At 41.0% G+C, this 40906-nt stretch carries 36 protein-coding genes and 5 tRNA genes (1 of these 41 running past the window's edge); 10 read left to right on the top strand and 31 right to left on the bottom strand.

Annotated elements, in window-relative coordinates; all coding sequences use genetic code 11:
• From ACEQ81_RS18035 to ACEQ81_RS18020, 4 genes are all read right to left on the bottom strand, one after another.
• Positions 1-1609, bottom strand: a 1609-nt coding sequence (locus tag ACEQ81_RS18035) for a C-type lectin domain-containing protein (protein ID WP_411032321.1), incomplete at its 3' end; no start/stop codon positions are given.
• A gap of 354 nt (positions 1610-1963) precedes the next feature.
• The gene (locus tag ACEQ81_RS18030; RefSeq protein WP_411032320.1) at positions 1964-3901 is read right to left on the bottom strand and encodes an OmpA family protein; all 1938 of its coding nucleotides are present in this window, start codon (positions 3899-3901) and stop codon (positions 1964-1966) included.
• Between the two features lie 10 nt (positions 3902-3911).
• On the bottom strand, positions 3912-4871 hold the full coding sequence (locus ACEQ81_RS18025) for a type IX secretion system membrane protein PorP/SprF (RefSeq protein WP_411032319.1): 960 nt from the start codon (positions 4869-4871) through the stop codon (positions 3912-3914).
• Positions 4872-4885: 14 nt separating this feature from the next.
• Positions 4886-8716: a gliding motility-associated C-terminal domain-containing protein gene (locus ACEQ81_RS18020; RefSeq protein WP_411032318.1), complete on the bottom strand. Its 3831-nt coding sequence runs from the start codon at positions 8714-8716 to the stop codon at positions 4886-4888.
• Between the two features lie 425 nt (positions 8717-9141).
• Between ACEQ81_RS18020 and ACEQ81_RS18015 the strand changes: the two genes are divergently transcribed.
• Entirely contained in the window at positions 9142-10731 is a 1590-nt protein-coding gene (locus ACEQ81_RS18015) for a peptide chain release factor 3 (protein ID WP_411032317.1), read from the top strand.
• A gap of 56 nt (positions 10732-10787) precedes the next feature.
• Here ACEQ81_RS18015 and ACEQ81_RS18010 read toward each other — a convergent pair whose 3' ends face one another.
• The 27 genes from ACEQ81_RS18010 to ACEQ81_RS17880 form a co-directional block, all read right to left on the bottom strand.
• The gene (locus ACEQ81_RS18010) at positions 10788-11099 is read right to left on the bottom strand and encodes a DUF3467 domain-containing protein (protein WP_411032316.1); all 312 of its coding nucleotides are present in this window, start codon (positions 11097-11099) and stop codon (positions 10788-10790) included.
• A gap of 10 nt (positions 11100-11109) precedes the next feature.
• Positions 11110-15411 (bottom strand): DNA-directed RNA polymerase subunit beta', encoded by a 4302-nt coding sequence (rpoC, locus tag ACEQ81_RS18005; protein WP_411032315.1) that lies wholly within the window; start codon positions 15409-15411, stop codon positions 11110-11112.
• Between the two features lie 37 nt (positions 15412-15448).
• A complete protein-coding gene (gene rpoB, locus ACEQ81_RS18000; RefSeq protein WP_411032314.1) occupies positions 15449-19258 on the bottom strand; it encodes a DNA-directed RNA polymerase subunit beta in 3810 nt (1269 codons plus the stop codon).
• A gap of 128 nt (positions 19259-19386) precedes the next feature.
• On the bottom strand, positions 19387-19770 hold the full coding sequence (gene rplL / locus ACEQ81_RS17995; RefSeq protein WP_411032313.1) for a 50S ribosomal protein L7/L12: 384 nt from the start codon (positions 19768-19770) through the stop codon (positions 19387-19389).
• A gap of 50 nt (positions 19771-19820) precedes the next feature.
• Complete coding sequence (rplJ, locus tag ACEQ81_RS17990) at positions 19821-20339, bottom strand: 50S ribosomal protein L10 (protein WP_411032312.1); 519 nt, start codon at positions 20337-20339, stop codon at positions 19821-19823.
• Between the two features lie 21 nt (positions 20340-20360).
• Positions 20361-21050: a 50S ribosomal protein L1 gene (rplA, locus tag ACEQ81_RS17985; protein ID WP_411032311.1), complete on the bottom strand. Its 690-nt coding sequence runs from the start codon at positions 21048-21050 to the stop codon at positions 20361-20363.
• Positions 21051-21070: 20 nt separating this feature from the next.
• Positions 21071-21508 carry a 50S ribosomal protein L11 gene (gene rplK, locus ACEQ81_RS17980; protein ID WP_411032310.1) on the bottom strand — a complete coding sequence of 146 codons (438 nt, stop codon included), beginning with the start codon at positions 21506-21508 and terminating at the stop codon, positions 21071-21073.
• A 68-nt stretch (positions 21509-21576) separates the two neighbouring features.
• Positions 21577-22128: a transcription termination/antitermination protein NusG gene (gene nusG, locus ACEQ81_RS17975; RefSeq protein WP_411032309.1), complete on the bottom strand. Its 552-nt coding sequence runs from the start codon at positions 22126-22128 to the stop codon at positions 21577-21579.
• Between the two features lie 9 nt (positions 22129-22137).
• Positions 22138-22326 (bottom strand): preprotein translocase subunit SecE, encoded by a 189-nt coding sequence (secE, locus tag ACEQ81_RS17970; RefSeq protein WP_411032308.1) that lies wholly within the window; start codon positions 22324-22326, stop codon positions 22138-22140.
• 70 nt (positions 22327-22396) lie between these two features.
• Positions 22397-22472: transfer RNA gene (locus tag ACEQ81_RS17965), tRNA-Trp, on the bottom strand.
• A gap of 116 nt (positions 22473-22588) precedes the next feature.
• Positions 22589-23776, bottom strand: coding sequence for an elongation factor Tu (gene tuf / locus ACEQ81_RS17960; protein ID WP_411032307.1), 1188 nt, complete (start codon positions 23774-23776; stop codon positions 22589-22591).
• A gap of 54 nt (positions 23777-23830) precedes the next feature.
• Positions 23831-23902, bottom strand: a tRNA-Thr gene (locus tag ACEQ81_RS17955).
• A gap of 99 nt (positions 23903-24001) precedes the next feature.
• A tRNA-Gly gene (locus tag ACEQ81_RS17950) sits at positions 24002-24074 on the bottom strand.
• Between the two features lie 162 nt (positions 24075-24236).
• Positions 24237-24318, bottom strand: a tRNA-Tyr gene (locus ACEQ81_RS17945).
• Between the two features lie 130 nt (positions 24319-24448).
• Positions 24449-24522, bottom strand: a tRNA-Thr gene (locus ACEQ81_RS17940).
• A 100-nt stretch (positions 24523-24622) separates the two neighbouring features.
• Complete coding sequence (hpf, locus tag ACEQ81_RS17935; RefSeq protein WP_411032306.1) at positions 24623-24925, bottom strand: ribosome hibernation-promoting factor, HPF/YfiA family; 303 nt, start codon at positions 24923-24925, stop codon at positions 24623-24625.
• Positions 24926-24969: 44 nt separating this feature from the next.
• Entirely contained in the window at positions 24970-25860 is an 891-nt protein-coding gene (locus ACEQ81_RS17930) for a tyrosine-type recombinase/integrase (RefSeq protein WP_411032305.1), read from the bottom strand.
• A 94-nt stretch (positions 25861-25954) separates the two neighbouring features.
• Positions 25955-26149, bottom strand: a complete 195-nt coding sequence (gene rpsU, locus ACEQ81_RS17925; protein WP_411032304.1) for a 30S ribosomal protein S21 — start codon at positions 26147-26149, stop codon at positions 25955-25957.
• Positions 26150-26217: 68 nt separating this feature from the next.
• Positions 26218-27381: an acyl-CoA dehydrogenase family protein gene (locus ACEQ81_RS17920; protein WP_411032323.1), complete on the bottom strand. Its 1164-nt coding sequence runs from the start codon at positions 27379-27381 to the stop codon at positions 26218-26220.
• A gap of 10 nt (positions 27382-27391) precedes the next feature.
• Positions 27392-28282, bottom strand: a complete 891-nt coding sequence (locus tag ACEQ81_RS17915) for a ComEA family DNA-binding protein (RefSeq protein WP_411032303.1) — start codon at positions 28280-28282, stop codon at positions 27392-27394.
• Between the two features lie 9 nt (positions 28283-28291).
• Positions 28292-29905, bottom strand: coding sequence for an alanine/glycine:cation symporter family protein (locus ACEQ81_RS17910; RefSeq protein WP_411032302.1), 1614 nt, complete (start codon positions 29903-29905; stop codon positions 28292-28294).
• Positions 29906-29992: 87 nt separating this feature from the next.
• Entirely contained in the window at positions 29993-31003 is a 1011-nt protein-coding gene (locus tag ACEQ81_RS17905) for a potassium channel family protein (RefSeq protein ID WP_411032301.1), read from the bottom strand.
• 2 nt (positions 31004-31005) lie between these two features.
• A complete protein-coding gene (locus ACEQ81_RS17900) occupies positions 31006-31233 on the bottom strand; it encodes a PspC domain-containing protein (RefSeq protein ID WP_411032300.1) in 228 nt (75 codons plus the stop codon).
• A gap of 9 nt (positions 31234-31242) precedes the next feature.
• Positions 31243-32526: a DUF2851 family protein gene (locus tag ACEQ81_RS17895; RefSeq protein WP_411032299.1), complete on the bottom strand. Its 1284-nt coding sequence runs from the start codon at positions 32524-32526 to the stop codon at positions 31243-31245.
• 58 nt (positions 32527-32584) lie between these two features.
• On the bottom strand, positions 32585-32896 hold the full coding sequence (locus ACEQ81_RS17890) for a rhodanese-like domain-containing protein (protein ID WP_411032298.1): 312 nt from the start codon (positions 32894-32896) through the stop codon (positions 32585-32587).
• Positions 32897-32973: 77 nt separating this feature from the next.
• Complete coding sequence (locus ACEQ81_RS17885; RefSeq protein WP_411032297.1) at positions 32974-33579, bottom strand: thioredoxin family protein; 606 nt, start codon at positions 33577-33579, stop codon at positions 32974-32976.
• A gap of 77 nt (positions 33580-33656) precedes the next feature.
• Positions 33657-34208 (bottom strand): redoxin domain-containing protein, encoded by a 552-nt coding sequence (locus ACEQ81_RS17880; protein ID WP_411032296.1) that lies wholly within the window; start codon positions 34206-34208, stop codon positions 33657-33659.
• Positions 34209-34339: 131 nt separating this feature from the next.
• Between ACEQ81_RS17880 and ACEQ81_RS17875 the strand changes: the two genes are divergently transcribed.
• The 9 genes from ACEQ81_RS17875 to trpB all read left to right on the top strand — a co-directional run.
• Positions 34340-34786: a MarR family winged helix-turn-helix transcriptional regulator gene (locus ACEQ81_RS17875; RefSeq protein ID WP_411032295.1), complete on the top strand. Its 447-nt coding sequence runs from the start codon at positions 34340-34342 to the stop codon at positions 34784-34786.
• A 4-nt stretch (positions 34787-34790) separates the two neighbouring features.
• Positions 34791-35423, top strand: a complete 633-nt coding sequence (locus ACEQ81_RS17870) for an NAD(P)H-dependent oxidoreductase (protein WP_411032294.1) — start codon at positions 34791-34793, stop codon at positions 35421-35423.
• Between the two features lie 47 nt (positions 35424-35470).
• Entirely contained in the window at positions 35471-36049 is a 579-nt protein-coding gene (locus tag ACEQ81_RS17865; protein ID WP_411032293.1) for a YceI family protein, read from the top strand.
• A gap of 249 nt (positions 36050-36298) precedes the next feature.
• Entirely contained in the window at positions 36299-37696 is a 1398-nt protein-coding gene (locus tag ACEQ81_RS17860; protein WP_411032292.1) for an anthranilate synthase component I family protein, read from the top strand.
• 8 nt (positions 37697-37704) lie between these two features.
• Positions 37705-38274, top strand: a complete 570-nt coding sequence (locus ACEQ81_RS17855; RefSeq protein ID WP_411032291.1) for an anthranilate synthase component II — start codon at positions 37705-37707, stop codon at positions 38272-38274.
• Position 38275: 1 nt separating this feature from the next.
• Complete coding sequence (trpD, locus tag ACEQ81_RS17850; protein WP_411032290.1) at positions 38276-39268, top strand: anthranilate phosphoribosyltransferase; 993 nt, start codon at positions 38276-38278, stop codon at positions 39266-39268.
• A 1-nt stretch (position 39269) separates the two neighbouring features.
• A complete protein-coding gene (gene trpC / locus ACEQ81_RS17845) occupies positions 39270-40052 on the top strand; it encodes an indole-3-glycerol phosphate synthase TrpC (protein WP_411032289.1) in 783 nt (260 codons plus the stop codon).
• 3 nt (positions 40053-40055) lie between these two features.
• Complete coding sequence (locus ACEQ81_RS17840; RefSeq protein ID WP_411032288.1) at positions 40056-40703, top strand: phosphoribosylanthranilate isomerase; 648 nt, start codon at positions 40056-40058, stop codon at positions 40701-40703.
• Positions 40704-40719: 16 nt separating this feature from the next.
• A protein-coding gene (trpB, locus tag ACEQ81_RS17835; protein ID WP_411032287.1) for a tryptophan synthase subunit beta crosses the window boundary here: on the top strand, positions 40720-40906 show its start. It continues 995 nt past the right edge of the window; only the first 187 of its 1182 coding nucleotides appear in the window; it begins with the start codon at positions 40720-40722; its stop codon lies off the right edge, out of view.

Below are 40906 nucleotides of genomic sequence, written 5' to 3'. Positions count from 1 at the left end.
TTATATCCTGGGTAACGGTGATGCTGTTGCCCGCCTCGTCCGTTACGCTATAGGTCCTTGTAATGGTCCCCGGGTTGGATCCGACCAATGCGCTGTCGCCTACAAAGGCCACAACAATGTTCGCCGCAGCGCTGCAGTTGTCCGCCTCGTCGGTCACCACCGTGATGTCGCTGGCCGGTACGTCGCCGATACATTCCACAGTGATACCCGCAGGATCGCTCGCCGTGGGGTCTACATTATCCATAGTAATCATTGTAGTCCCAGAAATACTTAGAACCGGATCTCCGGTAGTACCTCCATACTCTACTACATAGCCCTGAGGTGCATACGCTCCTCCTCCTCCAGCGTTGGGTAAATCATTCCATGATCCCTGTATCCCAACACTATTGTCTGTAATATGCGCATAATCTTCATTACCTGCCTGATTTGGCTCTCCTGTATTCCAAAATGCAAAATTAGGTGTACTACCACCTGCTGTTCCGTTCCAAAAAGTTGTCCCCGCTTCCGGACCTGTTACCCATTGCCAAACACCTTCCGTTGTAGCATCACTACCGCCAATCCAACCCACACCTGTTGCTTGGGATCCGGAAAAATCTGCTTCCGTCTGTGAGGTCAAGGTTGCCAAATACCCCTGTAACCCATAATAAGTCCGTAAAGAAGCGGCAGCATTTGCTGCTGTCCAAGTAATACCTACATTAGAAATAAATTCATAGTAGTGGCCTGTAGAGGGTAAAAAGTTTGCATCTCCTACCGTAATAGAAAAACCTCTAGTTCCTGTCGGATTGGTAGCACTACTTGAGTATACTACCGCACTAACGGCAGCCTCAAAGGCTGTTAGGGTAGCTGGTCCGGCAAGTGTAAGTTTTCCTTCCGACGCACTCCAAGTAGCCGTTATTGTTGGATGAGAACCTGTAAGTGCAAGAAGGTCTTCACCATTAATATATCCAGAAGAGATTTGAACCGATACTTCATCTGCCGTAGTATCATCGGCATCGGTAATACTAATGGTCTCAACAACCGGGATCGTAGTTCCTGGGCAATATACCTGATCTCCTGTCGTAGTAAGTACTGGAGCTATATTGGAACTAGGAACGGAAAATTGAACGTTATCTACAAAGATTGTTTCACTACCGCTCCAATTATTGTCTACTCCTTGAAAACGTATTCTCGAAGAGTTTGAAATCTGATTCGCAGTTAGTGTATGTGTAATTGAACCGCTTGTAGTGGTGTTAATCGTTGCGATGGTCTCATAAGAGCTTGTGCTGCTGTTATAAAGTCTTACCCGCAAGCCTTCGTTGCCCCTAGAAGTAGCGTCATAATCTAGCGTAAGAGTTACTGCGCTAGCTGCCGAAAGATCTAATGTTCTTGTAATGGTTCTACCATCTAGATTATTGAAGCGTAATTGACTGGAGACTATTCTAATTCTTCCGCCGGTAGGGCTGGTAGATTCCGACTCCGCCCAATTTGTGGCAAAATTTAACGTACCGTCATTTTGGGAGTAAGATTCCGGGAGGGTATTAAAATTATCCAAATAGGTGTCCTGACCAAAAACAAGAGTGGTCAAAAACAGGAATACTAAGAATGTGATATTCTTATGGGGTTTATTCATTGTAAGCAGGTTACGCAATCAATTCCCTGATTAACTATACTATAATGCGGAATTAATTACTACGGGGTTCGTAATCTTCTTGGGTCGATGGTTTTTATAAATTTGACATTCTATTGGCTAATTGCTGTAAAAGTAGCCGTTAGCCTTTCCGCCATGAAAAAAATGTTGTGAAGAACGCCAATACCTAAGTGAACACAAGAAATGTTGCTGTGTATCTCCTTTTTAAAAGCCTAAAAAATGTTAAAAAATGAAGTATTTAATCGATTAAGGCCTATAGAATGGAAGGTGAAAATATGTTAAAAAAAATACAGTTACCATGGGCAACTGCATTTTTTAAGTATAGGTCGGTAACTTTTATTCTAGTATTATAAACTCTGATCTTCGATTCAATTGATGCTTTTCTCTTGTACATTTTGTACCGTTTCCGCATTCATTTACCAAACGGGTTTCTCCATAACCCTCTCCTTGAAGACGATTTTCAGCGATTCCTTTTGAAATCATGTAAGCCACGGTAGATTCTGCCCTTTTTTGAGATAGCCATAAGTTATAGGAATCCTTTCCTCTGCTATCTGTATGGGAATTTACTTTTAGTTTTAGGCTGGGATACTTATCCATGGCCGCTATTACCTTCTGTATTTCGATCTCCGCATCGGGTCTAATCTGATATTTATTTAGGTCGAAATATATAGTACTAAGCTGCAACAGCTTGGCCAAATCGTCCCCAAAACCAGCAGTGACCGTACCTCGTTCTAAATAAAAATCCATTATTCTTGGTTTTCCATCGGATTTACCCAGGTATTCTTCCGACGGCACATAACCTTCTGTAAGTGCCCTTATGAAGTTTCCTTGGTTACAATCTATGCTGAGGCTATAGTTACCATTGGAATCCGTAATAGTCGTTAAAATCTCCTCGTTGTTTTCATCGATTACCTTAATCGTTGCACCCACTAATACTTCGTTGGATATTTTATCGCGTACGGTTCCCGAAATCTCTTGAATACAATCAAAATCCAAAGGCCTTGTTTCCACAAAGCTGTAAATATCATCTTCACCCATTCCGTCTGTCCGATTGGAAGCAAAGTATCCTTCTCGGGTTTCTTCATTAAAAATAAAGGTAAAATCGTCCATTTTGCTGTTTACGTTCTTACCCACATTTAAGACGGGGCCTGTAAACCGGTTATAGGCAATTTTGGTAGCGAATATATCCAAGCCTCCTAGACCTATATGCCCGTCTGAAGAAAAGTAAAGAATGTCCTTGCTCGTTACAAAGGGGAAGGTCTCCCGAGATTGTGTATTTATTTCGCTTCCCAAATTCTCCGGGGTTCCAAAGGTTCCATCACTATTGATGGTAACCCTAAAGATGTCCGATTCTCCCAAAGTTCCCGGCATATCGGAAGCAAAATACAAATAGTCTTCATTTGGACTTAAACTTGGATGTGCCACTGAATAATTGTCACTATTGAACGGCAGTTCTTCTAGACTTATCCATTCTCCGTTCTCAAGGGTAGCTCTCATAATTTTCAATCTAACAATGCCTTCATCATCCTTTACGTGTTTTCCCTCCTTAAAATTGTTTCTGGTAAAATACACGGTATTTCCATCTTTTGTAGCTGCCGAAGTAGATTCGTGATATCTTGTATTTACACTCTTCCCTAGTTTAACCACCTCATTTTGAGAGATGCTATCAGCATTCAGTTTATAGAGATTTAAGAAAGCTTTGGAGTTCCAAGAATGTCTGTACCGCGCAAAATTGCCCGTATCCCTATCCGAGGAAAATATGAGACCTTCTTTGTAAAACGCCGGGGCAAACTCGGAGTATCTTGAATTAAAACCGAAAGGGCTTATATCGTATCTGTTGGAATTCTTCTCTATTTCTTCCAAATAATCCTTATCTGTTTTATAACGGGAACCTGTACTTTCGTCTGCAGTAGCTGTTGTAAATTTGGACATCATAACGCCGGCATTGTCGTAATCTCCCAAGGATCTTAATGTTTGGCTGTATCTAAAATAATACTCCGGGCCAATTTCCGTCCCATAATCGTCTACCAGTCTTTTGTAAATTTCCGAAGCTTTTTCGTAGTTAGCGTTGAAATAATAGGAGTTACCCAATTTTTTTAACAAATCGGCAGAGACAAAACCCTTATCCAAAACGCGCTGGTAAATGTCTATTGCCGGGCTAAAGGAATATGCATCATACTTTTCATTTGCTTTATTCACCAAACGTTCCTGGGCATATGTATTCCCCAAAAAAGAGAAGACTAAAACGATGGTTACAAGTATATTTCTTATCATTTATATTAATTTAAAAGAAACGTGGGGAAACCAACCTTTCGAAAGACCTAACCAATTCAAACCGTAAAAAGACCTCAAAGGAACCATCATTAAACTGGGTTCCTCCCAAGTCGGTCGTTTCCCTATCATAAGCCAATCCGAGCATAATCTGATCGGATAATTGAAAGCCTACAAGACCGCTTATCGCAGCATCCCAACGGTACGCCGCACCAAAACTAAATTTGTCATTGAAGAGAAAACTGGCTGAGACATCCACTTGTAAAGGTGCTCCCCCAACTGCCTTGGTCAACAAGGCCGGTTTAAATTTGAAATTATTGTTTAAATCGAATACATATCCTGTAATTACATAAAAATTGATTCGTTCTGCAGAAAGAAAGGAAACGGAATCGGCATCGGTCTGTGAATTATCGAAATGTTCTGTTTCCAAAATATTGGGTGCCGATAACCCTAGATAAAACTTGTCCGTATGATAATAAAATCCTAGTCCAAAATTGGGCGAGAACCTATTTTGGATATTATCTCCATTGACCGTTTCTTCTTGTCCTGGCCGTTGTGCCAAGCTATTAAAGTCCAAATTTAAAAGATTACCCCCTGCTTTAAGGCCAAAAGATAGTTTACCTGTTAAGGAAACATCTATGGTGTACGATACCACCGCATCAAAGTAAGTTTCTTGCACAACACCATCTCCTATTTCATCGTTTATAACGGACAATCCGTATCCCAATCTACTATTTCGGATGGGGGAATGAAGATTTAAGGTGAAGGTTTCCGGTGCACCATCCAGACCAACCCATTGGGATCGATATAACGCAGCCATACTCAATTGACCTCTAGACCCGGCATAGGCCGGATTTACCGTAAGGGTGTTGAACATGTACTGGGTATACTGCGCATCTTGCTGCGCATATAGGCCTTGGATGATGGCAAAAAGAAATACTATGGGGACGAGGAAACTCTTTTTTAATATCATGCTATTGTAATATTTTACTTACTAACGTAAATATAGCCACTATCTGTAATATTTTCTTGATTATTTTGATACTCGAAGATGTAGAAGTACACTCCTGCTGGCACATAATCGTCCGCACTTAGTGTAGATCTACCCTTTGATCGGCCATCAAAAACATTGTTTTGATTGTTGTAACCTGTACCCTCATAAATGGCCACTCCCCATCTGTTAAAAATCTTTAAGGAGTTGTTGGGTATTCGATCCACCCCATTGATCCACAGAAATTCATTCTTTCCGTCTCCATTTGGTGTAACTAGTTGTGTTACCAGTATGGGTTCTTCCGTCACCGGTCTGTCGTCTGTAGGATCCAGGTAATCGGGTGTGCCGTCATCGTCCGTATCGTCGTTGGTGGGATCGCCGTCATCGTCAATGTCCTCATCGGGAGTATCTATCGTATCACCGTCGTCATCGAAATCGCGGTAGTTGACGTCTTCGGTACCGTCCGTATCGGGAAGGTCCGTGGCCGGGTCCTCTATCTCGTCGTTGACATCGTAGCCATCGTCCACATCGCTGCCCTCGTAACCGTCGTCCAGACCGTCGTTGTCCGTATCGGTACCCGTAAAGGTCTGGTCCGGGATGCCGTCGAAGTTGAAGTCGTTGCCCTCATTGTTGTCCGCCACCGTATCGTTGTCCGTGTCGAGGTCCAGATAATCCGGTTCATCGCTGCCGTCCGTGTTCTCCGGGTCCAGACCGCCAAGGTAGGCGGAGTTGACACCATCGTTCGCGGCGTAGGTGGCCTCATCGTCATCGTTCGGCGCTATGTAGCCCGCTGTGGTCTGTGCCTCTATGTTGTCCGGGATGCCGTCATTGTCGGAATCGATGTCCAAGTGGTTCGGCCTTGTGTCACCGTCGCTGTCAAGAGGGTCCGTCAAGGGGTCGTTGTCGCCATCCAGGTTGGGATCCTCGGTCGTATCCAGGATACCGTCGTTGTCATCATCCAGATCCACGGAATCGGGGACTCCGTCATCATCGGTATCGGGATCGGGATCGTTGTCGGGGTCCAGATAATCCGGTGTGCCGTCATCGTCCGTATCGTCGTTGGTGGGATCGCCATCATCGTCAATGTCCTCATCGGGAGTATCTATCGTATCACCGTCGTCATCGAAATCGCGGTAGTTGACGTCTTCGGTACCGTCCGTATCGGGAAGGTCCGTGGCCGGGTCCTCTATCTCGTCGTTGACATCGTAGCCATCGTCCACATCGCTGCCCTCGTAACCGTCGTCCAGACCGTCGTTGTCCGTATCGGTACCCGTAAAGGTCTGGTCCGGGATGCCGTCGAAGTTGAAGTCGTTGCCCTCATTGTTGTCCGCCACCGTATCGTTGTCCGTGTCGAGGTCCAGATAATCCGGTTCATCGCTGCCGTCCGTGTTCTCCGGGTCCAGACCGCCAAGGTAGGCGGAGTTGACACCATCGTTCGCGGCGTAGGTGGCCTCATCGTCATCGTTGGGCGCTATGTAGCCAACCGTGGTCTGTGCCTCTATGTTGTCCGGGATGCCGTCATTGTCCGAGTCGATGTCCAAGTGGTTCGGCCTTGTGTCGCCATCGCTGTTAAAAGGGTCCGTCAAGGGATCATCGTCGCCATCCAGGTTGGGATCCTCGGTCGTATCCAGGATACCGTCGTTGTCATCATCCAAATCCACGGAATCGGGGACTCCGTCATCATCGGTATCGGGATCTGGATCTCTGTCGGGGTCCAGGTAATCGGGTGTGCCGTCATCGTCCGTATCGTCGTTGGTGGGATCGCCATCATCGTCGATGTCCTCATCCGGGGTATCTATCGTATCACCGTCGTCATCGAAATCGCGGTAGTTGACGTCTTCGGTACCGTCCGTATCGGGAAGGTCCGTGGCCGGGTCCTCTATCTCGTCGTTGACATCGTAGCCATCGTCCACATCGCTGCCCTCGTAACCGTCGTCCAGACCGTCGTTGTCCGTATCGGTACCCGTAAAGGCCTGATCCGGGATACCGTCGAAGTTGAAGTCGTTGCCCTCGTTGTTGTCCGCCACCGTATCGTTGTCCGTGTCGAGGTCCAGATAATCCGGTTCATCGCCGCTGTCCGTATTCTCTGGGGTAATTCCTTCATCTCCACTACCTTCATAAGCATTGTCCAATCCATCCTGGTCATCATCTGCACCTTCGGGTGTTATATAACCTGCTGTGGTCTGTGCCTCTATATTGTCCGGGATGCCGTCATTATCCGAGTCTATATCTCTAAAATCTGGATTTGTATCTGAATCAGAATTTACGGGTACAATACCTCCTTCTCCATATACATCATCTAATCCATCTTCATCAAAATCCAAACCGGAAACGGGTATGTAACCTGCAGAGGATTGCCCTTCTAAATTATCTAGAACACCATCATCATCACTATCTATATCTCTATAATCGGGCACGTTATCGCGATCAGTATCTATAGGATCCAATCCTGCTTCATAGGCATCATCAATATCATTTTTGTTTAAATCGCCAATTGGTTCTATAAATCCTTCCGAGGTCTGCGCTTCTACTTTGTCTTTAATGCCATCGCCATCACTATCAAAATCCCTAAAATCTGGATATGGATCTTCATCTGAACTGACAGGGTTTAGCCCTAAATTGGAACCACTTTCATAAGCATCATCAAGACCATTTTGGTTGATATCATCGCCTGAAGGTGCTATATAATTCGTAAACGATTGTGCTTCTATGTTATCTCTGATACCGTCTATGTCGGAATCGATATCCAAATAATCCGGAATGTTCCCTTGTCCAATACCAGCATCGGTATTAATTGGATCTATACCAAACCCAAAAGTACCTTCGTAAGCATCGTCCAATCCATTTCCATTAGCATCTATACCAGAAGGAGCAACATAGGCATCGGAAGCTTGTCCTTCAAGGTTATCCAAAATTCCGTCATCGTCGCTATCTATATCCAAATAATTGGGTATCCCATCTCCATCACTATCTAGAGCATTGGTAAACGGATCATCGTCACCATCTATATTCGGATCCTCAACGGTGTCCAAGATACCATCATCATCGTCGTCCAAATCCACATCGTCTGGAACATCATCATCGTCGTTGTCTTCATCGGGTACTGGGCAATCAATGGTAAAATTAAAATCGAAAATCCAACGTTTTTCATCCCCTTTGGGTCCTATCCATCCCCATCCTGCCAAGCCTTCGGATCCAACATTTGAATCCCATAAGGCACCTCCCGGACCAATATGTACACCATAGTTTGGCGTATAGGGGTCGTTGGGATCCGGTCTTTGGGAAATTTTATAGGTACCTTCTTCCATACAATCCGTACCATAGGAAGTAACGTAACTTTTTTCTCCGTCTATAACATAATAATGCAAATCATTGGCTACTGCTTGCGAGCATCCTTCACTTTTAAACTGACCACCACCTGCGCTCCAAGTATTCCAATCCTTTTTGTCTTTTAGCACTACATAAATTTCTGCAATGCAATCTCCAAGCTTGGTATAACCGGTAATGCTTGCGGTTCCATTGTTGAACTCCTGAAACATAAGTCCATTCTCGCCATTGGATGCAAAAAAACCAGAGGCGTGTCCGTTAACAGCATCTGGCCACCAAAAATTCCCATAGGAGTTGCCTCCTGCATCGCATCGATCAGCATTGACCACTGTGCACTTTCTTAAGACTTCATAATCCGTTGGGGCATTGGTATCTTCGGAAAAATTTTCAGGCGTTATTTTAGTAAATGAGGACGTTAAGACTAAAAGCGTAATTGCACCAAGCCAAATGGCAAAGTAAATCGCACTTTTTCTTAGGTCCAAAAAAGTAGAGTTTTCCATAAGTGTCAGTAATTATTATTTACTAAGCACCATGGCTATGTAGGAAATTAAGTAAAAGATAAGAAGATAGGGCTTCTTTAAATTTAGTGCAAGATATACCTAAAATTTTGATCAACAAATTGTTTTGAAAGCATCCTTTGGCAATAATCTTTCAACAACAGTTTTACTCGATGAAGCGTTAATTTAGATATATTTTAACACTTCATACTTACGTATTCTTCAGCAAAAAAGATTACCGGCTATCCAAAAAACGAATAAAATTGTTTTTTATCGATGGGCCACAATATTTATTGCAAGAGATTTTAATTCGGTCTTTTTTAGGATAAAAAAGCATCTAAGGTCCGCGCTATCAGCTTATTGAAAATAACAAACCTATGGTTGGAATAGAACGCCATATTTCCCTTATTTTTGATCAAATTTTTTAAATGAATTTTGAAGAGGAAATATTAAGAAGAAGGACATTCGGGATTATTTCGCATCCGGATGCGGGAAAGACGACACTTACAGAAAAATTGTTGTTGTTCGGTGGCGCCATTCAGGAAGCGGGTGCTGTAAAAAACAATAAAATTAAGAAGACTGCCACTAGCGATTTTATGGAGATTGAAAGACAGCGTGGTATTTCGGTCGCTACTTCGGTACTTGCATTTTTGTATAAAGACAAGAAAATCAACATCTTAGATACACCTGGGCACAAAGACTTTGCAGAGGACACATTTAGAACGTTAACTGCCGTAGACAGTGTTATTGTAGTTATTGACGTGGCCAAAGGTGTGGAAGAACAAACCGAGAAATTGGTGGAAGTCTGTAGAATGCGCAATATTCCCATGATTGTTTTCATCAATAAATTGGACCGAGAAGGAAAAGATGCCTTTGACCTTTTGGATGAAGTGGAACAAAAATTGGGACTTTCTGTGACCCCATTGAGTTTTCCTATCGGTATGGGATACGATTTTAAGGGAATCTATAATATTTATGAAAAGAATATTAACCTTTTTAGCGGAGATAGTAAAAAGAATATTGAGGATACCATTGCATTCGATACTATTGACGATCCTGAATTGGACAATATAATAGGGGCTTCTGCAGCGGAATCGCTTAGGGAAAATCTAGAACTGGTAGATGGTGTTTACCCTAGTTTTGACAAGCTTAGTTATCTGGAGGGTTCTCAGCAGCCAGTGTTCTTTGGTTCTGCCTTGAACAATTTTGGTGTTCGCGAGTTATTGGATTGCTTTGTGCAAATTGCCCCATCCCCAAAAGACAAAATGTCCGAAGAACGTATGGTAAAGGCAAATGAAAAAAAAATGACCGGCTTTGTCTTTAAAATCCACGCTAATATGGATCCCAAACATAGGGATCGACTGGCGTTTGTGAAAATAGTATCTGGCACATTCGAAAGAAACAAGCCGTATTTACATGTAAGGCATAACAAAAATTTAAAGTTTTCTAGTCCCAATGCATTTTTTGCAGAAAAAAAACAAATTGTAGACGTTTCATACCCTGGAGATATTGTTGGACTGCACGATACCGGGAATTTTAAAATTGGGGATACCCTAACCGAAGGTGAAAAATTACAATATCAAGGCATTCCAAGCTTCTCTCCGGAACATTTCCGTTATATCAATAATGCCGATCCAATGAAGGCCAAACAGCTGTACAAAGGCATTGATCAGCTTATGGACGAAGGTGTGGCACAATTGTTTACGCTAGAGCTGAACAATAGAAAAGTAATTGGAACCGTAGGTGCCCTGCAATATGAGGTTATTCAATATAGGTTAGAGCATGAGTATGGTGCAAAATGCACTTATGAGAACTTTCCGGTACACAAAGCGTGCTGGGTAGCTCCAGAAAATCCTTCCAATGAAGAGTTTAAAGAGTTTAAAAGGGTGAAGCAAAAGTTTCTGGCCAAGGATAAAAGGAATCAACTGGTCTTTCTGGCCGATTCCCAATTTTCATTACAAATGACCCAACAAAAATATCCTACGGTAAAGCTTCATTTCACTTCGGAATACAATTGACGTTTTCTAAACCCTTAAAAATAAAAAGACCCGTAAAAAATTACGGGTCTTTTTTGTTATGCCTCTCCTGTTGGACCAAAATTTAATGGTATGGGAGGTTGCTCATAATCCTTAATTGTACCATGGGCCTTTTCAAAACGATTTACATTATCGTTCAATGCCTTAAGGAACTTCTTGGCATGCTGTGGTGTAAGTACAATTCTACTTTTCACCTTTGCCTTGGGCGCCCCTGGCATCAAACTAATAAAATCAACAACAAATTCTGATACTGAATGGTTGATAATTGCCAAATTGGAATAGGTTCCTTCGGCGGTTTTCTCATCCAACTCTATATTAATCTGCTTTTGTTTTTGATCTTTATCGGCCATGTCCAATATTTTAAAATTTCAATTCCTCTTTACGGGCCATGATCTCATCGTACTCTTCCTTGGAACCTACAATAATGTTCTCATAATCTCGCATTCCTGTACCAGCAGGTATTTTATGCCCTACAATCACATTTTCTTTTAGTCCCTCAAGACGATCTACCTTACCACTTACCGCGGCTTCGTTCAATACTTTGGTAGTTTCTTGGAACGATGCTGCCGAAATAAACGATTTGGTCTGTAACGATGCTCTGGTAATTCCTTGCAAGATAGGTGTTGCTGTTGCTGCAACGGCATCTCTTGCTTCCACCAAGGCCTTGTCCGCACGTTTTAAAATGGAATTTTCATCCCTTAGCTCGCGCGAGGTAATTATTTGCCCTGCCTTTAGGTTTTCTGACTCACCGGCTTCTTCCACGACTTTCTTGCCAAATATCTCGTCATTTTCCCTAATGAAATCGTCTTTATGGGCAAGCTGGTTTTCCAAGAAGATGGTATCTCCAGAATCCTGAATACGCACTTTGCGCATCATTTGTCTTACAACTACCTCAAAGTGCTTATCATTGATTTTCACACCTTGCAAACGGTATACTTCCTGAACCTCGTTCACTAAATACTGTTGTACGGCAGATGGACCCTTTATGGACAAAATATCTTCCGGGGTTATAGACCCATCGGAAAGTGGCATTCCTGCACGTACATAATCATTCTCCTGCACTAAAATCTGATTGGAGAGTTTTACCAAGTATTTCTTGATCTCCCCTAATTTGGATTCTATGATTATCTCGCGGTTACCTCTTTTGATCTTACCGAAGGATACTACACCATCAATCTCTGAAACTACCGCCGGATTAGACGGGTTTCTAGCTTCAAACAACTCGGTTACCCTTGGAAGACCCCCGGTAATATCGCCGGCTTTAGCCGACTTACGAGGAATTTTAACCAAAATCTTTCCTTCCTTGATTTTATCGCCATCATCTACCATGATGTGAGATCCAACGGGTAAGTTGTAGGATCGTAATACCTCATCCTTGGTATTTTTGATCAACAACGTAGGTATCAGTTTTTTGTTTCGCGATTCGGAAATCACTTTTTCCTGAAAACCTGTTTGTTCATCAATCTCCACCTGATAGGTAACACCTTGCTCTATATTTTCATAGGCGATTTTCCCTGGAAATTCTGAAACAATAACACCGTTATAGGGATCCCACTGACAGATGACATCACTTTTTTCTACTTTGTCCCCGTTCTTAATAAATATTTGAGATCCATAAGGAATGTTATTTGTGCTAAGGGTAATCCCCGTTTTAACGTCAACAACCTTAATTTCAGATGTTCTAGAAATTACGATATCTGCAGGTTTTCCGTCGCCGTCCTCTCCTTTTACAGTTCTTAAATCCTCTATTTCCGCTTTACCGGCAAATTTGGTTACCAGTTTATTATCTTCGGAAATGTTACCGGCAATACCTCCAACGTGGAAGGTACGCAAAGTAAGCTGTGTCCCAGGTTCACCAATAGATTGGGCTGCTACTACACCAACGGCTTCTCCACGTTGAACCATTTTATTGGTAGATAGGTTTCTACCATAACATTTACCACAGATTCCTTTTTGCGCTTCACAGGTTAAAGCTGAACGAACCTCTATCTTATCAATAGGCGAGGCCTCTATTCTCTTAACATCGGCCTCCATAACTTCTTGTCCTGCGGATAACAACAATTCTTCCGTTAGAGGGTTATATACATCGTGTAACGAAACCCTTCCAAGAATTCTCTCGCCCAAGGTCTCCACTACTTCTTCGTTCTTCTTTAAAGCCGCTACCTCTATACCGCGTAAGGTACCACAATCTTCTATGTTGATAATAACATCTTGTGATACATCTACCAATCTACGTGTTAAATAACCTGCATCCGCTGTTTTAAGAGCAGTATCCGCAAGTCCTTTACGTGCACCGTGTGTGGAGATAAAGTACTCCAAAATGGATAGTCCTTCTTTAAAGTTGGACAAAATTGGGTTTTCAATGATCTCTCCACCACCCGCGGTAGATTTTTTAGGCTTGGCCATCAATCCTCTCATACCGGTCAACTGGCGAATTTGCTCCTTGGAACCCCTTGCACCAGAATCCAACATCATATACACAGAGTTGAATCCTTGTTGGTCTTCCCGGATACGTTTCATTGCCAATTCTGTCAACATGGCATTGGTAGATGTCCAAACATCGATTACCTGATTATAACGCTCGTTGTTGGTTATAAGTCCCATGTTATAGTTCGCCATAATACCATCTACTTGCTCGTTGGCATCGGCTATCATCTCATGTTTCTCCTGAGGAATAATAATATCTCCCAAGCTAAAGGACAAACCTCCCTTAAAGGCAAACTCATACCCCATTGTCTTGATCTTGTCCAAGAAATCGGATGTGGTTGGCACATCGGTAACAGCTAATATGTTACCAATAATATCCCTTAAGGATTTTTTGTTCAATACATCGTTTACATAACCTGCCTGTTCGGGTACCACCATGTTGAACAATACCCTACCTACGGTAGTGGTAATGATCTGATTTACCAATTCTCCTTCTTCATTGAAATCTTTGGCCCTAACTTTTATACCGGCATTAAGCTCTACCATACCTTCGTTAAAGGCGATAACTACCTCTTCGGCAGAATAGAAGGTTAATCCTTCTCCCTTAACGGTTACTTCTTTGGTAGATTTTTTCTCCTTGGTCATGTAATACAGACCCAATACCATATCTTGGGATGGTACGGTAATCGGTGATCCGTTTGCGGGGTTCAATATATTGTGCGAAGCAAGCATCAACAATTGGGATTCCAAAATTGCTTCTGGGCCCAAAGGTAAATGCACTGCCATTTGATCTCCATCAAAATCCGCGTTAAAGGCCGTACACACCAATGGGTGAAGTCTAATGGCCTTACCTTCTATCAGTTTTGGTTGAAATGCTTGTATTCCCAAACGGTGCAATGTAGGGGCTCGGTTCAATAATACCGGATGTCCCTTAAGTACATTCTCTAGAATATCCCAAACTACAGGTTCTTTTTTGTCTATAATCTTCTTGGCCGATTTAACGGTCTTTACAATACCTCTTTCGATCAACTTGCGTATTACAAAAGGCTTGTACAGTTCTGCCGCCATATCCTTGGGAAGGCCACATTCGTACAATTTCATCTCGGGACCAACAACAATAACCGAACGTGCCGAATAATCTACCCGTTTTCCCAAAAGGTTTTGACGAAAACGTCCTTGCTTCCCTTTCAACGAATCCGATAGGGATTTTAAAGGTCTGTTAGATTCTGTTTTTACTGCCGATGCTTTACGTGTATTATCGAACAAGGAATCCACTGCCTCCTGAAGCATACGTTTCTCATTTCTAAGAATTACTTCTGGGGCTTTAATCTCCATTAATCGCTTTAATCGATTGTTTCTGATGATTACCCTTCGATATAGGTCATTTAAATCCGATGTAGCGAAACGACCACCATCCAAAGGTACCAAAGGACGCAATTCTGGAGGAATAACGGGTACCACCTTCATGATCATCCACTCTGGTTTGTTCTCCCTGTTTTCTTGCGATTCCCTAAGTGCCTCAACAACTTGAAGGCGTTTTAAAGCCTCTGTCTTACGTTGCTTGGAAGTCTCGGTATTTGCCTTGTGCCTTAGGTCGTAGGACAGTTGGTTTAGATCTATCCTTGCCAAAAGGTCTATTAGACATTCGGCACCCATTTTAGCGATAAACTTATTTGGATCACTATCTTCCAAATACTGGTTTTCTGCTGGGAGGGTTTCCAAGATGTTAAGGTATTCCTCTTCCGTTAAGAAATCCATCTTTTGGATTTCGGTGCCTTCTTCATTACTCTTTGCAAGACCAGGTTGAATTACAACATAACGTTCGTAATAAATGATCATGTCCAATTTCTTGGAAGGTAATCCCAAAAGGTAACCTATTTTATTGGGTAAAGAGCGGAAATACCAGATATGTGCAACCGGTACTACCAGGTTAATGTGCCCAACTCTGTCTCGGCGCACCTTTTTCTCTGTTACCTCAACACCACAGCGATCACATACTATACCGCGGTACCGGATTCTCTTGTACTTTCCACAAGCACATTCGTAATCCTTTACCGGGCCAAAAATACGTTCGCAGAAAAGCCCATCTCGCTCTGGCTTATGCGTTCTATAATTAATGGTTTCGGGTTTTAAAACCTCTCCTCTCGACTCTCCCAAAATAGATTCTGGAGATGCCAATCCGATAGAAATTTTATCAAACCTTTTTACTGGGTTATTATCTTTAAGTCTAGCCATAACAATATGGTGATAATGAATTAATTGAGTATTTGTATTATTCTTCCAACCTGATGTCCAAACCTAAACCTTTAAGTTCGTGCATTAGTACGTTAAAAGATTCTGGTAAACCAGGCTCTGGCATTGTTTCTCCTTTAACGATAGATTCATAGGTTTTTGCCCTACCAATAACATCATCGGATTTAACCGTCAATATTTCCCTAAGGGTAGCGGAGGCACCGTATGCTTCTAGCGCCCATACTTCCATCTCTCCAAAACGCTGACCTCCAAATTGTGCTTTACCACCAAGAGGTTGTTGTGTAATAAGAGAGTAAGGTCCTATTGAACGGGCGTGCATTTTATCATCTACCATATGTCCTAATTTCAACATATAGATTACCCCAACAGTAGCGGGCTGATCAAAACGTTGTCCGGTTCCACCGTCATATAAGTACGTATGTCCAAACCTTGGGATACCTGCATCATCTGTATATCCATTGATTTGATCCAAGGTAGCCCCATCGAAAATTGGCGTACCAAATTTCTTGCCTAGTTTTAGTCCGGCCCAACCTAGAACAGTTTCGTAAATCTGGCCAATGTTCATACGCGAAGGTACTCCCAAAGGATTCAAAACGATATCTACAGGGGTTCCATCCTCTAAGAACGGCATATCTTCTTGGCGTACAATACGTGCAACGATACCTTTGTTACCATGGCGACCGGCCATTTTATCACCTACTTTAAGCTTACGCTTCTTAGCGATATATACTTTGGCCAATTTCATGATTCCTGCAGGAAGTTCATCACCAACTGAGATTGTAAACTTGTCTCTTCTAAGGTTACCCTGAAGGTCGTTAAGCTTAATCTTATAGTTGTGCAGAAGATCTGCCAATAGCGCATTGGTTGTTTTATCGGTGGTCCAACTACCCCCTACAAGGTGGGCAAAATCATCTACCGAATTCAACATTTTCATGGTGTATTTCTTACCTTTTGGAAGCACTTCTTCTCCCAAATCGTTTAATACACCCTGGGAAGTCTTGCCATTGATCAAGGCAAACAACTTCTCTACCAATACATCTTTAAGTTGTTGAAATTTAACTTCATATTCCATTTCCAATGAAGAAATGGCCTCTTTATCTTCGGAACGCTTACGCTTGTCCTTAACAGATCTAGAGAACAACTTTTTGTCTATTACAACACCTCTTAAAGATGGTGATGCCTTTAATGATGCATCTTTTACATCCCCGGCCTTATCACCAAATATTGCCCTAAGTAATTTTTCTTCCGGTGTAGGATCGGATTCCCCTTTAGGAGTAATCTTACCTATTAGGATATCACCTGGCTTAACTTCGGCACCAATGCGGATCATTCCATATTCATCCAAGTCCTTGGTTGCTTCTTCGGATACGTTGGGGATATCATTGGTAAGCTCTTCAGCCCCCAGTTTGGTATCCCTTACTTCCAAGGCGTATTCATCAATATGAATAGATGTGAAGATGTCCTCACGTACTACTTTTTCAGAAATTACAATAGCATCCTCAAAATTGTAACCTTTCCATGGCATAAAGGCCACTTTTAGGTTTCGTCCTAAGGCCAATTCACCTTTTTCAGTGGCATACCCTTCGCAAAGTACCTGTCCTTTTTTAACTTTATCGCCTTTTTTAACAATTGGCTTTAGGTTAATACTTGTACCTTGGTTGGTTTTGCGGAATTTTACCAGTTCATATGTTTTGGAATCTTCCTCAAAACTTACCAACTGCTCTTCTTCGGTACGCTTGTATTTTATCGTAATTATTTTAGAATCTACATATTCTATAACTCCATCACCTTCTGCATTGATCAAAACCCTAGAGTCTGAAGCCACCTGTCTTTCCAGACCGGTCCCCACTATGGGTGACTGCGGTTTCAACAAAGGAACTGCTTGGCGCATCATATTAGACCCCATCAAGGCACGGTTGGCATCATCATGTTCCAAGAAAGGAATCAATGAAGCCGAAATAGATGCAATTTGATTGGGAGCCACATCGGTATAGTTCACCTCAGAAGGATCTACCACAGGAAAATCGCCTTCTTCCCTTGCAATAACCTTTTCGCGATCTATCTGACCGTTTTCCTTCAAAGGGATGTTTGCCTGTGCAATTTTCATTCCTTCCTCTTCTTCGGCGCTCAAATAAGTATACTCCTCTGTATCTACCTTACCTTTTTCTACTTTTCTATAAGGGGTTTCCAAGAAGCCCATTGGATTCACTTTCGCAAAAACCGAAAGGGAAGAGATTAAACCAATATTTGGTCCTTCAGGGGTTTCAATAGGACAAAGTCTTCCGTAGTGGGTATAGTGTACATCACGTACCTCAAAACCGGCTCTTTCCCTCGAAAGTCCTCCTGGCCCTAAAGCGGAAAGCCTTCTCTTGTGCGTTATTTCTGCCAATGGATTGGTCTGATCCATAAACTGCGACAACTGGTTGGTCCCAAAGAATGAATTGATTACCGAAGATAGTGTCTTCGCGTTAATCAGATCGATGGGTGTAAACACCTCATTATCGCGTACGTTCATACGTTCGCGGATAGTTCTGGCCATACGGGCCAATCCTACACCAAATTGAGAAGACAATTGCTCGCCTACCGTTCTTACACGACGGTTGGAAAGGTGATCGATATCATCAATTTCTGCTTTGGAATTGATCAATTCGATCAAATATTTGATAATGGTAATGATATCTTCCTTGGTAAGAACCTGTTTGTCCATACCAATATCCAATCCTAACTTTTTGTTCATTCTATAACGTCCAACCTCTCCAAGGTTATAACGTTGATCGGAAAAGAACAACTTGTCTATAATACCTCTTGCCGTTTCTTCATCTGGCGGTTCGGCATTACGCAACTGTCTGTATATATGTTCAACGGCTTCCTTTTCAGAGTTCGTTGGATCTTTTTGCAAGGTATTATGGATAATGGCATAGTCCGATTGTGCATTGTTCTCTTTATGTAAGAGAATGGTTTTTACATCGGCTTCCAATATTTCGGCAATATGCTCCTTCTCCAAGACGGTATCGCGGTCTAGAACAATTTCGTTTCTTTCAATGGAAACCACTTCGCCTGTATCTTCGTCCACAAAATCCTCGTGCCATGTGTTCAAAACCCTTGCTGCCAATTTGCGGCCCAAGACTTTTTTAAGTCCGGCATTGGAAACTTTTATCTCTTCGGAAAGGTCAAAAATTTCCAAAATATCCTTATCTCGTTCAAAACCAATTGCACGGAACAAGGTGGTAACCGGTAGTTTTTTCTTCCTATCGATATACGCGTACATTACGCCGTTGATATCGGTAGCAAATTCTATCCAAGAGCCTTTAAATGGAATAACCCGTGCCGAATATAGTTTGGTACCATTGGCATGGAAAGACTGTCCAAAGAAGACACCTGGTGAACGGTGTAGCTGTGAAACTACAACACGTTCCGCTCCATTGATAACAAATGTACCACTGGGCGTCATATAGGGTATAGTACCCAAGTATACATCCTGAACTATGGTTTCAAAATCTTCGTGTTCCGGATCTGTACAAAACAATTTTAATCTTGCTTTTAACGGAACACTATAGGTAAGGCCTCGCTCTATGCATTCTTGGATGGAATACCTAGGTGGGTCTATAAAATAATCAAGAAATTCTAGTACGAATTGATTTCTAGTGTCGGTGATCGGGAAGTTTTCCATGAAGGTGTTGTACAATCCTTCATTGCCCCTCTCGTCAGATTTTGTTTCAAGTTGAAAGAAATCCTGAAATGATTTAATCTGAATGTCCAAGAAATCCGGATAATCCGGTATGTTCTTAGCGGATGCAAAACTTATTCTCTCAGTCTGATTTGTGAACATCAATGGACAAAATTTTGAAAGTGAATACTAAAGTGTCGTATATTACTTTATATACTATGTATAAAAGGGTTTAGGTCTAGCCACCAAATGTGGAAAGACCTAAACCAACTTAGTTATGGTTGTTGCTATTATTTAAGCTCAACTTCTGCTCCTGCTTCTTCTAGTGATTTTTTGATTCCTTCAGCTTCGTCTTTAGCAACACCTTCTTTTACAGCTTTTGGTGCGCTGTCAACAATATCCTTAGCATCTTTTAATCCCAAACCGGTCAATTCCTTAACCAATTTAACTACAGCAAGTTTAGAACCACCGGCTGCCGTCAAAATTACATCGAATTCTGATTTTTCCTCAGCGGCTTCTGCTTCTCCACCACCAGCGGCGGCACCACCGGCTACGGCAACGGCTGCAGCAGCAGGCTCTATACCATATTCTTCTTTTAATATATCGGCCAACTCATTTACTTCCTTTACGGTTAGGTTAACCAATTGTTCTGCGAAATCTTTTAAATCTGCCATTTTTCTATCGTTTAATAAAATTTTAAAATATAATTGTTTTTAGTGCGTACTTATTCTTTTTCTGATAATGTTTTAAGGATACCTGCAAGTTTACCTCCGCCAGACTTAAGTCCTGAGATAACATTTTTAGCAGGGGATTGCAACAATCCAATGATCTCTCCGATCATTTCTTCCTTGGACTTGATATTAACAAGGGTATCCAATTGCTCATCGCCCAAATATATTGCTTCTGCAATGAAAGCTCCTTTTAGCAAAGGCTTATCGGACTTCTTTCTGAAGCTTTTAATAAGTTTTGCGGGAACATTACCAGTTTCGGAAAACATTAAGGATGTATTACCTTTCAATACTTCCGGAAGTTCTCCAAAATCTTTTTCGGAAGCCTCCATGGCTTTCGCCAACAAGGTATTTTTAACTACCGCCAATTTAACATCTGCCTTAAAACAGGCTCTTCTTAAATCAGAGGTGGTTAAAGCATCCAAACCAGAAATGTCTGTTAAATATATCGTGGAATTATCCGCTAACTGTGCAGTTAAATCCTGTATTACGTTCGATTTTTCTTCTCTTGTCATAATAAAAACTTTAACTGCCTTTTAAGCGGTTTTTGGATCTAATTGAACACTTGGACTCATGGTACTGGATAAGTATACACTTTTCATATATACCCCTTTTGCCGCGGTTGGTTTCAACTTAACCAATGTGTCCAACAGTTCTTGTACATTGTCTGCAATCTTATCTGCTGAAAAAGAAGCTTTTCCAACTGCAGCATGCACAATTCCCGTCTTATCCACTTTAAAATCTATTTTACCGGCTTTTACATCGGATACGGCTTTTGCTATATCCATGGTTACCGTTCCGGTCTTTGGATTGGGCATTAGTCCCCTAGGACCCAATACACGTCCTAATGGGCCTAATTTTCCCATAACGCTTGGCATGGTGATGATAACATCAACATCGGTCCAACCGCTTTTTATTTTATCCAAATATTCGTCCAACCCTACAAAATCTGCTCCGGCCTCTTTGGCCTCTGCTTCTTTATCCGGGGTTACCAATGCCAAAACCTTAACATCCTTACCTGTTCCATGAGGAAGGGTAACAACGCCACGCACCATTTGATTTGCCTTACGCGGGTCTACACCCAAACGAATAGCCATATCTACTGATGCATCGAATTTTGCACTGGTTATTTCCTTTATCAAAGCGGAACCTTCTTCTATCGAATAGAGCTTATTCTTGTCTATTTTAGCGTGAGCTTCCTTTTGCTTTTTAGTTAATTTTGCCATTTTTAATTGCTTTTAAGATTTTAGAAAGGTCTTTTTCCCGAAACTTTAAGACCCATAGATCTTGCAGTACCTGCAACCATGCTCATAGCAGATTCTACGGTAAATGCATTAAGGTCTACCATTTTGTCCTCTGCGATCGTTTTTACTTGATCCCAGGATACGTTTCCAGATTTTACCCTGTTGGGTTCGCCCGATCCTTTTTTAACCTTTGCCGCTTCCAATAGCTGAACTGCCGCTGGCGGTGTCTTAACGACAAAGTCGAAAGACTTGTCCTTATATACCGTGATAACAACTGGCAATACTTTGCCCGGTTTGTCCTGTGTACGTGCGTTGAATTGCTTACAGAACTCCATGATGTTAACGCCGGCAGCACCTAAAGCGGGTCCGACCGGTGGCGACGGATTCGCTGCACCTCCCCTAACTTGTAGTTTAACTACTTTACTTACTTCTTTTGCCATTGTTTAAAATTAATTTTAAGCGTGTTTGTTGGAAGCAACACAGCTCATTAAATATGTAACAGTTTTTTTTATACTTTTTCTACTTGCATATAACTTAACTCCAAAGGTGTCTTTCTTCCAAAAATCTTCACCATCACCTCTAGCTTACGCTTTTCCTCATTTATTTTCTCTACGGTACCGTTGAAACCATTGAACGGGCCATCTATAACCTTAACAGTTTCACCCAAAACAAAAGGAATTGCCACACTGTCCGTATTTACGGCCAATTCATCGACTTTACCAAGCATTCTGTTCACCTCCGCTTTTCTAAGTGGCACAGGATCTCCTCCTTTTGTTTCTCCCAAAAACCCAATAACATTGGTAATGGAACGTATAATATGTACCATTTCTCCACCTAAATTGGCTTTGATCATTATATAACCTGGGAAATATACACGCTCTTTATTAATTTTCTTTCCGTTTCGGATTTGGACTACCTTCTCCGTTGGCACCAAAACATCTTCTAAGTAATCACCAAAACCCAAACGGGCAACTTCACTTTCTATGTAGCCTTTGATTTTGTTTTCCTGACCACTGACTGCCCTTACCACATACCATTTTTTTTCCAATACTTCCGACATAGGACCAGCTTAGTTTAAAATATTATTGAAATAGAGTTGTATAAGCTCACTAAAAACAGTGTCCACTCCCCATGTTGCCAAGGCGAATAAAATGGAAAAAACAGCTACGACCACCATAAGGTTTGAAGATTCTGCCTTGGAAGGAAGCGTAACATTGTTTGTAAGTTCTTCTATGGACTCCTTTATATATGTGAACATATCTCTATAATTTTCTTTGGTATTTACAACACGACTTAAAGTCGAACCATACACTCTCAATTCTCAATTCTGGCACGGGAGGAGAGGCTCGAACTCCCGACACCTGGTTTTGGAGACCAGTGCTCTACCAACTGAGCTACACCCGTTTGTGAATGCGCTACCTCCCGATAATTATCGGGATGAGCTACACCCGTTTATATTTACATTGAAAGGTATCCCGCCGAAACGGAACACCCTCAATGCACTAATACCCTAAAGTTTATTAATCTAAAATTTTGGTAACCTGACCAGCACCTACTGTTCTACCACCCTCACGGATTGCAAAACGTAGACCTTCGCTCAATGCAATAGGCTGAATCAAATCAACAATAATGGTAAGGTTATCACCTGGCATTACCATTTCAACCCCACTAGGAAGATTAATATTCCCTGTTACATCCGTAGTTCTTACATAGAACTGTGGACGATAATTGTTATGGAAAGGAGTATGTCTACCACCTTCTTCTTTTTTAAGGATATAAACCTCTGCCTCAAATTTGGCATGTGGCTTAACAGAACCTGGCTTACAAATAACCATTCCCCTTTTAATATCGGTTTTTTCAATACCTCTCAACAAGATACCTACATTATCTCCGGCCTCACCTCTATCCAATATCTTACGGAACATCTCAACACCAGTAACAGTAGAACTTAACTTCTCTGCACCCATACCAATGATATCAACTGCATCACCTGTATTGGCAACACCAGTTTCTATACGACCGGTAGCAACAGTACCACGTCCTGTAATGGTAAATACATCCTCTACAGGCATTAAGAAATCTTTATCTACGTCCCTTTTAGGTAATTCTATCCACTCATCAACGGCAGTCATTAATTCCATAACTGTATCTACCCATTTTTGCTCCCCGTTAAGGGCACCTAGGGCAGAACCTGCAATAACAGGTCCGTTATCACCATCATACTCGTAGAAGGACAATAATTCCCTTATTTCCATTTCAACAAGTTCCAAAAGCTCTTCATCATCTACCATATCCACTTTGTTCATGAAGACAACTATTCTTGGAATACCTACCTGACGTCCTAAAAGGATGTGCTCACGAGTTTGTGGCATAGGTCCATCCGTGGCCGCAACCACCAAGATAGCACCGTCCATTTGGGCAGCACCGGTAACCATGTTCTTAACATAATCCGCGTGACCAGGACAATCAACATGAGCATAGTGACGATTTGCTGTTGAATACTCCACGTGTGAAGTGTTGATTGTAATACCTCTTTCTTTTTCCTCAGGAGCGTTATCGATAGATTCGAAGCTTCTCAATTCGGACAATCCAGCGTTTGCCAATACCGTGGTAATAGCAGCGGTCAATGTAGTTTTACCGTGATCTACGTGTCCAATAGTACCAATATTTAAGTGCGGTTTGGAACGATCAAAAGTTTCCTTTGCCATGTTTAATTAATTTTAATCTTAGTTTATATTAGTGTACAAATTATCTTCTATTTGAGCCAATGACGAGATTTGAACTCGTGACCTCTTCCTTACCAAGGAAACGCTCTACCCCTGAGCTACACCGGCGTAAAGTGTTGAATCTTCACCCTATGACCATGTACGTCAACATCACAGAACTTAAAGATCCCTGCCTTCGCAGGAATGACATTGCTGTCAAAATTTTAGAGCGGGAGACCGGGTTCGAACCGGCGACATTCAGCTTGGAAGGCTGACGCTCTACCAACTGAGCTACTCCCGCATTTTTTTTGGAAAAACCAAAAAACAAATCAAAATTTCAAATACCAAGAACTACATCTGGCCATCTCAATATAATCTGTCCGCTTAACAACGAACCTTAATTATATTACCAGTGGATTTTTAAAGCGCAATGCCGAAAACAGAGACACTTTAAAATTCCGTGTGGGGAGAGCAGGATTCGAACCTGCGAAGACATAGTCAGCAGATTTACAGTCTGCCCTCGTTGGCCGCTTGAGTATCTCCCCAAAAGCTATTTTACTGAACGTACAAATCATTAGAGGACCTCTTTCCCTTACACTCTGGGACCAATCTTCGACCCTCTAACCCAACTCTTTTAAAATCCAGGAAAAAAACCATTTTCCTTTTCTTAAATCGAGCCGATGGAGGGACTCGAACCCACGACCTGCTGATTACAAATCAGCTGCTCTAGCCAGCTGAGCTACATCGGCTTTTCAAAGCCTTTTAAGCATAAAAAAGTCCGCTATTTCTAACGGACTGCAAATGTAGATAATTATTTTTTTAATCAAAACAATTTTTGAAAAATTTTAGTTAGGCCTGAAGCCTTAATTTTTGCTTTCTTTTTTTTAAACTTCTTTCTAAAGAATTACAAGCGGAATCCACTGCTTCCTCAAAAGATTTACATTGCTTTTTTACCACAAATTTATCTTTTGGAACATGAACTTTGATTTCAACTATTTTATTTTCTTTTGAACTTGTGTTCACTACCTTTAAATATACGTCCGAACTTATCACCTTATCATAAAAAAGTTCCAACTTATCCAACCTTCCCTGAACGAAATCCAAAAGCTTACTGTCAGCATTGAAATTCACCGATTGCGCATTTACCTTCATAAAATGAAATTTTAAGAGTTAAACAATGTATACTAACGAAAAAATTATTCCTTGCTCCTAGGATGAGCCAGTGAATGAATCTTTTTAAGTTCAGCGATACTATTATGGGTATAGACCTGGGTAGATGCCAAACTTGAATGACCCAACAACTCCTTAACCGAGTTTAGGTCCGCTCCCTTATTAAGTAAATGAGTCGCAAAGGTGTGCCTTAGAATATGGGGACTCTTCTTTACCTTTGAGGAGACTAGACTAAAATACCCATTAATTATTCTATAAACAAGGGTTTCATAAATTTTGTTTCCAGCGGCCGTTAAAAAAATATGGTCCACCTCGGTATCTTGATTTAGCATGCTTCTCTGTTCAAAATAAGCAGTAACCAAGACAAGCGTGGATGGCAATAAGGGTACTATGCGCTCCTTGTTTCTCTTGCCCAATACCTTTAGGGTCCTTCCGGTCATATCCAAATCCTTCAACCTTAGGTTGATCAACTCCGACCGGCGTATCCCAGTGGTGTACAACAACTCTATGATCAGCTTGTCCCTAGTACCTTCAAAGTCATTTTTAAAAGGTATTTGGGATAATATTTCCTGCATTTCAGATTCGGAAAAAGGAACTTCAATTTTTTTGGAAGTCTTTAGCGCCTTGTGCTTGGCCAGTGGACTAGCGTCAATTCTTTCAATGTTTTGAAGAAATTTATAATAGGCTTTTAGGGATGCCATTTTGCGGTTAATGGTCCTATTTGCAATGTTACGATCTACCAGATTTATTATCCAGCTTCTAATTATCGTATAGTCTACATCATCTATAGAACCCAGTGTATATTGATCGGAACAAAATAAAGCAAACTCCTGAATGTCTTTTTCATAGGCCGACACTGTATGTACCGAATAATTCTTCTCTAAAGACAAATAAGAAATAAAAGATGCTAAGGCCATAAAACAAAGTTAAGCCTTTGTGATGATAAAAAAGGAATCCCGCATACCGATAATTATCAGTAGCGGGATCGCTTATACTATACTTATAAAAGTATTATATATCTTCTTGGTCTCGTAAGCCTTGGATATACTGTGCCTTTTGCACTTGGGCCCTTCTTTCTACAGAGGGTTTTGTGAACTGTTGACGTTTTCTCAACTGGCGCATGGTACCCGTTCTATCAAACTTTCGTTTGAAGCGCTTTAAAGCCCTATCGATGTTTTCTCCTTCTTTTACTGGTATTATTAACATTGGCTACAACCTCCTTTCTTTATGATTTAAGAGTGCAAATATAAAAGTAATAAATGAAATAGGTGAAATTATTTTAAAATATTCTTTGCAATGACCACCTTTTGTATTTCCGTGGTGCCCTCCCCTATCGTACAAAGTTTTGCATCCCTATAAAATTTCTCAACAGGAAAATCCTTTGTATACCCATAGCCGCCATGAATTTGAACGGCCTCATTGGCAACTTTTACGCAAACTTCGGAGGCATACATTTTGCTCATAGCACCAAATTTGGTCATATCCCGGCCTTCATTTTTAAGAAACCCCGCCTTGTGCAACAGCAATTCCGATGCTTCTATCTCCGTGGCCATATCAGCGAGTTTGAAGGATATTCCTTGAAATTGGCTTATCGGTTTTCCAAACTGTACCCTTTCTTTGGAATATTTTAAAGCGGCTTCATAAGCGCCTTTTGCAATTCCTAGGGAAAGTGCACCAATGGATATTCTTCCGCCATCTAAAACCTTCATGGATTGTACAAACCCATCACCTATTTTTCCAAGACGATTTTCATCGGGAATTTTGCAGTTATCAAATACCAGTTCTGCCGTTTCGCTTGCACGCATACCTAGTTTATCTTCCTTTTTACCACTTGTGAAGCCCGGAGTTCCTTTTTCAACCACAAAGGAAGTCATTCCACGACTATCTCCTTTTTCCCCGGTTCTGGCAACAACTACGGCTATATCACCGCTTTTACCATGTGTAATAAAATTTTTGGCTCCATTAAGGACCCAGCTATCCCCATCCTTAACAGCCGTGGTACTCATTCCCCCGGCATCCGACCCCGTGTTGTGTTCCGTTAGTCCCCAGGCACCGATCCATTCTGCCGTTGCCAATTTAGGAATCCATCGCTGCTTTTGGGCATCGCTACCGAAAGAAAGGATATGGTTGGTGCATAAGGAATTATGCGCAGCCAAGGAAAGACCTATGGCAGGATCTACTTTAGAGATTTCTTCTATGATTGCGATATATTCGTGATAACCAAGTCCCGAGCCTCCTAAAGACTCTGGTACCAGCACACCCATGAAACCCATTTCTCCGGCTTTCTTAAAGACTTCTACAGGAAAAACTTGCGCCTCGTCCCATTCCATAACATGGGGTCTTATGTATTGCTCTGCAAATTCCTTTGCGGAAGCGGCGACCATTTGCTGGGTCTCCGAGTAATCAAAATTAACTGTAGACATAGTATCTATAATCATCATAGCAATTTTATAGGCTCAAATATAATTTAATTCTATCAATCTTATTGGATGGGAAATCTTCTATTTGCATTAATTCGTCAAAATTGCTAATTGTACCCACATTATTGCGATAGTTTACTATTCGTTCCGCTACCGAATAGGTAATGTACACCAATTTTGAAATCTTTGCTACAGATGCTGTGTTGATATTGATCTGTTGAATGCTTGGGGCAGTCCTCACTTCAAACTTCGCTAAGGCCCTTTTTACAACAACAGAATCTAGGCCATAAACATCATAAAGCTGATCGCTCACTAAAAAACCGCCCAACCGGTCTCTAAACTTTACTATCCGTTTGGATAATTTGTCTCCAATTCCGTTAACAACTCTCAGCTCCTCCACAGAAGCGGTATTTATATCTTTGGGCCATGGTCCCCTCCCTATACTTTTAGGGTAAGATTCTGATTGCCCTGTGCTTATTTTAGAAGCGGTACGTTTAGGTACCGATTTCCATTTCGGAAATTTAAAAAATGGTTTCAGAGCCTGTAACAAGGAATCGGATACTAAGGTGACCTGCTGAAATTCTTCAACGGAGTTTACATAACTGCCTCCCATTCTAAACTTGTGCAAACGGTCTATTTCTTCAGGGGTAAGTCCTAACATATAACCTTTATAATCTGATATAAAATTTGGATTATACCTACGGAACACAGGGGTGTTCGTCGTTAAACTTTCCTTTTTAAGACTGTCCACAACACGCTGCAAAACGTCATCAACCAAAACCCTTGTTTCGGTAGGCGAATAGGGTAGGTTCTTGTAATAGAGATGCAACCCTTGAAGCACAAGAATAATGAGCAGTAAAAAGAAAATCCCACTGCGTTCTTGCTTGTTGAACTTAAAGTGGGATTTAAAATTTTTCAATAATTGTTCTTATTTTGAAATAGCTTTTATTGCGTCCAGATATTTTATAAGTTCTTCTTTCACTTTAGGGAAAAGAATGAGCAACCCTATCATGTTAGGAAAGACCAACGCCAGGATCATTGCATCAGAGAAAGCAAAAACGGCTCCCATGGATGCAGAAGCTCCTATTATGATAAATGCCACGAATAATAGTTTATAGCACATATCTGCCATTTTACCTCTACCAAAAAGATATTTCCAAGACTGTAGTCCGTAATAAGACCAAGAGATCATAGTAGATATGGCAAATAGCACTACGGCTAATGTAAGCACATAAGGAAACCAGGGTATCACGGATTCAAATGCCATAGAGGTTAAGTTAACACCTCCCATGGACACGCCATCAACAATTACACTCCCGGCACCATCACCTCCATATTCAAAGATACCCCCGCTATTGAAGAAAATTATCACCAGGGCGGTCATTGTGCAGATAACCACGGTATCTATAAAAGGTTCCAACAGTGCAACGATGCCCTCACTGGCAGGATATTTTGTCTTTACCGCCGAATGCGCTATTGCGGCAGAACCTGCTCCTGCTTCATTGGAGAATACTGCTCTTCTAAAACCAACGATCAATACCCCGAACAAACCGCCCAAGCCAGCTTCTGGAGTAAACGCTCCTGAAAAAATAAGGCCAAAGGCATCATCTATATAGGAATAATTGGCAAAAATTACGATTAAGCAAGCCACGGCATAAATACCGGCCATAAAGGGAACTATTTTTTCTGTTACAGAGGCTATTCTTTTAATACCGCCAATGATTACGATACCCACTACCACGGCCAACACTACACCGATAATAAAACCGGTAGAGCCACCCTGCAGTCCCATCATAGCTGCCAATTGTTCGGCTGCCTGATTGGATTGAACTGCATTGCCGCCACCAAAGGAAGCACCAACACATAACACAGCAAAAACAACGGCCAAGGCTTTTCCCAAGCGGGTATAACCCTTTGCTTTGAGTCCTCTGGACAGATAGTACATGGGACCGCCATATACGGTACCGTTCTCATCTATATCTCTATACTTTACACCTAAGGTACATTCCACAAACTTTGTGGACATACTCAGCAATCCACAGACAATCATCCAAAAGGTGGCTCCAGGGCCTCCTATAGCTATAGCCAACGCCACCCCTGCAATGTTCCCGAGACCAACCGTACCGGATACCGCCGTTGCCAGCGCCTGAAAATGACTTACTTCTCCTTCCTTACTCTCATCCCTTATGGTATCTGGTAGATCGCCATCAACAATATTGACATCGGACTTTTCAACTCCATGGCCTTCCTCTCCCTCAACATCGTCATATTTGCCTCTAACAACACCTATGGCCAGTGGAAATCTTCTAATATTAATAAAACCAAAATACAGTGTAAAAAACGTTGCGCCAAGTACTAAGATAATCACCACCAATGGAATTCCCGTACCGGGAACCTGCCAAAAAACGATACCTTCCCACACCGCTGTTATTGGTTCGAACCACGCATTTATACGTTCGTCCAGTCCCATATCACTTGTCTCCTGGGCAAAGGTAGAAAAGGGGGTTATTAAAGCGATGATAGCAAGAAGTACATACTTCATAATTATTGTTTTTGGTTTAATTTTTAGTTTGTAAAGGCAACAATATCCAAAAAATATTCAATCCAATCAAATATTGTTTTCGAAATGTCATTGGCGGATATGGAACACTTCATTCAATTTTTCAATCTGCTCGGGCCTTCCCAGCACAATGACCTTGCTTTTGGGTTGCAGTTGTAAATCTGCCTCCGGATTAATGATGTAATTACCGTTTGGTTCTATATATCCTATTATGGTACATCCTGTTTTTTGTCTAAGGTTTAAATCGCGTAGGGAATTGCATTCTACCTGATCTGCAAAATCTTCGATGGCCACTTCTTCCAGATTTGTAGTATGCACGCCCTCTACGGAAAGTTTATCCATAAACGTTATTAAATCGGGCATTACCACCAGCGATGCCATATGATCACCTCCAATTTTATCGGGCATTATTACTTTGTTCGCTCCTGCCAATTCCAACTTTTTCTGGGAGGTAATCAAAGAAGCCCTACTAATAATAAAAAGGTTTTTATTTAGTTGTCTGGCAGAGAGCACTACAAACAAGTTGGCAGCATCATCTGGCATGGCGGCAATTAGATATTGCGCCCTTTCTATCCCTGCCTCCTTTAAAACCTCATCATCATTGGCATCGCCTTCCACAAAAAGTATGTCCGCTTCATGTTTTTCAATGACTTCCTTATTTCTCTCTATTACAACGAATGGCCTTTTGTAGGCATTGAGGCGCTCTCCTGCCTGTGCACCATTTCGGCCATATCCACAGACAATTACATGGTTGACTAAACTATTGATCTTATTTTTCACTTTTTTCTTTTTTAGCAGTTGAAGCGAATTTCTACCCAAAATGTACTCGGTAATTACCGAAATAGCAAAGGCAAATATGAAAACGCTGGATATAATTAAAAATACGGTAAAGATCTTAGCTTCAATGCTCAGGGGCTTTACTTCGGAAAAACCCACCGTGGTCACCGTAATAACGGTCATGTAAAAAGCATCGAGCCAAGAGAAATCAGATAGGAACCGATACCCTAGCACCCCTAGAAACAAAACAAGCACCATTAACGTAAGTGCGATGTATATTTTTGAACGGAAGAGTTTAATCATAATCAGAGGTCAAAAACAGAGGTTCGTTTGGTATAGACAAGATCTTTGATCCGAAGCCAAAAAGCCAAAAACAAATAGAGGGCAAAACCGAAACCTAGGGTAACGAATGTTAAATAAATAAAAGAAGTGCGCACTACCCTAGTACGTATCCCCAACCTTTCCGCTATACGCCTGCACACCTCAAAACCCCTTTTTTGGAAGTAATATAGTATTTTGTAGAAGAGATTCATTTTCTAAAATTAACTATTTCCATTTAATAAACGTGTACCAATGGCACATTGAAGACATTTATTCTTGCTGCAGTATGCGTTAAATAGTTGTAATATGGCCTGACTGTCCATGGCACTTTTTACGTTAACACCAAAATCCTCAAAATTAAGGATAACCCTGTTTCGTTCTTTTTTTAAACCCGAAATTATTTTTACAATATCCTCATTGACTTCCGTACCGGTCTCTTGGCCATAGCAAAATTTTAAAGGCAGTATGGTGTTTATAACAATTAGGTCCACAAAACTTTTTGTAAGCTTCTTTTTATTTTTTCCAGAGGATTTGCCAAAGGTAAAATGGGTGGTCCAATAGCTACTGGCCTCAATTTGGAAAATATCATAAACGGCATCCAAAGTAGAAGCCTCTATAATCTGACTGAATAAATTTGGCTGTTTTGCATACAGGTTTGCAAGCTGGGACAACCGTATCGTAGGGAAGTTAAGTGGCCTAAGTTTAAAAAAATCTGGTTGTTGCACCCCTATTGCCGTTAGATTAAATTTGTTCTGTAAGTACCGATATTCCTTTTTTAATTCCTGATGATATAAGTCCGCATCGGAATCGGGTTGTAGTAATCCGGCAAGCCCCATTAAAACACTTTCCAATTGAAACGCATTCTGACTAATTTTACGAACTATTGAAAAATCAACGGCTTTGCCAATACTCAAAAAGGAATCTCCATTGATCTTCGAACCAAAATTCTTTAATAACAACAAAAAAAGAACCTGCTCCCAGTCATTTTTGGACCGAGCCATCAAATGCTTAACCAGGTCCGACTTTTGTTCTAACCGTTCAAAATACAATCGCTCTAGCCAATTCCCTAACAAAAAGGAATCGATTTTTCCAATTTCCCTTTCACAATTGATATATGAGATGTCCTTTTTATCGAACAAAGTTTTGTAAGCTTGTATCACGTCCGTGGTAATATAGCTGCGTAACTCTAAAGTGGGCAATTCCGAGTTGTCTTTTCTAAATATATCGATATCGTCTTCCCATACCACATGTAAGATTACGTTATTATAGCTGGGATCTTTTTCATGTCCATGAGCGTACCAGTCCGATGATTTTAAGTGAATCTCCACATTTCCGGCCCATACCTGATTATGTATCTTTACTTTGGCATTGAAGAAATCAGGGCCTGCCAGATAATTATGAAAACCAACGTCCAATATGGTCACGGTTTCACCTTTAGAGGTAAACAAATCCTCTAGTTGGAGTTTTTTATATTTCCAAACAAAATGCAGTAGGTCTTCGCGCATAAATGGTCTTTAATAACCCCTTTGGGAGAAAGGTTATTGCAGTGAAGTAATTAAGTGGTTATTCCTGTACCTCTCCTTCCCATTCCGAAAAACCGCCTTCGAGGTTATTGGTATTTGCAAAACCAACGCTGTTCATTATGGCACAAGCCTGTGCGCTACGGTTGCCAGACCTACAATATACATAGTAGTTTTTGGTCTTGTCCAATTTCTCCAACCCATCCAAAAACCCTTGCCCCAAATAAATATCTATGTTGGTAGCATTAGGAATAAAGCCTTCCTCCACTTCTTCCGGAGTACGTACGTCCAGTATAAAGGCATTTGGGTCGTTCTTTAACTGCTCTTCCCATTCTTCTTGCGATAAATCTGCCATAGTAGTTTGTTTTTTGAATTGCAAAAATAAAAATCCGAAGCAAATACTTCGGATTTTAGGACCTATATTTTAAATTATTATGCTTTTATGGAACAACCTATTGCCTTTGTTGTCTCCACTTCTATGGCATTACCACTTAACATGGCGTCTACGGCGTTTTCTACATATTTGGTCTCTACCTCGTTGGCATCGGAATAATTGTCGTCTATAGTACCTATATATCTTACTTTGTTTCCAGCGTTGGTTTTTTCCAGTAGAAAAACATGCGGGGTCCTAGTAGCCCCATACTGTGGATAAACCGTTTGCCCCTCATCTAAAAGATAGGGAAAAGTAAAACCCTTTTCCGCCGCACGCACCTTCATACGTTCATAACTGTCGGAAGGTTGTTTTGCGGGGTTGTTAGGGTTAATGGCAATTACAGGTACCCCCAAAGGTTTGTACTTTACATCTAAAGCAATTATACGGTCTTCATAAGCCACCGCATAAGGACAGCTATTGCATGTAAAAATGACCAAAAAACCCTTGGCATCATCATAATCCGATAATGACACTTTATTTCCGTCAATATTTATAAGGGAGAAATCCGTAGCGATATCTCCAACTGCGTAGCCCGGCGGGTACTCGCTAAAGGCGCCAAGGAGCAGTACTAAGGAGATTAACAAGATGTTTTTTAGCGTTTTCATTTTTTAAAGCTTTATGGTTAAACAGTTCAGTGAGTAGATATGGATATCGTGGAGAGCAATGCGGAATGGCCTTCCTCTCATCCTTTTTCCATCACAAACTCATCTAAATTCTTTTTTAAGGTTTCATATGTAAACGGTTCATCAAAAAAAATTCGTTTTTTCGCATTATAAATTAATGTGGCGGGTATGGCACCGGACCAATCCGCATCTACCTTGGGTATCCAGGTATTTTGCTTTGTATCATCCAAAATAACCACTTTGGATTTCAACTGCTTTTCCTTTAAAAAGGGCACCAAATGTGTAGTCCACATTTTGGGCATATCCAAACTAACAAGGATTACTTCAACGTTATTGTCCTTCTGTTCGGAATGTATCCTTTCAAAATGAGGCAATTCCTTTACACAGGGGGCACACCAAGTAGCCCAAAAATTAATGACATAGGTCTTTTCATCTTTAAAGTGTAACATGGGTTCCAAGCCATCAAAATCGTAAATAGGCAAATCTACCTCCTTGGCCGCGGTAGTTTTATCCAAAGCTACGTCCGTTATTTCGGAGTTATTTTCATTGTTCTTGACCTGCTTACAGGAAAACCCAAGCATTAACACTAAAACTATAAGTAATTTATTCATTTAAAACAACTTAGAAGATAAATTTAAACATAGCTTTTAGAGCTTATTTAAATTTAACACAAAATTAGTAGTTATAGGTTAGGAAGTTGGAGATAATCCTATACATTTGTATATACAATTGTTGTAGTGACATGAATGTAGAAAAAATCATTAAGACAGATAAAAAGATTCCTTTACCAAAGAGGACGATCATACATTTGTTTTTGGTCCATAATAAGACCAATGAAATGTTTGCCAAGGCCCTTAAACCTTTCGAAATTTCACAACAGCAATTTAACGTACTGCGTATTTTAAGAGGTCAGCAAGGAAAACCGGCCAATCTATCTACCATTAACGACCGTATGGTTAGTAAAATGAGTAATACCACAAGGCTGGTAGACAAGCTTATTTGTAGAGGCCATGTAGAGCGCATGGTATGTGAGGCAAACCGGAGAAAAGTAGAAATTACGATTACCCAGCAAGGCCTGGATGCGTTATCCGAGATGGATAAGGAAATGGCCAATACCGAGAAGCAAGTCTTACAACGCTTCTCACATAAAGAACTTGAACAATTAAATAAACTATTGGATAAATTTTAAAACGATGAGTAATTATATTGATAGCCTAAACTGGCGTTACGCCACCAAAAAATTTGACCCCTCCAAAAAGATTGCAAAAGCAGATTTAGAGACGCTTTTGGAAGCGGTAAGGTTAAGTGCCTCTTCTTATGGGCTTCAGCCCTATCAAATATTGGTGATAACCGATCCCGAAATAAGGGAAAAGTTAAAACCTGTATCCTGGGGCCAGTCCCAAATTACAGATGCCTCACATTTAATTGTGTTCGCCAATAACACAGTGGTGGACGAAAACTTAATGGATGGCTACATTAAAAACGTAAGCAACACCCGAGGTATCCCACAAGAAGAACTTCAAGGTTATGGGGATTTTATGAAGTCGAAGTTATTGGATCTAACGGAAGAGCAGCGCTTAAGCTGGACAAGCAGACAAGTCTACTTGGCCCTTGGAAACCTCCTTTCTGCAGCGGCCCTATTAAAAATAGATACCTGCCCCATGGAAGGTTTTGAAGCCGAAAAGTACAACGAAATACTGGGGCTAAAGGAAAAAGGGTTAAACGCTGCCGTTGTGGCCACCATAGGGTATAGGTCCGAAGAAGATACTACACAACATTATAAGAAGGTGCGGCGATCTAAAGAAGAATTATTTACACATATATAAATCACAACACAGTAACAATCATTAACAAAAATTGAAATTTAGAAATCATGAAAAAAAATGCATTGAGTTTAATTTTGGTAGCGGTATTTGGGTTTTCGGCAACGGCCACCACGCCAATTGACGGAGAGAAAAAGGAAGTTAAAACTAGCGAAAGCAAAGTAACATGGAAAGCTTACAAGGTAACGGGTTCACACACTGGAACGGTAGATTTAAAATCGGGATCTTTACTTTTTGACGGAGACAAACTTACCGGTGGAGAATTTGTTGTGGATATGTCTTCCTTGATCTCTACAGATTTGGAGGGCGAATACAAAGGCAAGTTGGAAGGACATTTAAAGTCCGACGATTTTTTTGGAGTAGCCACCCACCCAACCTCCAAACTAGTTTTCACCAGTGTTGAAGCATCCGGAAAGAACTCGTATGAAGTAACGGGCGATTTAACCATTAAGGGTATTACCAAAGCAGTAACTTTTGATGTTTCTATCTACGGCAGCAAGGCAACAGCGACCCTAAAGGTAGATAGGGCCAATTATGACGTAAAATATGGATCTGGTAGTTTCTTCGATAATTTGGGGGATAAAACCATTTACGATGAATTTGACCTGGTTGTAGACCTAGAGTTCTAGAGCGTTTTGACGTTTAGTGTTTGTAAGACCCCTACCGAAATTATTTCCGGGATGGGGTTTTTATTTTTAAAGCATTAAAATTTGCTGGTTTAAAATTCCTTTTTATCTTTGGATCAATGAAAGTGCTAACGAACAATACATGGTGGTGGAATAACTTACGCAGAAGATCGTGAGCTAAGCACCCATGTAGTTAATTATACAAAAGGCTTGTCAATCACGACAAGTCTTTTTCTTTTATACAAGTTTGACATGAAATATAAATTGAATACCGATTATAAGAAAATCCTAGCGGATACCATTACCCCGGTAAGCGTGTATCTTAAGATTCGCGATAGGTTTCCAAACAGCATTCTTTTGGAAAGTAGTGATTATAGGGCCAACGACAATACCTTTTCATATATCTGTTGCAATCCTATTGCTTCCATAAAAGTGCAAAACGAAAAAATTACGGAATATTTCCCTGATGGAACTTCTGCAATCACGGAAATAGGTCAAGATACTGAAGTGCCATTGACCATACACAATTTCTCACAAAAATTTGAAACCAAAGACAACGATTTTAAGTTTATCAACAACGGTCTTTTTGGATATATGGCCTATGACGCCGTTCGCTATTTTGAAGACATAAACATTACCAAAAAAGAAGGGGCCTTGGATATCCCCGACATTTATTATGCGGTTTACCAAAACATTATTGCAGTAAACCATTTTAAGAACGAAGCGTACATTTTTGCCCATTGTTATGATAGGGATGGAAATATTGACGAAATAGAGCAAATTCTCAATGTTAAAAATTTTGCTTCGTATAACTTTACCAAAGAAGGAACACCTACCTCAAACCTGGAGGATGCAACTTATAAGGAACATGTAAACCTTGCAAAAAAACACTGTCAAAGAGGCGATGTATTTCAACTTGTGCTCTCCAGAAGGTTCTCGCAAAAATTTAAAGGTGACGAATTTAATGTATATAGGGCCTTACGATCTATTAATCCATCGCCCTATCTCTTTTATTTTGACTACGGTAATTTCAAGATTTTTGGTAGCTCGCCCGAAGCACAGTTGGTTGTGAACAACGATAAGGCAGAAATACATCCCATAGCAGGCACTTTCAAGCGTACTGGCAATGATGAGCAAGATGCCGAGCTGGCCAAAAAATTAACAGAGGATGCCAAAGAGAATAGCGAGCATGTAATGTTAGTAGATCTCGCTCGGAACGATCTAAGTAGAAATGGTAATATGGTTAAGGTAGAGAACTACCGCGAGGTGCAATTTTTTTCGCATGTCATCCACTTAGTATCCAAAGTTACCGGTCAAAAGAAAAAGGATATTCCAACCATGAAAGTGGTAGCCGATACTTTTCCGGCAGGTACCCTGAGCGGGGCTCCAAAACATATGGCCATGCAACTAATAGAAAAATATGAGAAAACCAGCAGGGATTATTATGGCGGGGCCATTGGCTTTATGGATTTTAAAGGCAATTACAACCATGCAATCATGATCCGGACCTTTCTAAGTAAAAATCATCAGTTGCATTACCAGGCCGGCGCAGGTTTGGTGGCTGCCTCCGATCCAGATAATGAACTCCAGGAGACTTACAATAAACTAGGTGCGCTTACCAAGGCATTGGAAATTGCAGAGAACATTTAAACGAAAGTATGAAAACGAAAAAAATATTGGTAATAGATAATTACGACAGTTTTACCTACAACCTCGTCCATTATTTGGAAGATTTAAACTGCGAGGTTGTTGTTAAAAGAAATGACCAACTACAGCTAGAGGAGGTAGAGGCTTTTGATAAAATAGTGCTTTCCCCGGGTCCGGGAATACCAGAGGAAGCGGGTCTTTTAAAGGAAATTATTGCCAAATATGCCCCTACCAAAAGTATTTTCGGCGTTTGTTTAGGACAACAGGCCATTTGCGAAGTGTTTGGGGGGACCATTGTAAACCTGGACAAGGTATACCACGGTATTGCAACCAATATTACCATAACACAAAAAGACTTGTTGTTTGCAAATATTCCAGAAGAAATAGAAGTAGGCAGATACCACTCTTGGGTTGTAGATCCAAATTTACCCCATAGTCTAGAAGCGACTTCCAAAGACGAAAACGGACAAATAATGTCTCTTAGGCATAAAGAGTTCGACGTATGTGCGGTACAGTTTCACCCAGAATCGGTGCTTACGCCCGATGGAAAAAAAATATTGGAAAACTGGTTAAACGGATAAGATGAAGGCAACACTGAACAGATTAATAAACCACGACATGCTCTCTAAAGCAGATGCCAAACAAATTTTGGTAAACATTGCGAAAGGGGAATACAATACCAGCCAAATAGCTGCTTTTTTAACGGTATATATGATGCGTAGTATTACCATTGAGGAATTGGAAGGTTTTAGGGATGCACTCTTGGAACTTTGTGTGGCCGTAGACCTAGCCGATTACAACCCTATTGATCTATGTGGTACCGGAGGCGATGGTAAGGATACCTTCAACATTTCTACCTTGGCCTCCTTTGTAACTGCAGGGGCCGGAGTAAAGGTCACCAAACACGGTAACTATGGAGTTTCTTCCAAATGTGGTAGCAGTAATGTGATGGAATATCTTGGAATAAAATTCAGTAATAAATCCGATTTTTTAGAAAAATCCATAGACAAAGCCGGTATTTGTGTACTTCATGCCCCCCTATTCCACCCGGCCATGAAAAACGTAGCGCCCATACGAAGAGAACTAGGGGTAAAAACATTTTTCAATATGCTGGGCCCTATGGTTAATCCGGCATTTCCCAAAAACCAAATGGTCGGGGTATTTAACTTGGAACTCGCAAGGATGTATGGATATCTCTATCAGAACACCGATAAAAAATTTACAGTACTGCATGCCCTGGATGGTTATGATGAAATTTCACTGACCGGGGCCACCAAAACCATTTCCAATCATTCGGAAGGCATATTAAACCCTTCGGATTTTGGAGTATCTGCAATAAACCAAACCGATATTGCAGGAGGCGAAAGCATAGAAGATTCCGCCAAGATATTTGTGAATATCCTTAAAGGGAAAGGCACCGAGGCACAGAACAACGTGGTATGCGCCAATGCCGGCGTTGCCATTGCTACGGTAAAAGGGCTAACTCCAAAAGCAGGCTTTGAAATGGCGATGGAATCCTTATTGCAGGGAAAAGGCCTAAACGCATTGCTGAGCTTGCAAAAATTGAGTGCATAATATGGATATTCTTAACAAAATAGTAGGCGACAAACGGAAGGAGGTAGCTTTAAAAAAGAAGTTGATTCCCATTTCACAATTGGAAAATTCCGTGTTGTTTCCAAGGACCACCAATTCTTTGGCAACGGCATTGTTGAAAAGTTCCACCGGAATCATTGCCGAATATAAAAGACGCTCCCCTTCCAAATCCGTAATCAACCAAAAAGTATCCGTGGAAGATGTAGCAAAAGGGTACAAAAATGCAGGTGTTTCGGGGATGTCCGTACTTACAGATGGAAAGTATTTCGGAGGTTCATTGGACGATTTTCTACTGGCCCGGGCATCCGTTAAATTGCCTCTTTTGAGAAAAGAGTTTATAATAGATGAATACCAGCTCATCGAAGCAAAGGCTTACGGCGCCGATGTTATCTTATTGATAGCCTCCATCCTATCTCGTGAAGAAATAAAAACACTTTCCGAATTGGCCAAGAGCATAAGCTTAGATGTGCTATTGGAGGTTCATAATTCTGAAGAGTTGAACAAAGCCCTGATGCCCAGTTTGGACATGTTGGGCGTAAACAATCGCAATCTAAAGACCTTTGAAGTTAGCTTGGAGACAAGCAAATTGTTGTGCCAAAATATTCCGGATGATTTTATTAAGGTATCGGAGAGCGGTATCAGTAGTATTGAAGCCATTAAAGAATTAAAGCCCTATGGATATCAAGGATTTCTGGTGGGTGAAAACTTTATGAAAACCAAAAACCCTGGTGAGAGTGCAAAAAACTTTATCGATAAACTTAGATAGGCTATGAAACTGAAAGTCTGTGGAATGAAGTTCGATGATAATATTAAACAGGTAGCGGCCTTGCAACCAGACTATTTGGGCTTTATCTTTTGGGAACCTTCCAAACGCTTTTTTGATAAGGACATGCCCAATGTGCCCGGTAATATTAAAAAGGTAGGGGTATTTGTTGATGCAACAATTGCCAATATTTTGGAAAAATGTAAAAATTACAGCTTAGTCGTGGTACAATTGCATGGAAAGGAGTCTCCAGAATTTTGCAAAGAACTAAAAAATAGATCCATTACAATCCTAGGTAGGGAAATAGAAATTGTCAAAGTATTTTCCATAAGAGAAACGTTTAAATTTTCGATCTTGGAACCATACGAAAATGTTTGCGACTTCTTCATGTTCGATACCAAAGGCAAACTGCCCGGGGGCAACGGTTATACTTTTAAGTGGGAGGTACTAAAAAAATACCCCTCCACCAAACCATTTTTTCTAAGTGGAGGTATTGGTCTGGAGGAAGTTTCCAAAGTAGCGGATTTTCTTCAAACCAAAGAATCAAAATATTGCCATGCCATTGATGTAAACAGCAGATTCGAAACCGAACCTGGTAACAAGAATATTGAAAAGCTAGAAAAATTTAAAACCATGTTGGCTCAGTTTAGCTAACCATAGTATAGAGATAATGACATATCACGCAGACGAAAAAGGATATTATGGCGAATTTGGTGGGGCGTTTATCCCCGAAATGCTCTATCCCAATACAGAAGAACTTCGGCAAAACTATATTCGGGTAATGCAAGAACCATCCTTTCAAAAGGAATTTGCCCAACTTTTAAAGGATTATGTAGGTAGGCCCACACCCTTATACC

The organism is Spongiimicrobium sp. 3-5 (assembly GCF_046557915.1).
Lineage (GTDB): Bacteria > Bacteroidota > Bacteroidia > Flavobacteriales > Flavobacteriaceae > JBHEBG01.
The sequence above is the reverse complement of the archived record's forward strand: the minus strand, read 5'-3'. Positions and strand labels throughout refer to the sequence as shown.

Coding starts and splice junctions, on each gene's coding strand:
- rplL (WP_411032313.1), bottom strand. CDS start 19,770: ATGGCAGATTTAAAAGATTTCGCAGAACAATTGGTTAACCTAACCGTA.
- ACEQ81_RS17900 (WP_411032300.1), bottom strand. CDS start 31,233: ATGAATCTCTTCTACAAAATACTATATTACTTCCAAAAAAGGGGTTTT.
- ACEQ81_RS17905 (WP_411032301.1), bottom strand. CDS start 31,003: ATGATTAAACTCTTCCGTTCAAAAATATACATCGCACTTACGTTAATG.
- ACEQ81_RS17840 (WP_411032288.1), top strand. CDS start 40,056: ATGAAACTGAAAGTCTGTGGAATGAAGTTCGATGATAATATTAAACAG.
- trpC (WP_411032289.1), top strand. CDS start 39,270: ATGGATATTCTTAACAAAATAGTAGGCGACAAACGGAAGGAGGTAGCT.
- rplA (WP_411032311.1), bottom strand. CDS start 21,050: ATGGCAAAATTAACTAAAAAGCAAAAGGAAGCTCACGCTAAAATAGAC.
- ACEQ81_RS17880 (WP_411032296.1), bottom strand. CDS start 34,208: ATGAATAAATTACTTATAGTTTTAGTGTTAATGCTTGGGTTTTCCTGT.
- rpoB (WP_411032314.1), bottom strand. CDS start 19,258: ATGTTCACAAATCAGACTGAGAGAATAAGTTTTGCATCCGCTAAGAAC.
- tuf (WP_411032307.1), bottom strand. CDS start 23,776: ATGGCAAAGGAAACTTTTGATCGTTCCAAACCGCACTTAAATATTGGT.
- trpD (WP_411032290.1), top strand. CDS start 38,276: ATGAAGGCAACACTGAACAGATTAATAAACCACGACATGCTCTCTAAA.
- ACEQ81_RS18025 (WP_411032319.1), bottom strand. CDS start 4,871: ATGATATTAAAAAAGAGTTTCCTCGTCCCCATAGTATTTCTTTTTGCC.
- ACEQ81_RS17870 (WP_411032294.1), top strand. CDS start 34,791: ATGAGTAATTATATTGATAGCCTAAACTGGCGTTACGCCACCAAAAAA.
- secE (WP_411032308.1), bottom strand. CDS start 22,326: ATGTTCACATATATAAAGGAGTCCATAGAAGAACTTACAAACAATGTT.
- hpf (WP_411032306.1), bottom strand. CDS start 24,925: ATGAAGGTAAATGCGCAATCGGTGAATTTCAATGCTGACAGTAAGCTT.
- ACEQ81_RS18010 (WP_411032316.1), bottom strand. CDS start 11,099: ATGGCCGATAAAGATCAAAAACAAAAGCAGATTAATATAGAGTTGGAT.
- ACEQ81_RS17890 (WP_411032298.1), bottom strand. CDS start 32,896: ATGGCAGATTTATCGCAAGAAGAATGGGAAGAGCAGTTAAAGAACGAC.
- rpoC (WP_411032315.1), bottom strand. CDS start 15,411: ATGGCTAGACTTAAAGATAATAACCCAGTAAAAAGGTTTGATAAAATT.
- rpsU (WP_411032304.1), bottom strand. CDS start 26,149: ATGTTAATAATACCAGTAAAAGAAGGAGAAAACATCGATAGGGCTTTA.
- ACEQ81_RS17875 (WP_411032295.1), top strand. CDS start 34,340: ATGAATGTAGAAAAAATCATTAAGACAGATAAAAAGATTCCTTTACCA.
- nusG (WP_411032309.1), bottom strand. CDS start 22,128: ATGTCGGAAGTATTGGAAAAAAAATGGTATGTGGTAAGGGCAGTCAGT.
- rplK (WP_411032310.1), bottom strand. CDS start 21,508: ATGGCAAAAGAAGTAAGTAAAGTAGTTAAACTACAAGTTAGGGGAGGT.
- ACEQ81_RS17885 (WP_411032297.1), bottom strand. CDS start 33,579: ATGAAAACGCTAAAAAACATCTTGTTAATCTCCTTAGTACTGCTCCTT.
- ACEQ81_RS17920 (WP_411032323.1), bottom strand. CDS start 27,381: ATGATTATAGATACTATGTCTACAGTTAATTTTGATTACTCGGAGACC.
- ACEQ81_RS17930 (WP_411032305.1), bottom strand. CDS start 25,860: ATGGCCTTAGCATCTTTTATTTCTTATTTGTCTTTAGAGAAGAATTAT.
- ACEQ81_RS18030 (WP_411032320.1), bottom strand. CDS start 3,901: ATGATAAGAAATATACTTGTAACCATCGTTTTAGTCTTCTCTTTTTTG.
- ACEQ81_RS17895 (WP_411032299.1), bottom strand. CDS start 32,526: ATGCGCGAAGACCTACTGCATTTTGTTTGGAAATATAAAAAACTCCAA.
- ACEQ81_RS17860 (WP_411032292.1), top strand. CDS start 36,299: ATGAAATATAAATTGAATACCGATTATAAGAAAATCCTAGCGGATACC.
- ACEQ81_RS17910 (WP_411032302.1), bottom strand. CDS start 29,905: ATGAAGTATGTACTTCTTGCTATCATCGCTTTAATAACCCCCTTTTCT.
- ACEQ81_RS17855 (WP_411032291.1), top strand. CDS start 37,705: ATGAAAACGAAAAAAATATTGGTAATAGATAATTACGACAGTTTTACC.
- rplJ (WP_411032312.1), bottom strand. CDS start 20,339: ATGACAAGAGAAGAAAAATCGAACGTAATACAGGATTTAACTGCACAG.
- ACEQ81_RS17865 (WP_411032293.1), top strand. CDS start 35,471: ATGAAAAAAAATGCATTGAGTTTAATTTTGGTAGCGGTATTTGGGTTT.
- ACEQ81_RS18015 (WP_411032317.1), top strand. CDS start 9,142: ATGAATTTTGAAGAGGAAATATTAAGAAGAAGGACATTCGGGATTATT.
- ACEQ81_RS18020 (WP_411032318.1), bottom strand. CDS start 8,716: ATGGAAAACTCTACTTTTTTGGACCTAAGAAAAAGTGCGATTTACTTT.